Origin of the sequence: Arthrobacter sp. S41 (assembly GCF_004320535.1) — a bacterium.
Lineage (GTDB): Bacteria > Actinomycetota > Actinomycetes > Actinomycetales > Micrococcaceae > Glutamicibacter.
In genome coordinates this window covers 2242049-2299060 of the sequence record NZ_SIHY01000001.1, presented here as the reverse complement: position 1 = coordinate 2299060, position 57012 = coordinate 2242049, and the positions used below count along the sequence as shown (strand labels likewise).

At 56.4% G+C, this 57012-nt stretch carries 56 protein-coding genes (2 of these 56 only partly in view); 26 read left to right on the top strand and 30 right to left on the bottom strand.

Annotation, left to right across the window (positions count from 1 at the left end; all coding sequences use genetic code 11):
* The 11 genes from EYR88_RS10545 to EYR88_RS10510 form a co-directional block, all read right to left on the bottom strand.
* Positions 1-285 carry the start of a hypothetical protein gene (locus EYR88_RS10545; protein WP_131089598.1) on the bottom strand. Its footprint begins 633 nt before the window's first position, so only the first 285 of its 918 coding nucleotides appear in the window; the start codon lies at positions 283-285; its stop codon lies beyond the left edge, outside the window.
* Positions 282-1535 carry an insulinase family protein gene (locus tag EYR88_RS10540; protein ID WP_131089597.1) on the bottom strand — a complete coding sequence of 418 codons (1254 nt, stop codon included), beginning with the start codon at positions 1533-1535 and terminating at the stop codon, positions 282-284. Before EYR88_RS10540 ends, EYR88_RS10545 begins: the two co-directional genes overlap by 4 nt.
* The gene (locus EYR88_RS10535; protein ID WP_131089596.1) at positions 1532-2407 is read right to left on the bottom strand and encodes a hypothetical protein; all 876 of its coding nucleotides are present in this window, start codon (positions 2405-2407) and stop codon (positions 1532-1534) included. Before EYR88_RS10535 ends, EYR88_RS10540 begins: the two co-directional genes overlap by 4 nt.
* Positions 2407-3039, bottom strand: coding sequence for a flavoprotein (locus EYR88_RS10530; RefSeq protein WP_131089595.1), 633 nt, complete (start codon positions 3037-3039; stop codon positions 2407-2409). Before EYR88_RS10530 ends, EYR88_RS10535 begins: the two co-directional genes overlap by 1 nt.
* A gap of 93 nt (positions 3040-3132) precedes the next feature.
* Complete coding sequence (locus tag EYR88_RS16050) at positions 3133-3306, bottom strand: hypothetical protein (RefSeq protein WP_165477324.1); 174 nt, start codon at positions 3304-3306, stop codon at positions 3133-3135.
* Positions 3307-3371: 65 nt separating this feature from the next.
* Positions 3372-3527, bottom strand: a complete 156-nt coding sequence (locus EYR88_RS16045) for a hypothetical protein (protein WP_165477323.1) — start codon at positions 3525-3527, stop codon at positions 3372-3374.
* Between the two features lie 70 nt (positions 3528-3597).
* Positions 3598-4548 carry a T3SS effector HopA1 family protein gene (locus EYR88_RS10525; RefSeq protein WP_131089594.1) on the bottom strand — a complete coding sequence of 317 codons (951 nt, stop codon included), beginning with the start codon at positions 4546-4548 and terminating at the stop codon, positions 3598-3600.
* A gap of 2 nt (positions 4549-4550) precedes the next feature.
* Positions 4551-5648 (bottom strand): class V lanthionine synthetase subunit LxmK, encoded by a 1098-nt coding sequence (gene lxmK / locus EYR88_RS10520; protein ID WP_131089593.1) that lies wholly within the window; start codon positions 5646-5648, stop codon positions 4551-4553.
* A gap of 37 nt (positions 5649-5685) precedes the next feature.
* The gene (locus EYR88_RS16370; protein ID WP_262198962.1) at positions 5686-5814 is read right to left on the bottom strand and encodes a hypothetical protein; all 129 of its coding nucleotides are present in this window, start codon (positions 5812-5814) and stop codon (positions 5686-5688) included.
* Between the two features lie 47 nt (positions 5815-5861).
* Positions 5862-6740: an ABC transporter permease gene (locus EYR88_RS10515; RefSeq protein WP_131089592.1), complete on the bottom strand. Its 879-nt coding sequence runs from the start codon at positions 6738-6740 to the stop codon at positions 5862-5864.
* Positions 6737-7711, bottom strand: coding sequence for an ATP-binding cassette domain-containing protein (locus EYR88_RS10510; protein ID WP_131089591.1), 975 nt, complete (start codon positions 7709-7711; stop codon positions 6737-6739). The genes EYR88_RS10515 and EYR88_RS10510 overlap by 4 nt, the downstream gene beginning before the upstream one ends.
* A 529-nt stretch (positions 7712-8240) precedes the next feature.
* Between EYR88_RS10510 and EYR88_RS10505 the strand changes: the two genes are divergently transcribed.
* A complete protein-coding gene (locus EYR88_RS10505; protein WP_131089590.1) occupies positions 8241-8690 on the top strand; it encodes an SRPBCC domain-containing protein in 450 nt (149 codons plus the stop codon).
* On the opposite strand, the gene EYR88_RS10500 is transcribed toward EYR88_RS10505, so the two are convergent.
* Together EYR88_RS10500 and EYR88_RS10495 are read right to left on the bottom strand one after the other, a co-directional pair.
* A complete protein-coding gene (locus tag EYR88_RS10500) occupies positions 8687-8941 on the bottom strand; it encodes a hypothetical protein (RefSeq protein ID WP_131089589.1) in 255 nt (84 codons plus the stop codon). The genes EYR88_RS10505 and EYR88_RS10500 overlap by 4 nt on opposite strands.
* A gap of 40 nt (positions 8942-8981) precedes the next feature.
* Positions 8982-9749, bottom strand: coding sequence for an SDR family oxidoreductase (locus EYR88_RS10495; protein ID WP_131089870.1), 768 nt, complete (start codon positions 9747-9749; stop codon positions 8982-8984).
* Positions 9750-9840: 91 nt separating this feature from the next.
* Between EYR88_RS10495 and EYR88_RS16365 the strand changes: the two genes are divergently transcribed.
* Positions 9841-9972, top strand: coding sequence for a hypothetical protein (locus tag EYR88_RS16365; RefSeq protein WP_278184787.1), 132 nt, complete (start codon positions 9841-9843; stop codon positions 9970-9972).
* 13 nt (positions 9973-9985) lie between these two features.
* Here the strand turns inward: EYR88_RS16365 and EYR88_RS10490 are convergent, their stop codons facing one another.
* Together EYR88_RS10490 and EYR88_RS10485 are read right to left on the bottom strand one after the other, a co-directional pair.
* Positions 9986-11545 (bottom strand): ABC transporter permease, encoded by a 1560-nt coding sequence (locus EYR88_RS10490; protein WP_131089588.1) that lies wholly within the window; start codon positions 11543-11545, stop codon positions 9986-9988.
* A gap of 24 nt (positions 11546-11569) precedes the next feature.
* On the bottom strand, positions 11570-12226 hold the full coding sequence (locus EYR88_RS10485) for an ABC transporter permease (protein ID WP_131089587.1): 657 nt from the start codon (positions 12224-12226) through the stop codon (positions 11570-11572).
* Positions 12227-12394: 168 nt separating this feature from the next.
* Here EYR88_RS10485 and EYR88_RS10480 point away from each other — a divergent pair, with 168 nt between their 5' ends.
* Positions 12395-13048, top strand: a complete 654-nt coding sequence (locus tag EYR88_RS10480) for a TetR/AcrR family transcriptional regulator (protein ID WP_165477322.1) — start codon at positions 12395-12397, stop codon at positions 13046-13048.
* Positions 13049-13113: 65 nt separating this feature from the next.
* On the opposite strand, the gene EYR88_RS10475 is transcribed toward EYR88_RS10480, so the two are convergent.
* Positions 13114-13308 carry a hypothetical protein gene (locus EYR88_RS10475; RefSeq protein ID WP_131089585.1) on the bottom strand — a complete coding sequence of 65 codons (195 nt, stop codon included), beginning with the start codon at positions 13306-13308 and terminating at the stop codon, positions 13114-13116.
* Positions 13309-13627: 319 nt separating this feature from the next.
* Here EYR88_RS10475 and uraD point away from each other — a divergent pair, with 319 nt between their 5' ends.
* From uraD to EYR88_RS10455, 4 genes are all read left to right on the top strand, one after another.
* The gene (gene uraD / locus EYR88_RS10470) at positions 13628-14122 is read left to right on the top strand and encodes a 2-oxo-4-hydroxy-4-carboxy-5-ureidoimidazoline decarboxylase (RefSeq protein ID WP_131089584.1); all 495 of its coding nucleotides are present in this window, start codon (positions 13628-13630) and stop codon (positions 14120-14122) included.
* Positions 14123-14148: 26 nt separating this feature from the next.
* Positions 14149-14505, top strand: a complete 357-nt coding sequence (gene uraH, locus EYR88_RS10465; RefSeq protein ID WP_131089583.1) for a hydroxyisourate hydrolase — start codon at positions 14149-14151, stop codon at positions 14503-14505.
* Positions 14506-14509: 4 nt separating this feature from the next.
* Complete coding sequence (gene pucL, locus EYR88_RS10460) at positions 14510-15433, top strand: factor-independent urate hydroxylase (protein ID WP_131089582.1); 924 nt, start codon at positions 14510-14512, stop codon at positions 15431-15433.
* A gap of 75 nt (positions 15434-15508) precedes the next feature.
* Positions 15509-17047, top strand: coding sequence for a nucleobase:cation symporter-2 family protein (locus tag EYR88_RS10455; protein WP_131089581.1), 1539 nt, complete (start codon positions 15509-15511; stop codon positions 17045-17047).
* Positions 17048-17132: 85 nt separating this feature from the next.
* On the opposite strand, the gene EYR88_RS10450 is transcribed toward EYR88_RS10455, so the two are convergent.
* From EYR88_RS10450 to EYR88_RS10435, 4 genes are read right to left on the bottom strand one after another with little or no spacing between them, the layout of a single operon-like run.
* Positions 17133-18500: a sugar ABC transporter substrate-binding protein gene (locus EYR88_RS10450; protein ID WP_131089580.1), complete on the bottom strand. Its 1368-nt coding sequence runs from the start codon at positions 18498-18500 to the stop codon at positions 17133-17135.
* Between the two features lie 9 nt (positions 18501-18509).
* Complete coding sequence (locus tag EYR88_RS10445) at positions 18510-19448, bottom strand: carbohydrate ABC transporter permease (protein WP_131089579.1); 939 nt, start codon at positions 19446-19448, stop codon at positions 18510-18512.
* Between the two features lie 12 nt (positions 19449-19460).
* Positions 19461-20381, bottom strand: a complete 921-nt coding sequence (locus EYR88_RS10440; RefSeq protein WP_131089578.1) for a sugar ABC transporter permease — start codon at positions 20379-20381, stop codon at positions 19461-19463.
* Positions 20378-22645, bottom strand: a complete 2268-nt coding sequence (locus tag EYR88_RS10435; protein WP_131089577.1) for an alpha-galactosidase — start codon at positions 22643-22645, stop codon at positions 20378-20380. Before EYR88_RS10435 ends, EYR88_RS10440 begins: the two co-directional genes overlap by 4 nt.
* Positions 22646-22816: 171 nt before the next feature.
* Here EYR88_RS10435 and EYR88_RS10430 point away from each other — a divergent pair, with 171 nt between their 5' ends.
* The 4 genes from EYR88_RS10430 to galE are packed head-to-tail and all read left to right on the top strand — an operon-like array spanning position 22817 to position 26881.
* The gene (locus EYR88_RS10430) at positions 22817-23599 is read left to right on the top strand and encodes a DeoR/GlpR family DNA-binding transcription regulator (RefSeq protein WP_131089576.1); all 783 of its coding nucleotides are present in this window, start codon (positions 22817-22819) and stop codon (positions 23597-23599) included.
* On the top strand, positions 23599-24729 hold the full coding sequence (gene galT, locus EYR88_RS10425) for a galactose-1-phosphate uridylyltransferase (RefSeq protein ID WP_131089575.1): 1131 nt from the start codon (positions 23599-23601) through the stop codon (positions 24727-24729). Before EYR88_RS10430 ends, galT begins: the two co-directional genes overlap by 1 nt.
* Positions 24726-25922: a galactokinase gene (gene galK, locus EYR88_RS10420; protein ID WP_242632521.1), complete on the top strand. Its 1197-nt coding sequence runs from the start codon at positions 24726-24728 to the stop codon at positions 25920-25922. The genes galT and galK overlap by 4 nt, the downstream gene beginning before the upstream one ends.
* Positions 25919-26881 (top strand): UDP-glucose 4-epimerase GalE, encoded by a 963-nt coding sequence (gene galE / locus EYR88_RS10415; RefSeq protein WP_131089574.1) that lies wholly within the window; start codon positions 25919-25921, stop codon positions 26879-26881. The genes galK and galE overlap by 4 nt, the downstream gene beginning before the upstream one ends.
* 83 nt (positions 26882-26964) lie before the next feature.
* Here galE and EYR88_RS10410 read toward each other — a convergent pair whose 3' ends face one another.
* From EYR88_RS10410 to EYR88_RS10395, 4 genes are all read right to left on the bottom strand, one after another.
* Positions 26965-29007, bottom strand: a complete 2043-nt coding sequence (locus tag EYR88_RS10410; RefSeq protein ID WP_131089573.1) for a beta-galactosidase — start codon at positions 29005-29007, stop codon at positions 26965-26967.
* Between the two features lie 97 nt (positions 29008-29104).
* Positions 29105-30409 carry a sugar ABC transporter substrate-binding protein gene (locus EYR88_RS10405; protein ID WP_131089572.1) on the bottom strand — a complete coding sequence of 435 codons (1305 nt, stop codon included), beginning with the start codon at positions 30407-30409 and terminating at the stop codon, positions 29105-29107.
* Positions 30410-30459: 50 nt separating this feature from the next.
* Entirely contained in the window at positions 30460-31365 is a 906-nt protein-coding gene (locus tag EYR88_RS10400; protein ID WP_131089571.1) for a carbohydrate ABC transporter permease, read from the bottom strand.
* A 2-nt stretch (positions 31366-31367) separates the two neighbouring features.
* Positions 31368-32327, bottom strand: coding sequence for a sugar ABC transporter permease (locus EYR88_RS10395; RefSeq protein ID WP_131089570.1), 960 nt, complete (start codon positions 32325-32327; stop codon positions 31368-31370).
* A gap of 121 nt (positions 32328-32448) precedes the next feature.
* Here EYR88_RS10395 and EYR88_RS10390 point away from each other — a divergent pair, with 121 nt between their 5' ends.
* From EYR88_RS10390 to ltrA, 5 genes are all read left to right on the top strand, one after another.
* On the top strand, positions 32449-33489 hold the full coding sequence (locus EYR88_RS10390) for a LacI family DNA-binding transcriptional regulator (RefSeq protein ID WP_242632520.1): 1041 nt from the start codon (positions 32449-32451) through the stop codon (positions 33487-33489).
* Between the two features lie 52 nt (positions 33490-33541).
* Positions 33542-34504 carry an ROK family protein gene (locus EYR88_RS10385; RefSeq protein WP_242632519.1) on the top strand — a complete coding sequence of 321 codons (963 nt, stop codon included), beginning with the start codon at positions 33542-33544 and terminating at the stop codon, positions 34502-34504.
* A gap of 75 nt (positions 34505-34579) precedes the next feature.
* A complete protein-coding gene (locus tag EYR88_RS10380; protein ID WP_242632560.1) occupies positions 34580-35782 on the top strand; it encodes an MFS transporter in 1203 nt (400 codons plus the stop codon).
* 149 nt (positions 35783-35931) lie between these two features.
* On the top strand, positions 35932-36537 hold the full coding sequence (locus tag EYR88_RS10375) for a malonic semialdehyde reductase (protein ID WP_131089567.1): 606 nt from the start codon (positions 35932-35934) through the stop codon (positions 36535-36537).
* Positions 36538-37062: 525 nt separating this feature from the next.
* Positions 37063-38472 (top strand): group II intron reverse transcriptase/maturase, encoded by a 1410-nt coding sequence (gene ltrA / locus EYR88_RS10370; protein ID WP_242632518.1) that lies wholly within the window; start codon positions 37063-37065, stop codon positions 38470-38472.
* A 92-nt stretch (positions 38473-38564) separates the two neighbouring features.
* Here ltrA and EYR88_RS10365 read toward each other — a convergent pair whose 3' ends face one another.
* The 3 genes from EYR88_RS10365 to EYR88_RS10355 form a co-directional block, all read right to left on the bottom strand.
* A complete protein-coding gene (locus EYR88_RS10365) occupies positions 38565-39581 on the bottom strand; it encodes a sugar phosphate isomerase/epimerase (RefSeq protein WP_131089566.1) in 1017 nt (338 codons plus the stop codon).
* Positions 39578-40750 carry a Gfo/Idh/MocA family oxidoreductase gene (locus EYR88_RS10360; protein WP_131089565.1) on the bottom strand — a complete coding sequence of 391 codons (1173 nt, stop codon included), beginning with the start codon at positions 40748-40750 and terminating at the stop codon, positions 39578-39580. The genes EYR88_RS10365 and EYR88_RS10360 overlap by 4 nt, the downstream gene beginning before the upstream one ends.
* Positions 40751-40855: 105 nt before the next feature.
* On the bottom strand, positions 40856-41863 hold the full coding sequence (locus EYR88_RS10355; RefSeq protein WP_131089564.1) for a LacI family DNA-binding transcriptional regulator: 1008 nt from the start codon (positions 41861-41863) through the stop codon (positions 40856-40858).
* A gap of 436 nt (positions 41864-42299) precedes the next feature.
* Here EYR88_RS10355 and iolC point away from each other — a divergent pair, with 436 nt between their 5' ends.
* The 8 genes from iolC (at position 42300) to EYR88_RS10315 (ending at position 52605) form a co-directional block, all read left to right on the top strand.
* Positions 42300-43292, top strand: a complete 993-nt coding sequence (gene iolC / locus EYR88_RS10350) for a 5-dehydro-2-deoxygluconokinase (RefSeq protein WP_131089563.1) — start codon at positions 42300-42302, stop codon at positions 43290-43292.
* Between the two features lie 2 nt (positions 43293-43294).
* Positions 43295-44239 (top strand): deoxyribose-phosphate aldolase, encoded by a 945-nt coding sequence (locus EYR88_RS10345; RefSeq protein ID WP_207306488.1) that lies wholly within the window; start codon positions 43295-43297, stop codon positions 44237-44239.
* A gap of 14 nt (positions 44240-44253) precedes the next feature.
* Entirely contained in the window at positions 44254-46185 is a 1932-nt protein-coding gene (gene iolD, locus EYR88_RS10340) for a 3D-(3,5/4)-trihydroxycyclohexane-1,2-dione acylhydrolase (decyclizing) (protein WP_131089865.1), read from the top strand.
* A gap of 41 nt (positions 46186-46226) precedes the next feature.
* Positions 46227-47741 (top strand): CoA-acylating methylmalonate-semialdehyde dehydrogenase, encoded by a 1515-nt coding sequence (locus tag EYR88_RS10335; RefSeq protein WP_131089562.1) that lies wholly within the window; start codon positions 46227-46229, stop codon positions 47739-47741.
* 94 nt (positions 47742-47835) lie between these two features.
* On the top strand, positions 47836-48756 hold the full coding sequence (locus EYR88_RS10330; protein ID WP_131089561.1) for a sugar phosphate isomerase/epimerase: 921 nt from the start codon (positions 47836-47838) through the stop codon (positions 48754-48756).
* 40 nt (positions 48757-48796) lie between these two features.
* Positions 48797-49810, top strand: coding sequence for a Gfo/Idh/MocA family oxidoreductase (locus tag EYR88_RS10325; RefSeq protein ID WP_131089560.1), 1014 nt, complete (start codon positions 48797-48799; stop codon positions 49808-49810).
* Positions 49811-49817: 7 nt separating this feature from the next.
* Entirely contained in the window at positions 49818-50702 is an 885-nt protein-coding gene (locus tag EYR88_RS10320) for a sugar phosphate isomerase/epimerase family protein (protein WP_131089559.1), read from the top strand.
* Positions 50703-50937: 235 nt separating this feature from the next.
* The gene (locus EYR88_RS10315; protein WP_131089558.1) at positions 50938-52605 is read left to right on the top strand and encodes a sugar porter family MFS transporter; all 1668 of its coding nucleotides are present in this window, start codon (positions 50938-50940) and stop codon (positions 52603-52605) included.
* Positions 52606-52673: 68 nt separating this feature from the next.
* On the opposite strand, the gene EYR88_RS10310 is transcribed toward EYR88_RS10315, so the two are convergent.
* Positions 52674-53675 carry a LacI family DNA-binding transcriptional regulator gene (locus EYR88_RS10310; protein ID WP_131089557.1) on the bottom strand — a complete coding sequence of 334 codons (1002 nt, stop codon included), beginning with the start codon at positions 53673-53675 and terminating at the stop codon, positions 52674-52676.
* A gap of 96 nt (positions 53676-53771) precedes the next feature.
* Between EYR88_RS10310 and EYR88_RS10305 the strand changes: the two genes are divergently transcribed.
* On the top strand, positions 53772-54863 hold the full coding sequence (locus EYR88_RS10305) for a Gfo/Idh/MocA family oxidoreductase (RefSeq protein WP_131089556.1): 1092 nt from the start codon (positions 53772-53774) through the stop codon (positions 54861-54863).
* Positions 54860-55651 carry a TIM barrel protein gene (locus tag EYR88_RS10300; RefSeq protein WP_131089555.1) on the top strand — a complete coding sequence of 264 codons (792 nt, stop codon included), beginning with the start codon at positions 54860-54862 and terminating at the stop codon, positions 55649-55651. The genes EYR88_RS10305 and EYR88_RS10300 overlap by 4 nt, the downstream gene beginning before the upstream one ends.
* Positions 55652-55718: 67 nt before the next feature.
* Here the strand turns inward: EYR88_RS10300 and iolB are convergent, their stop codons facing one another.
* Complete coding sequence (iolB, locus tag EYR88_RS10295; protein ID WP_131089554.1) at positions 55719-56621, bottom strand: 5-deoxy-glucuronate isomerase; 903 nt, start codon at positions 56619-56621, stop codon at positions 55719-55721.
* A gap of 31 nt (positions 56622-56652) precedes the next feature.
* Positions 56653-57012, bottom strand: the 3' end of a protein-coding gene (locus tag EYR88_RS10290) for a GntR family transcriptional regulator (protein WP_131089553.1). It continues 381 nt past the right edge of the window; 360 of the gene's 741 nt are visible here — the last part of the coding sequence; its start codon lies beyond the right edge, outside the window; its stop codon occupies positions 56653-56655.

Here is a 57012-nt window from a genome sequence, read left to right as displayed (position 1 = left end):
CCCGGAGACCAGCTTGGAATCGAGACACGAGGATTCGTGAGCCATAGATCGCAACCAACGTTCGAGCTGTGACTGTTCAGCGGCAACAGTCAGAATTACTGACCCGTTGTCGCCAGAGAACTGGTGCCAGACCGGGATCAGCCGGTCAGTTTGGCCGAAACTCTGAGTCAACAACCTTCGAGTTTCCTGTTCATGTTGCGGATCAGTGCGCCAAGCTAGCGAGAGCACCGGAAAACTGGAGCGGTCATCGGAGATTGTTAATATTCTCTTGGTCAGGGTTCTCATGCAATTTCCTGGAGGGTTGGGGTCACATCGATGGTATGCCACGGCTGAGTAGCTAAACGCTGCGTTGAACCTAGTAGCAGTTTGCGTAATCTTGCTGTCTGTTCCAAAAGAAGCCTCAATCGATCAACAAGTTCATGGGCAAAGCTAGGTGATCCTCGAAGAAGCATGTCGCGAGCGGTAGTCCGTGTCAGCCGTTCATCATCATGCACGGATTTTTCAGCGGTAAACAGTGCCTTTTTTGCCGCAGATAGCAAAGTTGCGTCATCAACAGTGGCTAATGCTCGCAGCCTAAGCATTGGAGCTAGTTCGAGGCCCGTGTCATCTACGAGGATGAATAAGTCGTTTTCGGTTAAGTCGGCCGGACCGAAGATACCAAGGCTGGAATCCAATCCGGTTTGCATTGAAAGCAGTGAAGCGACAATCAAATCACCAAGGAACGATTCGTTGATCGTCTGCGCGTCCGCAGCGCTGGTAGCGGCGAGCAGTCGTCTAGCAGGAAGGCCGGGTACATGAACTTTTTGGTTCCTCGCCGAGCTTGGACGGGCCTCTATGAGGTGCGATGCCATAGTTTCTTGTGTGGTTTTCTCAACTGAGATTGAACCCATTTTTTCAGCGAGGATCTCCAATATGTCGGACGGTTCTTGCGGCCCGAAAGCCACCAAAACAGCGTGTTCAGGGCGGTAGTGTTTTGCGTGTAGGTTTTGCAGACGCTCGACAGAAACTCTAGAAAGTAGGGTTTTGTCGCCTGTGCCATCGTGGCCATGCGCGTGATCTTCCCAATACTGGCAAGTCAGGTGTGGGAACGGCAATACTTCACCAGGTACGGGAGCCAAACGCTGGGTCCGTTCGGTGCATACAGCTTGGATTTGTTCATTAATCTGCTCAGGTTGAAATGCTGGATGAAAAACCTGTTCAATCACCCGGGCAACCATGCCAGACAGATCAGAAGGTAATACCGTTTCGTAGAACTCGGTGTAGTCCATGTGAGTGTGTCCGCCCAAGACACCGCCAATGCTGTTAAGTTCAGCTTCACGGTCGCTTGAGGTTATTGCCGCACTATCTTGGTAAATCAGATGCTCAAGTAAGTGAAGCATTCCTTCTTCACCCGGTAGTTCGTGCCGCATCCCTGAGGCAATGGCAAGAACGAATGTACTGTTTCGCGCTGCTGGGTTTTGAATGGCGATTGCGCGGGCACCCTGATCAAGTGTCATGCTGCGCATTTGGGGTGCTTTCAAGGGGGTCGAGTTCATGAGATTTCCTGATCAGTTCCTACCGGGTTAGATATGTAATTCGTTGCTAATCGCAAAAGCAATGTGGCCTGTTCAATCGATGCTCCGGCATAGTGGTGCCAATCAAAGGCATGGTGAACCAGTCGGAAGGCACGCGCCAAGTTCAGATCATTCAAGTTGGGCACACCGGGAAAGCAGTCGAGAAGACCTTCCTCTAACTGGTTCAACACAGGGCCTAACAAAGGGTGAAATGCCCTGAGCTCGGCAATTTCGCCCAGAATCCAGCCGAAATCATAGACTGGGTTCGCGACGCCTGTATCTTCGCCGGTGAGCAGACTTCCCGATCGTGCATCGGCAGTCAGGACCCAGTGAGCCATTCCAGGGCAACCGTGTACGAGTACACGATGATGGCCCTCGCTCATTCGAATAGCCCAATCATTCATGCGGTTCAGTCCGGCGGTACCAAGAACGGTACGAGCTGGTTTCCAAGCGCCGTCGAGCCATGCGGCAGCGCGTTGCAAGGTGCGAGGCTTGGTGAAAGCTACTTTGGAATCAGGACGAACATTGTGTATCTCGTTGAGTGCAGCGCCCCAGAGTTTCCCAATAACTCGCAACTTGACCGGTTTTGGGTCCAAAAGATGAATCGCAAGGGATGCGCCGGCATGGGTTCGGTAACTGCGATCCGAGCTGTCGCCTTGTCCCCATATGACCAATTCTGAATCGTGAGTCATGTTCGTTAGCCCTGACGGCACAAGGGTGGAAAAACTGAGCGGGGCATGTGCGCCCAGGCGATGTTGCCATGAATAGACGCCGTCATGACTGGTTACTTCGGTAGCCAGTAACCCTGTTTGCACCCTGAATCCTGCGGCCGGAGTGAAATTGGCTGTCGTCATTAGCGGTCCGTTGTCGAACCGATAGTTCCAGCAACTCGCAACGATTCGAGACGACGCATAACTGCTGGAAAAGGTGGAGGTACCCACGCCAGCGCGCTATCACTAGATTCGCTGGGGCCAGGTACCGGATCGATGACCACGAAGTTCTTTGGGGTGCGCAAGGCATCCAAGATATTTGTTACCAGCGGATTGGACAGCGCGCGGGGTGGCAACGAGGGAGCGATGCATACCGGTGCACTTGTACTGAGCGCAGCGAGTAATGATGGGGAATCGGTAATTCCGCTGGCGAGGCGCGATGCATAGTCCAAAGTTGCGGGATAGATCAGCATGAGATCTGCCCATTCAGCTAGCTCCACATGTGCCGCGATCACCTCGTCTTCCCAATGATCGGAATGTACACGAGCGCGTAAACGCGTTTCCAAACTGTGTCGAGTGATGAAGCGGCTCGCGGAGTCTCGCATGATGATTCTGAACTGCGTGTGGGGTGCTGCGGCCAGAATCCAATCGAGCCAGAATGGCATGACTTGGGTCGCAGCAGAACCTGTCAGAACCAGCGCAACTTTACGATAGCCGAAGCCGTCCAACGAAAGATCCAATGCCTGAGCCGGCGTGGTGCTGTGCGCTGTTGTCATGGTGTTCCTCTGGGGTAGCTGTGGAATGATGCGGCGGAGCGAACGGCCGTTGCCGGCCAAGCACCCCGCCGCAGTCACTGATTGAGGTGAGGCTTAGCAACCCACGGTCAGGGTTGCGCCGATCAAGACGCCTGCGCAGAATGGGGTGGTTGCGGGGGCTTCTGCGGCTGCGTCGGCGCCTAGTTCGCTTGGTGCGGCATAGGCAGTGTGGGCCTGGGCTAGATCGGTCAGTGCGCTGTTGTTCTCAACGATGTTGGTGTTGCTCATGATGGTGCTCCTTGATTGATTGGGTAGTGCTTAGTTTGACGGTTAGTTAATGCGTTCTCAGTGGGTTAGCAGCCGGCGCCGAGGGTAGCGCCGACGATGATGCCGATGCACAGCGGGCTGGTTGCCGGTGCTTCTGCGGCTGCGTCGGCGCCTAGTTCGCTTGGTGCGGCATAGGCAGTGTGCGCCTGGGCTAGATCGGTCAGTGCGTTGGTGTTACTCATGATGTTGCTCCTTAGTGATGCGCCAAAGAAACGGCATTTGTTGTGATGGGTGTGTGGTCAGCGGGGAAATTTACAGGTTAGTAGACGGCCGGTTAGGGTCAATCCGGGCCTCAGCCGCTTCTTGAATCCACGCCTGAGATAGACCGATCTTTTCGCGGTCAGCACGGAAAAGTGCATCGGCTAGAACCCGAGAGCGATGTTGCCCGAAGCTCAGGGATCGGTGGGACGGACGTTGATCGATACTCTCTTCGGCCAGGGTGATTCCCTTACCAAGCGGTTGAGTGAATATCGAAGAGCTATTTGGAGTGCTCGACAGGTCTTTCATGGCCCGACCAAGCAGGTCCGCAATTTTTGCAGCGTGCACTGCCGGTACATAGGCAACGATCGCGTCACTGCGAGGGTAAGCCAATGAGGATGACAGCGCCTTGAGGTGGTATCCAATTCCCGAAGCTGCAAGCGTTAGAAGTAACTCGGGAAAGAGCTCTAAGGCTTGAGCATGGGTTTCACAACCAAAATAGAGCCGAGCTGTATCGATGGAAGGCCCAGGGGAAAGCTCACCGAGAACCAGCAAATATCCTGGTGTGGTTCGGGCACGCCAGCTGGGCAGACGTACGGCCAACGTTTCCTTCACAGGGTCCCTACGTACGTCGGACTGTGGTACTAGAACCTTGACACCGCCGAGCTTCACGATGACGTGGGATTCTCCATTTACTGACGCCGAGCTTTCGAATCCACAATCCGCTACCTGCCAAATACTTCGGTGTGGAACCAGGGCGGTGAACTGCGCGGCTAGATCTTGTTCTCCGGTTGTAGGCTGGGTATCTATAATGGGATTGCGGATGTGCAGATGCTTATAAATCTGGGCACTCAGTTCGTTTTTGAGCTCCCCCGGACTTGATGCGTCAAAATGATGCCCATCGATCCTTGCCGTCATTTTCACCAGGTCCAACTGAACGGATTCTGAGATGGCCGCCAAGATGTCAGTGAAATTAGTTTTAGTTGCCGTAAGTAGGGCGTCCATTCTCAGTCCTTTCCGAAACCTAGTGCGTGGCTATATCGTGCGGGGTCTAAAAGGGCTCTACGGCCGATGCCTGCCGCTGCCCGTTCAATTCCGGGGAGCCTAGAAACCATGGCTGCCCTAGCCATTGAACGATCCACCAAGTGCCAGCCCAGCCGCGCGGTGACGCGCAATGCCAGTTGCGAGTCATCGGTGCTGGAATTAAGCCGATAGTGGTGCCACAGCTCCTGTAGCTGCGGAACGACTGCAGCTAGCCGGTGAGATATCAGGGTTGTCGCGCTGTTTTCGTCAAAGTATTCGGGTGGAGAATCGGCTCCGCCACGAGAGGTGACCGTGTCGAGCACCGCGCGATAGATCCATTCCCCGGCCAGTGTTCCTATGTCTCGTGCCGGGTCTCCCAGGCAGAAGTCTTCCCAATCCAACAGATTCAGTTGTGAATCGTTCACATGAAACTGGTCCCACCGCAGATCACCGTGAATCGGTGATTTGCGGTTTGTCTCCTCAGCATCATGTAGGGCTTCGAGCGCTTGAAGGAGTTCGCCGTCCTGTTGCAAAGTTGGGTACAGGCTGAGTTCTGCCAACGTGAAATCCAAGTACCTGGTATGTGTGACACCGAAGCGCAACGTCTGCACCGGGAGCGTACTGCCCGCTGGATCCAGTCCGTCAGTTGGGCCTGAATGTAATCGTGCCAATAACCTGCCGGAATCTGCCGCGAAACTCACGGGCAAAGCATCCTGGACGATCAGATGAGCCAGGCTAGTTCCGGGACAGTAGTCGAACAGCAACAGGCCAGTTGATTCATCCCCCGCTAACAATTTAGGGGTGCTAGGCGCATGCTGTGGATTGTTTCTAGCAAAGAACGAAAAATTCATTGATCGGGCAAATGCCTGCGGTGATGTCGCAGATGCATTGAACTTCTTGACGAATATCTGACTTCCGTCTGTTAATTCCATGATCCAGCTGCCATTACGACCGGCAAATTGTGTTGCTGAGACTGTGCGGATCGGTGCCCGACCAAGACCATCTAGTAGAGGTTGGGCCTGTTGCGCTGCCGTGGTGCCAGCTTGGGTCGCCGGAAGTGAAGGATTGAGAATGACGGTCATGGCGATGCGCTTTCAGGCTATGAGGTTTGGACAGCGGCTAGGCGAGGAAGGTGGTGATGGCGTAAGCCACGGCGATGCCCAAGAGGAGCAGGCCGAGATTTCGAAGGTGCTTCTTGAGCTTCGAGGATTTGGACGGGCTATTTTGCGCGGTGTTGTTTTCAGTCATTGTTCTTGTCCTTTCAAAGACGTAGTGACCAGGTTTAGGAACTAGCGTTAGTCGGCCGAGCTCAGGGAAGTACGCAGCGAGACTCGAGACCCGGTACGCAGGGCATTGTTGCGATAAAGAAGGGTTGCAACCCAGAACAGGACAGGGATTGCCATCACACTGAGGCCGGCGGCTGCAATCATTTGCCACATTTCAATGCCGTCAAGGCCGAATCGAATAGGCATCAAATAAGAGGAAAATAGCGGGACAAAGGACAGAGCATGAAGCCAGGCGTTATCTAGATGAGTAGGTAAGACGTACAGCGAAATAACCAAAAGTGCCATTTGCAACACCGACAGTGGCATGACTGCCGAAGCCAGGTCCTCCTGCCTGGCCACGGTGGCTGCCAACGCGGTGTTGAGCAGCGCGAAAACCGCATAGCCGAGCAAGAACCACACCATAAACCACACCAATGATGGACCCACTTGCATATCAAGAAGAGAGAACCCATCCACCACTGTGAACCCGAGTACTCCGGCCCCGCCGATCACTAGTAGTTGAGCCAGTGTGACCAGTCCGATGCCGAGTAGTTTTCCGGCAAGTAGCGGACCGATGCCGATCTTAGTGAGCAGGATTTCAACAACTCGCGAGGACTTCTCTTCCACCACTCCGGCGGTCAAGCTTTGTGAGGAGTAGACCAGAGAAGTTAGCAACGCACAGATCATGGCAGTGGCGAAGAGCATTCGAGGGTTCAAGCTGAACGTCTCAAGGCCTTGCGCGGAATTGACCAGAAACCAGCCTCCAACACCTGCTGCCGCACCGACGCCCAAGGCGAGTAGCCCGGTAGTCAATAGAATGGTGCGGTTTGCCGTTCTGGTGAGGATTTCCCTACGGATAACTAGTCCTGTTTCGCGTAATGCTTGTCGTGATTTCGAAACGGTGCTCATTTACTTGCCTCCGATGCTCTTGTAACTGGTTCGACTTCGGTCGGTGTGGCCAAACCAGCTGAAATGTATTGCTTCGTGAGTAATTCATCCAAAGAACGTTGAACGGATTCGATGCTGCGCAGTCCACCGTGTCTCTGCGCAATGGCTAGCAGCTGCGCAGGAATGTCGCGGTCATCGCCTTCCAAGGAGACCACAACACTGTTTCGATCAGTGGAAGACCTCGTTACGTCGATGGCCTGGAGCATTGCTGTTTCAGCTGCGAAGGCATCTGCATTACGAGAGAAGTTCAGTTGCCAACGGCTTTGACCTTCGGTTTTTAGTTCTGCGATGCTTCCGCTGGCCTTGACTCGGCCTTGATCGAGAATGCAGACCCGGTCACAGAGTCGTTCAACCAGATCCAGTTGGTGAGAAGAGAAAAGTACTCCGACTCCGCGGGCAGCTTGTTCACGGATCAATTCGCCCATGGTTGCCACAGCGCTGGGATCTAGGCCAGAAAATGGTTCGTCGAGTACCAGAAGTGCTGGGTTGCCCACCAGTGAAACTGCTAACTGAACACGCTGCTGGTTGCCCAGCGAGAGATCCTGAATGAGTGTGCGTTCCCTACCCTGAAGTCCCAACGAAGCGATGAGATCATCTGCCACCGTGCGTGCAGCGGGAAGCTTGTGACCTTCCAATAATGCAAAGTGGATGATCTGCTCGCGTACCGGCATCTGTGGGTAAAGTCCGCGTTCTTCAGGCATGTAACCGATGTTGCGTCGATCCTGGGTGGAGATGGGTTTGCCGTCCCACGTAATTTGTCCTTGATCGGCGCTCAGTAGCCCCAAGATCAGCCTCATGCTGGTTGTCTTGCCGGCACCATTGCCTCCGATGAAACCGACGATCTCGCCGCGCTGGACCGAAAGATCCATGCTGTGCAAGACGGTACGGTCCCCGAAGCTACGACTAACGCCGGTTAGCTGCAATCCGTTCATGATGGGCCCTTCCTGGTTTGGAATCGTTGCTGTTGATAACGACTGTATTAGCCGTTGAATCAACTGACCCTGTACTTCCGTACAGTCTTGCGGTGTACAAAAGTTCAACGATTCTTGGTCCAAGAAGGTTAGGCCGGTAGAGAGGAGTGAGGCCTTATTGCGTCAGGGGAGAAAGGAAGAATCCAGCCCGATTTACCGGGAGGGAATAAATCCAGCTGAAAGTAGATAGTTTGCGAGAACTGTTCTTTTGTACAGGTGCGAGACAGCGATCGCGATGAAAAGTAGTTAGTGGCATATGAATGCCGCGACAGATCATCATCGCATTCACGAGTACGGAGAACACCAAATGTCTAACCTACTTTTCACCTTCACCTTCGCCTTGAACTCGATTGCGACCAACGTGGCAGAACCGGCATTCTCGTCTGCCATCGTTTGTGGTACTTTTCCACTGTTTTGCTAAAAGAGTTGAAGGTGGCGTGCGGTCAAGGTTGGGGCTACAGCATCTTTAAGTAGCGATACCATTGAGTACATGGAATCGTTGACTGAACTGGTTATCGCCCGACAGTTTTCTGCACCGAAAACTGCCGTCTGGGCAGCTTTTGTAGAACCCGAAATCATCGCTCAATGGTGGGGTCCTCACGGCTGGGCAGTTAATGAAGATTCTGTCGTTTTTGAAGCCAAAGTTGGCGGTCGCCATGAACTGGAAATGGTGCAGGTCGACAACCCAGACTCAAAGGTTCCGCTCAAGGCAGTACTGACGACCTTTGATGAATATGAATGTCTGGTCAGCGCCGATGGTCCACATGAAATGACCTTGGACCTGATCATCGAAACACGCATTGAATTCAAAGAGTTCGCCGGCCAGACCATGCTTTCCCTGACCCAGGGACCGATACCCTATGAAGTCGTGGAAACAAGCACCAAGGCTTGGAATTCGGCCCTCGGCAAGCTTGAAGCGCTACTGGCAGAGTACTTCTAAACCGCCCGTTCAGCTCCCGGCTGTTCGACAAAATAGCTGCGGACCGCGGTGATTTTTGCGGCCTTACCAGCAGAAGCGAACTTGATGACGTGGCTGAAGTGAGTCACTGATTGCTGGTTGCTGCAGCTTTGGCCATCTGCACTTGTTTCTAAACCCTGCATGGACGGCCTGCCCGCGATATCCCACTGGATGTCCTTCGAACACCACTGCTCAAGTACCGGCAAATCCTTGCGGTAAACCGCGCTGAGCACGTCGGTGATGATCTGGAATCTCTAGGCGCATGGGGTTCGCCTAGCCTCGTCCGATGTACGGCATGCCACCGGCGGTAATTGTGAACTGATTGATAGAAGTTCCCAAAGGAACTCCGGCAATGTAGGCAATGGCCTCGGCGGCTTCTTCCAAAGGGAAGGACGGCTCTACAATTCGCTGTCCACTGGGTTGCAGGGCACCATCGTTGGCACCAAAATCATCAAGTAGGTCACTGGCGGTATTGCCAATATCGATTTGTGTGGCGCGGATCCGGTAGGGGCGTCCATCTAGTTCTAGCGACTTGGTCAACCCGGCGATCCCGTGTTTGGTCACCGTATAGGCCACCGAATTGACGCGTGGAACCTGAGCGGAAATGGACCCATTATTGATGATGCGGCCACCGGCGTGCGCTTTAAAATGAGCAAAGGCGCTACGGGCCGCATTGATGGCACCGGTGAGATTGATCTGGCATATTTGATCCCACTGTTCTGGGGTCAACTCGTCAATAGATACCGCTGGCCCAAACACCCCCGCGTTATTAAAGAGCACGTCTACTGATCCAAAGCGTTGATGGGTCGCGGCAAAGAGCTTGTCCACCGCACTCGGATCGGTGACGTCGGTGGGATGGATCAAGGCCAAGGGGTGGGACTGTGCCGTTTCTTCCAAGGTGGCCGTGGTGCGCCCGGCAAGGGCAGCATTCCAGCCCTGGGATAAGAGCAATCGTGCGGTGGCACGGCCAATGCCTGAACCCGCTCCAGTGATCACGATCGTGCGACCCTGCCCGCTTGAGTGGGGTGACTGCGCCATCATTTCTCCTTGCCTGGTTCCATCAACGGTGGTGAGCGTGCGTGCTCCCATCCTAGGAAGACCTAGCCATAATGCCCAGTTGAGGAACCGGCGAGTGTGCTCAAACTCTAGCGACATTGCGGTGAAGACGCAGGAAGATACTGGACCTCAAGCATTCGGTGCCGGCGCAGCTAATTCCAAAAAGGACACCGCGGGACCAATTTTCATCGGCCCCGCGGTGTCTTGAATCGTTGGTACGGCTACACCGTAACCGTCTCTTTCTGATCATCGATCAGGTGCTGGGCTTCGGCATCAATTTGATCTGCGCTCTGCGCAGCCTGCGTTGCCTTAGCTTCCAATGCGCGTCCTTGAAGGGCGGCTAGTTCCTCTTCAGGGATGGGGTGGCTGGTTGTTTGCACGACCTTAAGCTGGTCGATCACCAAGGTCAGGGCCAAGCACACCAGGGCCCAGATGGCTAGGGTGATCAAATGTGCACCGAGGCCTTCTGAATCGAAGTACAGAATTGATCGAATGGATTCAACGGCCGCTGGCATCGGAAGGATGTCATGCAGGATGTTGAACATGCGCGGTTCCATATAGATCGACAGTGCGCCGTTGGACGCTGGCACACCGAGGAACATCACGATCAGCATTGTTGGCAGCAGGCAGAGCATTCCGATCAGACGGTTGAATACCGTAGTTAGCATCGCCACGGCAAAGATGGCGAGCATGCCGACACTAAACAGCTTCCAGAAGTGTCCATCAACCGAGTTGGTGAACGGTCCGGCAATCAAATACAACACGACAGACATGAAGGCCGAGTACACGGCCAGCAGCGGGATGAGTTTTGGTAACGGACGGGTATGCGGTGCAGCTGTGGAACCAACCATGATGACCATGAAGCCTGCCATCACCCATCCCATGCCCAGATACATGGCCACCGTGCCCATATTGTCGCCCGCTGGCAGTGCCGCGAGCTCCTGATGATCTACGGTCATATTTTGGGACTGACCGATCTGGGTGAAGACCTGAACTACTACCTGCGAGGCGGCATTGCCTGAGGCTTGCGCGGTATAGATAGTTGCCTGCGGATCATCCTGACTTGGCAGAATAAATGCGCCGGTGAGGTCCTGAGACTCGACCATGGATTTGGCCTCAGCTGCATCATCCACGATGGTGAAGTCGAACTTTCCCTCCATTGATTCATTCAAGGAATCGGCCATCTGCTGTGCCTGTTGTGTTGTGGAACCAACCAGGGCCACTGGCATGTGGCGTGGAGTTGGTTCCTGCATGGCGCCGAGCATTGCCGAAAGCATGATGGCGATCATGGTGAAAGGTACTGCGCCCAGAGCGATGTAGCGCCATGCCCGGTTTTGCGGGCGAGGTCCCCCGTGGAGGGAGGCGACATTAATCTGGGTAGGGGTAGCGCTCTTACCCTTGCGAGTCCTCAGGAAGTCGATCAGCGTGGTCAGCAAGATAGCTGCCACCGCGCCAGCGATGAGAATCAAAAGATGTTTCGCGGCCCCGTTGCCATCAAAGTAGAGTACCGATCGCATGGCCTCACCCAGGGCAGGCATCGGTAGGAACTGGTGCAAGAACGGGAAGATCTTAGGCAGCATATAAACCGACATGCCCATATTGGAGGCCGGCTGACCGAGCACCATGAACAGGAACATGCCTGGGATGACGGCCATAGGACCAAAGATGCGGGTCAAAAGAACCTGCGAGGAACCGACGGCAAAGACGCCCAAGGCCAGCGTGCCCCAGACCGGGATAATGCTCGCTGCTGGAATGACGCCCAAAATTGGTCCGCCAATCAAGATGCCCAAACCTGAGAGCAGAAGTTACCAGCCGGCCAACAGTGGCAGTGCACGGCGGCGCTTGAGCAGTTCAGGAGAGTTGGAGAAAGCCAAAGACCATGGCATGTAACCGGCAGTGATCATTGCTGTGGACAGAAGCATCGCGCCCATGCCCATGGAGTCATTGGCAGGAAGTGGCACAAGGTCTTGGCTGTTGACCGTGAAACCCTGTTGCGCCAAAGCCGGGGTGAGCACTGCGGTGATTGCCGAGGAGCTGGAAACACCTGCGCCACTGGCGGTGTACAGGGTTGCAGATTGATCATCAAGCACCACCGCTGCCGTGACCTCGCGGTCAGTGACCTGTGTTCGAGCTTCTAATGCGGAGTCGAGAATCTTGATGTCCACCGCATCGCCGTCACTCTCTTCAAGTGACTCAGCAAATTTTTCTGCGGCTGTTGAGCTTGATGCGGTGATTGCAACAGGCATGTTCTTGGCTTCTTGATGGTGCATAGCACCTAGGTAGCCCCAAATCATCATGCCCACGATCATCAATGGCATGATGAAAACGGCAACTGTCCGCCCGATCTTTTCAGCCTTGGCCCGCTTGGCGGCGATCTCTTGTTCAGAGGTTTCGTGTGGTTCCAGTTTTGCTTCGCGCCGAGAAGGCGGCGTGCTGTGTGGATCGGTGGGTGCAGTGCTCAATTGCTCTGGCTCCTGAGGTTTAGACAGTCCGAGTTGCTTTGGTGGAACAACTGGCTTTAGATGAAGTACATCAACGACTTTACGCCACGTGGCGTAAAAATGACATTGGAAGCGCCATAGATCACCATTAAGATCACTGGACGTACCAGCTTTGAAGGGAAATATTCCGTGAGTCGACATAGCGACAAGGCGCGAGAAGTACTGCTAGATGCGGCAGAAGAGCTTTTTGCGTTGCACGGAATCGATGCGGTTTCTAACCGCAAGATCACCGAACATGCTGGCACGGCGAACCACTCGGCCATCAAATATCACTTTGGGAGTCGAGACGATCTCTTAGCTGCGATGGTTGGCCGTGCGATGGATGACGTTCGGGCCATCCGCGCTGAACTGCCGTTGAGCTCGGATGCATCAATGATGAATCTGCGTGAAATAGTCACGCTGTACACGCTGCCACTGGTCTTTTCTTTTGATGCACTGCCTAAACCTTCATGGCGAGCAAAATTCCTATTTCAGGCGTTGTTTCGTCCAGACCTGCGCGAGATGCTGGCCGGTTTGGTTGATGAGGACCTGCGGGGAAGTGAAGTGAAGAGGCGGCTGCCCGAAGAGTTAGAGGGTCTTCCTGAGGTTGTTATCAGCGCCCGCGCCAAGATCCTAGGTCCAATGCTGTTGGGACTCTGCGCCGAATATGAGGGCTCGGTTAATGAGGGTGAAGCGATAGGCACCTGGGAATCGGTGGGCTACTTCTTGGTCGATTCCGTGGTGGGCATGATGGCTGCACCGAGCACCTCGCCGGCAGACTTCATGGACTTCACGCGACGTTAATTTCCCGACGAAGGCTCGGTGGGACAGGGGTTCCGTGCGCTGCGCTTTGGCGCTCGCCGTGACCCTTAGTGCTCGGCGTTAGAACCAAAGATCTTGGTCCATGCAGAGGGTGCAGTGTGCGAGATCTTTGGGTGTCGCGCCATGTCTGGGTCCAGACCTTCGATCGGCTGAAACAATCCGGTTCGCAACGCATCCGTGCTGCCAGATGAATCATTTTCCTGCGTCTGAAATTTAATTTTTGTCGGGTCGACGGTGGTCATGAGACTCTCCCTCGTTCTCAAATTTTCGTATTGTGAAAATTATCTTTTATCTAGTGAAACCAGTATGTGAGCCACTCTGGGTCCTTGGCAAGGGCTACGAGGTAGTAGTTTTGGCCGCCCTGTGAAAAGTATTTAACAAATACGATCATGTAAATTTCTGGCGCATTCCCTTGACGCGCACTGCGTGAGTTGGCTTACAGTTGAGCCACAAGGTTCCACGAAACCAGCATCGAGTCGAAGCCGAAAGTAGTTTTTCGGTGGTAAGGGTGTTCAGCCAAGGTCCGTGGAATGTCGACCGATGAAATGAGCTGATCACCCAATGCACCTCGACGCGTTCAACGAACTATCCGCAGACCAAGCCGAAACTCTCTTACGGCCCTGCGTTGATGTGGACCGTTGGATCCATGAGCTGATTGCTGCCCGTCCTTTTGCAAACCGGGACGAACTTTCTTCCTATGCCCTAGACGGCATCGCTCCTTTTGACCCCCAAGAACTTGATGCTGCCTTGGCGCAGCACCCGCGCATCGGCGAACGGGCGCAGGGTCAAAGCAAGGAAGCCGAGATGTCTCGTGGCGAGCAGGCCTCACTGAGCCTAGATGGTGATGCCACCTCGCGTCTGAAAGCGGCCAACCAAAATTATGAACAGCGTTTTGACCGCGTTTTCCTCATCCGTGCAGCAGGTCGAAGCACCGAAGAGATTCTGGCCGAGTGCGAACGCCGGCTGAGCAACGATGAAAAAACAGAAGCTGCCGAAGTCGCCCGGCAATTGCGCGAAATAGCTGTCCTTCGGCTCAAAGACCTCATTACTAACTAATTCCCTCCAACGATTAGGAGATGACCATGGCAGATGACAGTGCAGAACGCAGCCACATCACCACCCACATACTCAACACCGGGACCGGGAGGCCTGCCTCCGGTGTTAAGGCCACGCTGGAAGCCAAAACGGCATCCGGCTGGCAAGAAATCGGAACGGGATTGACCGATGCGGATGGCCGTATCAAAAATCTCGGACCGACAAAGGGTGAAGCCGGTCGCTACCGGATTTCTTTTGAAACCGGCGACTACTTCGGGAAGCAGGGAACGGAAAGCTTCTTCCCCGCGGTAAGCATCGATTTTTTCGTAAACAACGTCGATGAGCACTACCACGTACCCCTTCTTATCAGCCCGTTTGCCTATTCCACATACCGAGGGAGTTAGAGAAATGACTACCGAAACCACCGCCCCAACCCAGACCAAGATCGTGCTCGGATCCAACCAGTACGGCAAGGCCGAAGTTCGCTTGGTCAAAATCACCCGCGACACCGAACGCCACCAGATCCAAGATTTGAACGTCACCAGCCAGCTACACGGTGACTTCAGCGCCGCACACCAAGACGGAGACAATTCACGAGTTGTCGCCACCGACACGCAGAAAAACACTGTCTACGGCCTAGCCCGCAATGGCGTGGGCGCCGTAGAGGAATTCCTGGTGAAGTTGGGCGAACACTTCACCGGTGAATTTGAATGGATCACCGGCGGTCGCTGGGCAGCGCAGCAGTTCTCTTGGGACCGCATCAACGATCACGACCATGCCTTCTCGCAGAACAAGTCCGAGGTCCGCACCGCAGTGCTGGAAATCGATGCTCAAGGCAAAAAATCCATCGTCTCCGGTCTTGAAGATCTCACGGTGCTCAAATCCACTGGCAGCGAATTCCACGGTTTTCCACAGGACAAGTACACAACCCTGAAGGAAACCACCGACCGCATCCTGGCTACCGATGTGACCGCTCGCTGGCGTTACACCGATCAGGCTATCGCTGAAGGAATCGACTTTGATTCTCTGTATGCCTCGGTGCGTAACCTGTTGCTGACCCAATTTGCGCAGACTCACTCCTACGCATTGCAGCAAACGATGTTCCAGATGGGACAGGCCGTTCTTGAAGCGCACCCAGAAATTGCCGAAATCAAGATGTCCTTGCCCAACAAGCACCACTTCCTCGTGGACTTGGACGTCTTCGGACAGGACAACCCCAACGAGGTCTTCTTCGCGGCGGATCGTCCCTACGGTCTGATCGAAGCGACCATTACCCGTGAAGACACCGAGGCTAATCACCCAATCTGGGCCAATATCCCGGCTTTTATCTAAACGAACAGCGTTGAGGGTGTGCCGGTGCGGACACACTGGCACACCCTTGGCAGCAACTGACGTAGGAGGTCAGCCTTGAGCGCTACACCTGATGAATCTATCAAAGCCATAAGACCCGAGGACACAGAACTTTCGGTTGGGAAAAGTCTGGCCTACGGCTTACAGCATGTCTTGACCATGTACGGAGGAATTATTGCTCCGCCACTGATCATCGGCAACGCAGCTGGAGTCTCACCAGAAGATATCGGCCTGCTCGTCGCTTGTTGTCTGTTTGTTGGTGGCATCGCCACCTTGCTGCAAACCATCGGCATTCCATTCTTCGGAGCTCAGTTACCTTTGGTGCAAGGCACCTCGTTCGCCTCGGTGGCTACCTTGGTGGCCATAGTGAACGGTGGCGGGGGACTGCCAGCGGCCTTCGGCGCAGTTCTTGTCGCAGCACTAATTGGGTTATTTGTTGCCCCGTTTTTCGCGAGGATTATCCGGTTCTTCCCGCCGGTTGTCACCGGCGTAGTCATCACGATGATCGGAATCTCGCTCACCCCGGTTGCCGCTAACTGGGCCATGGGCGGAGACGCAAAGGCCGAAAACTACGGATCGCTTAGCAATATTGGCTTGGCCGCCCTCACGCTCCTGATAGTACTGCTGCTCTCCAAGGTGGGCAACGCTGCGATCTCACGCATGTCGATTCTGCTGGCCATCGTGATCGGAACCGTGGTTGCCGCCTTGCTTGGCATGACCGATTTTTCCAAGGTAGGCCAAGGCGCCTTCTTCGCTTTCCCTCGTCCCTTCGCTTTCGGAATGCCGGTATTTGAAATTGGCGGCATCATCTCCATGACCATCGTGGTGCTGGTGATCCTCACGGAGACTACGGCTGACGTTCTTGCTGTAGGTGAAATTGCTGGGACAAAGGTTGATTCAAAGCGAATCGCTAATGGACTGCGTGCCGATATGGCCTCCTCCGCGATTGCCCCGATATTTAATACCTTCACCCAGTCGGCGTTTGCGCAAAACGTTGGCCTAGTGGCTATCACGGGAATTACCAGCCGCTTTGTTGTGGCTACAGGCGGCGGCATCTTGATGGTGCTTGGCCTGCTTCCTGTCCTAGGACGCGTTGTTGCAGCCATTCCAACCCCAGTCTTGGGTGGTGCGGGAATCGTACTCTTTGGCACCGTGGCGGCATCCGGAATTCGTACGCTCTCTAAGGTCAAGTACGACGGCATGAACTTGGTCATCGTGGCCACGTCGATTGCCTTTGGTTGCATCCCGATCGTCAAGAGTGATTTCTACTCAGGTTTCCCCACCTGGTTTGAGACGATCTTCCACTCCGGCATTTCCTCCGCAGCCATCATGGCCGTGCTGCTCAATCTGCTGTTCAACGAATTCACTTTTGGCAATACCAAGAACGCTTCGGTCTTCTCGGCGGCCCCTCCTCGCATGGTCAAACAAGACGAAGTTTGCGGACTGATTGACGGAGACCATTTTGAAGACGGAAAGCTGATTGATAAGGAAGGGTACGAAATTCCTGTGGTCACGCCGGATGATTATCAAAAGATTCAAACCGGAGAAATCCAGATGCCACTTCCCAAGCTGAACCAGACTGGTTCAGGGCACTAAAAACGGGAAATCAGTGCACCGCTGAAAATAGATGTAGCCGACAGCCTCAGGCTGTCGGCTACATCTATGTGCAAGGTAAACGTGGCTAGTTGGTGAACACGTTATTTATGGCGTCATTGGTTTTGTCCAAGGTGGACGCCGGCCTGCGGTTGGCCCAGAGATCTTCCAATGCTGGAATGATCAACGAGGTGACGTCGGCTCCGTGGTCAGTGACCGGAAGGTAGAACGTATTGCCTTCCTTCACTGGACCGGTGAAAGCTTCCGGATTCAGACCCTTTTCCGCGTAGATCTTTGAAGTGATATCCGTGGCGTCACGACGTGCTGGGAAGACCACGCCCGCCTTGGCGACCACGCTTTGGCACTTCTCGCTGGCCAGGTAGGCAACCCAACGTGCGGACGCTTCAGGGTTGTCACTGCTCTTGACTACCGAGTCGGCCAGTCCGTTAATGGCGGACTTGCTGGTTCCATCCGGACCCTTTGGCAAACGCGTTGCACCAATCTTGCTTTCGCTGGCTGCGTAGGACGCGTTCATCCAGGCTCCATCTGTCACCATGGCGACTGAACCGGAAGTGACCTGACCGATGACACCATCGGCGGAGTTGAACTGACCGTAATGTGGCATGAAGCCCTTGTCGGTGAGTCCAAAGTACCAGTCCAAAGTTTCATGAACTTTCGGATCATCGTAGTTGTAGTGGGTTCCCCACAGTGGCTGGTTGGTTGCCTGCCAACCGTTGGAAGCAGCGAAGCCTGCCCACTGGCTTTGACCCGCGTTATCGCCGCCGGAGTTGGACAGTCCTAGGCCATAAATCTTGACCTTGTTCTTGTCGAACCCAGGTTCATCGCCACGGGTTCCGTTGGCATCAACCGTCAGGTGAGCGACTACCTTTTCGAAACTACCGCCATCGGTTGGGGCCCACTGCGAGTTGGAAACCTCTTCGGGTTTGACCCCTGCGTCCTCGAAGATTTTCTGGTTGTAGTACACCGCGATGGTGTCCCAGTCCTTAGGCATTCCGTACTGTTTGCCATCTTCACCGGTCCACAAATCTTTGAGCCCGTCTTGGAACGCATCTTGATCTACACCCTGGATGTCTTTGAAATCATCCAGTGGTGCCAGAACATCTAGCGAAACGAACTGTGGGTATTGCGAAACGTGGTTGGTGAAAACATCTGGCCCGGTGCCGGCGATGAAGCTTGCGGTGAGCTTGCTCCAGTAGTCGTCCCAACCGTACTGGGTGATGTTCACCTTCAGCTCTGGATTGTCTTTTTCAAAGCCGCTGGCGCATTTCTGATATGCCGGAAGCTGGCTGGTGTCCCACATCCAGTAATCGATGGTGTTGGAGGACTGAGCGTTTTCACCGTTGCCTGCACAGCCAGTTAAAGCCAGTGCAGTGGTGGCGAGTACGGCGGTGATTCTCCGGGCGCGCTGTGAGGAGCGAAGTTCAGTGGATTTCATTGGGTTCTCCTATTTGATTCCGCTGAAGCCGATGGAGTTTACGATGCGCTTGGCGAAGACACCGAAGAGCAGAATCATGGGCAACGCTGCAATGAGTGTTGCTGCCATGAGCCCAGCCCAGTCAGTTCCCGATTGAGGGGACTGGGAACGGAAGACACCCAAAGCCACGGTGAGCACTCGCGAGGAGTCAGTGTAGGAAACCATCAACGGCCAGAAGTAGTCGTTCCACGAGGTGATGTAGGTCAGGATTCCCAAGGTGGCCAACGGTGAGCTGGACATTGGAAGCACAATGCGGAAGAAGATTCCTACTTTGGATACCCCATCAATCAATGCCGCTTCTTCGATTTCCTTAGGCACGTTCAAGAAGAACTGGCGGAAGAAAAATACCGCAAAGGGCGTCATGAACATCGTAGGCAAGGCAATGCCCACCAGGTTATCGATCAAACCGAGCTGCTTGATCAAGACGAAGTTTGGCAACAGGGTGAAAATCGAAGGGACCATCAGTCCACCGATGAAGATTGCAAATACCTTGTCTCGTCCCGGCCAGGTCAAACGCGAAAACGCGAAGGCTGCCATGGCTGAGAAAGTTAGCTGGCAAACGGTGATCAGGGTAGAAACAAACACCGAGTTGAGCAGGTAACGCCAGAAGTCTAGTTGCGTACCCGAACCGCCTTCAGCGATGGCCTGTTCGGTGCTCTGCAGCCCCAAAACACGTTCAAATGCGCCAAAAGTGAATTCTGGTGGTAGCCACGAAGCCGGGTTGGCTTGCAGGCCCTGGTTGGTGGACAGCGCCGTGCGGAGCATCCAGTAGAACGGGAACAAGGTAACGATAATGACCAGAATCATTACCACCCAGGCCACGATGCGTCCTGGGGATACACGTCGGCCAACCTTGATAGGTTCCGGTGCCGTGGTCTTTGTTGCGCGATGAGCTGCTGTAGTTGTCATGGTGGACCGCCGTTAGTTCATGTCGCTAGACCCGGCACGGGTCAAACGGAATTGGATGAAGGTGATGATGCCCAGTACGACGAGCAGCGCTACTGACATTGCTGAGGCGTAACCGAACTGGAAGCGCCCAAAAGCTACGTCGTAGATGTAGAGCTGCAGAACGTTGGTGGCGTTGGCTGGTCCACCGCCGGTGGTCACCGCGACCGTGTCAAAGACCTGGAAGGAACCGATGACCGTCATGATCAACACGAGGGCAAGAATCGGACGCAGTAGCGGCATGGTGATGGAGAAGAAGGAACGGAATTCGCCCGCGCCATCTAGTTTGGCTGCTTCAAAAACATCGTTGGGCAGCATCTGCAAGCCAGCAAAAATCAGTAGTGCCGTGTAACCGACGTGACGCCACACGTTGATCAACGCGATGGTAGGAATAGCCCACGTTTCACTCGAAAGGAAACCAATCTTCTCCACACCAATCCACTCAAGGATTTGGTTGGCCACACCAAACTGAACATCCAAGATCCACAGGAACACGATGGCCGTAACCACGTTTGAGACCAGGTAAGGCATCAGCACGATTCCACGCAATAGTGTGGACTGGGTCAGCCGGTGCATGAGCAAGGCAATGACCAGCGCTACCGCAGTCTGCAGTCCAATGTTGATCACCACGTACTCAATGGTGACCTTCATGGACTGCCAAAATACCGGATCACCAAACATGCGCTCGTAGTTAGCGAACCCGACAAACTCAGCCGGAGTGAGCAGGTTGTACGAGGTGAAGCTCAACCAGATACCGCGCAGGGTTGGCCAGACGAGGAAAACCAAAAAACCAATGGCCGCCGGAGTTAAGAAGATGATTGCCAGACGAAGGTCTTGGCGTGAGCGACGGCTTCGTTTAGCCTGGCTCAGCGAGCGGTAGGGGGCTGCGGAACTCATTTGGTTTCCTTAGTGCTGGTTGCGCGCAGGTGCAAGATGCGCAGAGATTCGGGGTTGAGCCAAGGGCTGAAGACTCCTGCTTTTTGCAGTCCAGCGCCACTGAGGATGACTGCTTCCGCAACGGGCCACCATGCGGGCAGACGCATATTCAGTTCACGGTGAGTCGACTGTGGATGGCGAGACTGGTACTCGGCGCTCGCCGGGAACCCAGGGGTGACATCGCGGATCTGGTAATCCAGCGAGTTATCGAGTCCAGCAAATCTGAACTTTCCGATAGGGTCAGTGTCCGCTAGTGCCAGGCTGACCACGGCGAAAAGTGCCTCGGTGCCGTCTTGGCTTACCACTCCGTGGATGTCCAACGATGAATCGAACTGGTCCACGCGCACCATACGACCGGTGTGTAGCAGCTCGCGGTGTTCCTTGTGGGATTCGATCCAGGCACGAAGTTCCTTCATGTCCTCTGGATCGGCTTCGGTCAGGTCCCACTCGATGCCCATATGTCCCCAGAACGCAGTACCTGCACGGTAGTGCAAGGAGTGATTGCGGTGGGTGGTGTGCGAAGCGCCGGAGGCAACGTGTGAACCCATAAGTTCAGCTGGGATCAGCTGCTGGGTCCAACGGTGTATCTGCTGACGCTCAAATGGGTCAATATCATCCGAAGCCCAAACACGGTCGGTGTGTTCCAGTACGCCCAGATCAACACGGGCTCCACCGGAGGAGCAAGATTCGATTTCCAATTCTGGGAATCGTTCCTTGAGCTCAGCCATCAGGCGGTAGGCTGCCTGAGTCTGCGCATGCACCGATGCTTTACCGGTCAGCTGATTGCCGGCTTCAAGCAGATCACGGTTGTGATCCCACTTGATGTAGGCGATGTTGTGGGCTTCGAGTACCGCAAGCATCTGCTCGCGGACGTGTTCGTAGGCTCCATCAATGGCCAGGTTCAGCACCTGCTGATGGCGGCTTTCAATGGGCAGTCGCTGACTTGGAGCCATGATCCACTCCGGATGCGCGTGGGCAACTTCGGAATCAACGTTGACCATTTCAGGTTCAAACCACAGACCAAATTCCATGCCCAGGGAAGTAACGTGATCAATCAGGGGATTCAGGCCCTGTGGCCAAACCTCTGGTGATACGGTCCAGTCGCCCAGACCTGAAGTGTCATCGCGGCGCGAGCCGAACCAGCCATCATCAAGCACATAGCGTTCAACACCAAGGTCGGCGGCGCGATCAGCCAGCAATTTGAGTTTGGCCAGATCGTGGTTGAAGTACACCGCTTCCCAGACGTTCAGGGTTACCGGACGTGGGCGTTGTGGGTGAGTGGGGCGGGCGCGCAACCAGCTGTGCAGACGGTGAGCCTGATCATCCAGACCGTTGCCGTAGACGCCGTAGATCCACGGGGTGTCGACGGTATCGCCCTGTCCCAGCTCAATTTCTCCGGGCATCAGCAGTTCGCTGGCGCCCAAGGCGCGGTTGCCATCGTAGAGTTTCTCGGCCCAGACGCGCTGGTTGCCCGAGTATCCGAGGTGAAGGCCCCAGAGTTCGCCGGTGGCAAAGTTGAAGCCGGGTTCGCCAACGTTGAGCACGTAGCTGGCGTCTGCGCCGGTGCGGCCCTTACGGTTTTCGCGCAGGTGAGTACCTACGGTCAGTTCGCGGCGCTGTGGGACGCGTTCTTTGCCCCAGTGTCCTGCAAAGTCGAGGATCTGGCTGGCGTTGCTTGGCAGTGGCAGTAGTAGGCCAAACTCGTGAACCTGGTAAGCGGTGGCTGCGGTATTACGCAGTGTTCCGCGAGCTCGGAACACACCTTGTGCGGTGAGTTCGAGGTCTAGACCAAGCTCCAGATCGCTTTCGGTGTCGGCAGCGAGGATCTGAAGTGTGGCGGCCGTTGCCGAAGTTAGTTCACCGTTGATGGTGATCTCTTGCGCGTCGGTGTTGCGCAGAACTGCGGAGGTCACCGTGAACTTAGGCGACCAGTCTTTGCCTGCACGGGTTCCGCTTAGTCCTGGGCGTCCTGACCAGCCTGCGTGTTGGGATCCCAAGATGTCGGTGCGTACCGGCAGGTCCTGATTGTTGGAAGTGACGTGGTTGGTGTTGGCGGTGGCCAAGGTGATCGCCTGCTGGGAAGTGAGCTTCCCTAGGGTGGCGCCCCAGTGGACGATGGAAGGTAGCTGTTGCCCGCCAAGGTCGATGAGCACTGACACGTCGCCGCTGTTCAAGTGAACAAGGCACTGTGCGTCAATGTTTAGCTGTTCTTCATGATGAATCATGTGCGTTCCTCTTTGAATGCCGATACGGGCAACGTTGTCAGGTCGTGTGCTTTAGATCATAGTAGAATGAACATAAGCAAACAACAAGACTGTTGAAATAAACATGTTTGTGTTTAGATTATGAAGAAGAATCAACACCGTCGCCGTGCGGCGAGGAAGAATGGAGCCCCCGTGAGTGAGAGCCTGCCTGGCCGTCGTCGCCAACAAATTCTTGAGCGCGTGCGCGCCGCGGGCGCAGCAAAAGTTGCGGACCTCGCTGCTGAATTTGGCGTATCCGACATGACAGTTCGCCGTGACTTGAACCAGTTGGTTAAGGACGGAGAGCTTCATAAGGTTCACGGCGGCGCCGAATTACAACAGGACTCATCAGCGGATGAACCAGGGTTCCAAAGCAAATCGCAGCTGCAACTACCGGAGAAAGCTGCCATCGCTTCGGCAGCAGCCAAACTGGTTGAATCAGGAATGTCAGTCTCACTGACTTCCGGAACCACGACCTTCGCCCTAGCTCGCGCGCTGCGCCAAATTCCGCGCATCACCGTGGTGACTAATTCGCCAAGGATTGCAGACCTTCTTCAAGACGCTCCAGTAGAAGGTCAGACCGTACTGCTCACCGGCGGCATGAGAACCGTTTCGGATGCATTGGTCGGCCCCCTTGCCACCGCAGCAATTTCTTCCTTGCATGTGGACCGCTGCTTTATGGGCGTCCATGGTTTCAGCGTTGAAGATGGTCTGAGCACTCCAAACATGATGGAAGTTGAAGTCAACCGACTCTTCCTTGAACGCAGTAACAGCAATGTGTTGTTGGCTGATCACAGCAAATGGGGGACTAAAGGTCTGTACCGTATTGCTGAACTTGCTGCCATCGACACCCTCATCACCGATGACGCTTTATCCCCTGCGGATGTGGACGCCATTACCGAGCACATTCATGATCTGAGACTGGAGAAAGCCTGATGGTAGTCAAAAACATCGAGTCCGAGACGCTCGCTGAACATTGGATAAGTCATCGCTTAGCTGACGGACGCGAGTCAGTGTTTTTTGCAGATCCCGGCAGCACACTCCCGCAACAGATCAACGACGAACGTGAACTAGATCCGCGCGGCGAGCCCGGAGAGCTACGTTTTGACCGTTTGACCGGAGACTGGGTGGCCGTGGCGGCGCACCGCCAGTCACGCACCTACCTTCCTCCCAAGGACCAGTGCCCACTGTGCCCGAGCGTCGGGGCGCGACACAGTGAGATTCCCGCCGAGGAATTTGACGTAGTGGTCTTCGAAAACCGCTTCCCATCGCTCGGCCCTGCTCTTGGCCGGGTGCCAGCACCTGCAGCTGACGGGACGCTACCTGAACAGCCACTGAGCGCTGTGGGGCGTTGCGAAGTGGTTGTATTCACCTCTGACCATGCCGGTTCTTTTGGCTCGCTGACCGATGATCGGGCACGCACCGTGGTGGACGCCTGGGCTCATCGAACTCGTGAGCTTTCAGCGATGGAGGGCATTGAACAAGTTTTCATCTTTGAAAATCGCGGCCAGGATATTGGCGTGACCCTGCACCATCCTCATGGCCAGATTTACGCTTATCCTTACGTGACCCCGACGGCAAAAAAGATCGCTGAACAAGCGCGCGAATACTACGCACAGACGCAAAAGACGTTGCTGGGACAGATCCTTGAATCTGAAATCGAGGATGGATCGCGAATTGTTGCTCGTGGGGAACACTTCACTGTGTTTGTTCCGTATGCAGCGCGCTGGCCGTTGGAAGCTCACCTGGTTCCGCACCGCCATGTTCCAGACTTTGCGGCGTTGAATAAGGAAGAAAAAGACGAATTAGCGATCATGTACCGCGATCTCTTGCGTCGTTTTGATGGTCTCTATGACACGCCTACCCCGTACATTGCCGCCTGGCATCAGGCACCGATTAACGAAGCGGACAGGGCTGCCACCCGATTGCACCTACAGCTGACCAGCCCACGACGTGCTGCGGACAAGCTGAAGTTCTTGGCCGGCTCTGAGGCCGCCATGGGTGCATTTATCAATGACATTACGCCGGAACAGACGGCAGCAAGATTGCGAGAGGTGTCGCTTTGAGCAACAGCGAAATCCACGAACCAGCAGGACGAATCGAAAACCTGCGTCAGAAGTTCTTGAAACTTTACGGACGTCACCCGGAAGGTATCTGGCGTGCGCCGGGGCGGGTAAATCTGATCGGTGAGCACACCGACTACAACCTGGGCTATGTGCTTCCTTTTGCCATTGATAAAAATGCGTTGGTGGCGATTCGTCGCAAGGCACAGTTTGAGCATTCGGCGAACGAACTGAACCTAGCGTCAACCTACGGTGCAGATGAAGATCCCAAGGTCACCAGCGTGCCACTTGATGGGCTGACACCTCAGTCCGTTTCTGGCTGGGCCGCCTATCCAACCGCTGTGGTGTGGGCACTAAACCAGTTGGACGACGTTGAGATCTCTGGCTTTGAACTGCTGGTGGATTCCGATGTGCCAGTGGGTTCAGGGCTATCGTCCTCACACGCTTTGGAAGTCAGCACCATCGTGGCACTGAAAGATCTGTATGATCTGGGGCTTTCACACACTCAGATGGCTCAACTAACGCAGCGGGCCGAAAACGAATTTGTTGGCGCTCCGACCGGCATCATGGACCAAAGTGCTTCGTTGATGTCTCGTGCTGAGAATGCCTTGTTCCTCGATTGCCGATCCATGGAATCTCGCGCGGTACCGTTGCCACTGGCACAGAACGACGCGGTGGTATTGGTCATCGATACCCGTGTGGAGCATTCACATGTAGATGGTGGTTATGCCGCACGTCGACGTAGTTGTGAACAAGCAGCTGAGATCTTGCGGGTCCCTTCACTGCGTGATGTGGGAACTGTTGATGAGCTACAGGTCATTGAAGATGAGCTGGTTCGTCGACGAGCAAAGCATATTGTCACCGAAAATCAGCGAGTGTTGGACACCGTGCAGGCGCTGGAAGCCGGGGATCTGCAGGCCGTTGGCAAGCTTTTGTACCAATCACACGTTTCGATGCGTGATGACTACGAGATTTCCTGCGAAGAGCTAGATACTGCCGTTGAAGCATCACTAGCAGCCGGGGCAATTGGTGCGCGGATGACCGGTGGCGGTTTTGGTGGAAGTTCCATTGCACTGATCCATCGGGAGCAGATCGAAACGGTTAGCCAAGCGGTCCTGGAAGCATTTGCCCAGGCCGGCTTTAAAGCCCCGAATATTTTCACTGTCGTTGCAGATCAAGGAGCGGGCCGCGCATGAGTTGGTTAGTTACCGGCGGAGCTGGATACATCGGATCGCATGTAGTGCGTTCATTGGAGCAGGCTTCAATGAACCCGGTCATTGTTGATTCCATGTCCAGCGGTGTCCGCGGATTTGTTGCCAACGAGCTACCTTTTTATTCGGTCAATGTGCTGGATACCGAAAAGCTCACCGAAATCATGAAGCGCCATGACATCACCGGCGTGATCCACTTGGCCGGTTACAAGTACGCGGGCGAATCGGTAAAAAATCCGTTGCTGACTTTTGAACAAAACGTCACCGGCACCGCCAACCTACTTCGGGCTATGGAAAACGCGCGGGTGCAGAATATCGTTTTCTCTTCATCTGCGGCTGTGTATGGCACCCCATCGGTTGAGCTGGTCACCGAGAACACCGGAACCTTCCCGGAATCTCCTTATGGTCAAAGCAAGCTCATTGGTGAATGGCTGATTCGTGATCAGGCCGTGGCGACGGGGCTGAAGCACACCTCGCTGCGTTACTTCAACGTGGTGGGTTCGGGCAGCGAAGAGCTGTACGACGCCAGCCCGCACAACTTGTTCCCGCTGGTATTCAAAGCTCTCAACGAATCCAAGACACCGAAGATCTTCGGTACCGACTACGACACCGCGGACGGCACCTGCGTGCGCGACTACGTGCACGTGGCCGATTTGGCGTTGGCGCACGTTGAGGCAGCGAAAAAGTTGGAAGCAGGCACCAAACTGGAACCGGTGTACAACCTGGGCTCTGGCGACGGTGTTTCCGTGCGAGAAATCATGGACGCGGTAGCCAAGGTGACCGGTATCCAATTCACCGCAATAGAAGAAGCACGCCGCCCGGGCGATCCGGCGCGAATTGTTGCTGACGGACAGTTGGCCGCTCGTGACTTGGACTGGCAGATGCGCCATAGCCTCGAAGAGATGGTTCAGAGCGCCCACCGGGCCTCACAATCCCGAGCGTAAATCGTCACCTAACAGTTAATTACAAAGATCATGCGAGCTGCCCCCGAAAGGGGGCACCTCGCATGATCTTTGTGGTTCCGCAGTTAGTTATTGCGGGACAGTTCAAATACCGCAACTTCCCGGCCGCCCAGGGTTCCCTTGGCACCCGGAGCATCCGCCGAACCAATGATCTGGCCTTCAACACCGTCCAGGCTCAGTTCGGTGTTGGTTCGGTTGATCAGGAAGGCAAAGTCCGACTTCTCGCCGCGGCGCAGGGCAAATTCAACCTGACCACGCAGGTGTTCTGGAAGTTCGGAGACGATACCTGCAGCGTCCAACAACTTGCCTAGCACCGCCGTGCGGGCAGCAGAATCTAGTCGGGTTGCAACGTAGCTGGCACTGCCAGATGCCAAGACGCGTCTGGTCACCGCTGGCCGGCCGCCGAGTTCCTCATCCTGCTCAAAACTGGCCAGCACGCTGACGTTTTCTGCGGTGATATCAACAATCTCGGTCCACAACTCGCCTTGGCCAGGAGCCGAACCCAGTGACACAGTTTCGCCTGGGTGCAGGGGACGGAACTCCTCAACACGGATGCCAAGTACATCGCGCAAGGCGCCTGGGTAGCCGCCGAGCCAGGCATGGTCGTTTTCATCAACGATGCCAGAGAAGTAGGTGGTGACAAGGTGTCCGCCAGCCTGAACATAGCCTTCCAAGCGTTGGGCCAGAGGCTTTGGCACCGAGTACAGCACCGGTGCGATGACCATGTCGTAACCGGAGAAGTCGTGGCTTACCGGCATCACATCGGCACGAACGCCCATGTCGATTAGCGCGCACCACCAGGCGAAGGCTTCCTCACGGTAGCGCAGCCGATCGGTGGGGTGTGAGTCTAATTCGCTGCCCCACCACGACTGCCAATCAAAGAGGATCGCCACCTGAGATGGCGCCCGGTTGCTACCCAACACGGGGCCGAGCTGGCCAAGTCGCTCACCGAGGCCCACCACATCACGGAAAAGTCGAGAGTCAGCGCCGGCATGCGGAACCATGGCCGAGTGGAACTTCTCCGCACCGGCAGCTGACTGGCGCCACTGGAAGTAGCAGACCGCGTCGGCACCATGAGCCACGTGAGTTAAGGAATCGCGGGTCAGTTCTCCCGGGGCCTTAGGTCGGTTGATCGGTTGCCAATTCACCGCACTGGTTGAATGCTCCATCAGGAACCACGGTTCGCCGTGCGCCACCCCGGAGGTCAGTGCGGCAGAGAAGCCGAGTTCATCGCGCGAACGCTCAGCGGGTTGACGGTAGTGGTCGTTGGAAACGAAGTCCACTTCTTGCGCCCAGTCGGCGTAGTCCGCAAATCCGGTCTCACCCATGATCATGAAGTTGGTGGTCACCGGAATCTTCGGGGTGATGCGTCGGAGCACTTCTCGTTCCGACGAGAGGTAGTGCTTCAATGCGTCGGAGCTGAAGCGGGAGAAGTCCAGCTGCTGGGTGGGATTGGGGAACGCGGCGGCTTGCCGTGGTGGCAGGATCTGCTCAAAGCTGCCGTATTGCTGGGCCCAGAAGGCGGTGCCCCAGGCGTGGTTCAGCGCTTCAATGCTCCCGTAACGTTTACGGAGCCAGTCGCGGAAGGCTACGGCAGCATCATCGGAATAGTCGTAGGCATTGTGGCAACCTAGCTCGTTATTTACGTGCCAGGCGACAATCGCCGGATGGTCTTTATAGCGCTCGGCTAACTTTTCTACCAGTGCGAGGGAGTACTTGCGGAAGATCGGGCTGGTGGGGCGCCAGTGCTGACGTCCACCTTGCCAGAGGGTGTTTCCTTCACTGGTCACCGGCAGGATTTCTGGGTGCAACATGCTCAACCATGCTGGCGGGGAGGCGGTGGCGGTGGCCAGATCCACGCCGATGCCATTGGCGTGCAGCAGGTCTATGACTTCGTCGAGCCATTCGAAGTCCCAGCTGTTTTCGGTTGGCTGTAGCTTCGCCCAAGAGAAAATGGCGACACTGACTACATCCACCCCTGCCTGAGTCATAAGTGCGACGTCTTCATCCCAGACCTCGCGCGGCCACTGTTCGGGGTTGTAGTCGGCACCGAATGAAAGGCGTGGTTGCTTTGAAGCGGGGGTGCGCAACCAGCGGTGGTGTTGCATGGAGTGTTCTCCTGGATCAATGTGTGTGATGGGGGTGGAGCGCCGTGGCCGGGACAGAAACTGTTCTGCCCCGGCGGTGGCGCGGGGTAGTGCGTGGTTACTTGGCGGTGAAGCCCTGGTCGGTGGCGTAGGTCTGCAGCGACTTCTGCCACTGGCCCAGTCCGTCACTCAAGGTGGTGTTTGAGATGTAGGCCTTGCCCGCGGTGTCATTAAAGATGCTGTTGGCGTACGCCTGGAATGGCAGGTAGGACCAGCCCGGAACCACGTTGGCCGAAGAATCGGAGAGGACCTTGTTGATCTGCTGTCCGCCGAAGTAGTCGAACTTACGGTTCAAGAATTCCTCGTCGTTCAAATCCTTGGTGGTTGCCGGGAAGGCGCCCTGGCTGATGCGCAGATCCGCACCTTCACCAACGGTGGCGAATTCTAGGAAGTCATAGGCCAAAGCGGCATTCTTGCTGTCCTTCAGGACACTCAAACCGCTGCCCCCGTTTTCTGCGGTGGCCATATTTCCGTCTTCCCACTGTGGCATGGGAGCAACTTTCCAGTCTCCGGAACCTTCAGCTACGCCAGATTCCATATTGGCTGGCATCCATGCGCCGGTCACCAAGGAAGCAATGGTTCCGTCACCCAGACCCTTGTACCACTCGTCGCTCCAGGAGGTGATGGGAGCGACCATCTTGTCATCGAGCAATGGCTGCCAGAGCTTGGTGACCTTTTGGGCACCTTCATCGTTCAGGTTGATGCCGACCTCGGTGCCTTGCGTGGTGAATGGCTTGCCGCCAGCCTGCCAGATCAATGAGGTGATGAAGCCAGCGTCGCCGGTGTCGTTGACCATGTAGGACTTGGGGTCTGCCTCATGCAGCTTACGAGCTGCCGCCGCGTACTGCTCCCAGGTTTTTGGTACGTCGATGTTGTGCTTCTTGAACAGGGCCGCGTTGTAGAACAGGGCCATCGGACCGGAATCCATCGGCAGTCCGTAGACCTTGGAGTCGGTACTCATCCCTTCCCATGGTCCGGTGGCGAACTGGTCAGCCAGCTTGTCCGCACCAAATTCGTTGAGTTCCGCCAGAGATTCGCTGAGCTCAAACTGGCCCATGGCGAAGTACTCGAGCTGGGCGATATCTGGGCCACCGGAACCAGCGCTGATGGCGTTTTGCACGGCGGTGTACTGGTCATTGCCGGTGCCGACGTTCACGAGATCAATTTTTACCTCGGGGTGTTCTTCCTCGTACGCTTCGACGACCTTTTTGAGTGTGGGTTCCCACGCCCAAATGGTCAGTTCCCCGCCCTCGGCGGCGGCCTTACTGGGGTCCTGGCCGACACCGCAGGCGGTGAGTCCGAGTGCGGCGGACAGTGCCAGGGCGGTGCCGGCGAGCAGGCGGCGGGTTGTCTTCGTTGACATGGTGGTGTTCCCCGTTCGTTGGGTTGAAAAACTCGGTATTTATTTGTTGGTTATTCCTTGACGCCGCCGGCCGAGAGGCCGGACTGCCAGTAGCGCTGGAGGAAGAGGAAGGCGATGATCAGCGGGACGATCGTTAGCAGTGAGCCCATGAGGACTAGATCAAAAATTGCTTGGCCGCCAGCGGTAGCAGCCTGCGAGTTCCACTGGTTCAGTCCCAGAGTTAGGGGGAACCAATCGGAATCGCGCAGCATAATCAGCGGCAGGAAGTAGTTGTTCCAGGTGGCCACCATGGTGAAGAGCAAAACGGTGACGGTACCCGGGGCCAGTAGTGGCAGGCAGACCTGCCAGAAGGTACGGAATTCGCTCGCACCGTCGATGCGTGCAGCTTCCATCAGATCTGCGGGAATGGATTCCTTGGCAAAGGACCACATGAGGTACAGGCCGAAAGGTGAGATCAGCGAGGGAATGATGATTGCCCACGGGGTATCGGTCAGGCTCAAACGGCTGAACATCCAGAAGGTCGGAACGGCCAATGCGGTACCCGGCACGGCAACCGCGCCAATAACGATGGCAAATACGGCTTTCTTCCCGGGGAAGTTGAACTTGGCCAGTGCGTAACCGCCGAGCACTGCCAGCAGGGTGGCACCGCCGGCTCCAATCACAACGTAGAGCAGGGTGTTGCCCAGCCAGCGAAGGAAAATGCCATCGTCGTAGGTCAGTGCGCGAGTGAGGTTTTCAAAGAAGTTGAAGTCGTGACCAAACCAGAGACCAAAGGTGGAGAAGAGATCGGCTTGAGATTTGGTGCTATTGATCAGCAGCCAGATCAGCGGAATGAGCGAATACACCAACACAATGCCGGTCACGATGGTCAGCAGTAGGTTGCGCTTGGGCTGACTGGGGGTTTCCAGTTTCCCGCGGCCGCGCGTCGTTGCGGGGCGCAGAGTTGTTAAAGACATGCTTAGGCGTCCTTCCGCATGCCACGCAGCTGCACAACGTAGGCGATCACCATGGTGATTAGACCCATGATGATGGCCACGGTGGCTGAGTAGTTCTGCTGTTGTCCGGAGAAGGACAGTGAGTAGGCGTAGAGGTTCGGGGTGTAGGTGGAGGTGATGGCGTTCGGGGCCAAGGCTTGCAAGATGCTCGGCTCGTTGAACAGCTGGAAGCTGCCAATGATCGAGAAGATCGTGGCCACTACCAGTGCGCCGCGGATGGCTGGAATCTTGATGGCGGTGATCACTCGCCACTGGCCAGCTCCGTCGATGGCTGCCGCCTCATACAGCGAGGAGGGGATGACACGCAACGCTGCGTAGAAGATGAGCATGTTGTAGCCGACAAATTCCCAGGTCACGATGTTGCCGATGGAAGCCAAGACGATCTGCGGACCGAGTAAGTCTGGGATGTCCCACCCGAAGAACTCGTTGAGTTGCCCGACCAGACCAAAGCGCCTGCCGTACATGAAGCCCCACATTAAGCTGGCGACCACCGCGGGAACGGCGTAGGGCAGGAAGATGGAAATTCTAAAAAAATCCGACCCATAAAGTCGTCCGGAGTCCACGGCTAAGGCCACGAGCAACGAGATGCCCAGCATGATGGGAACTTGGATGGCCAGGAACAGGGAAACTCGCAGCAGCCCGCCCCAGAAGACTGGATCACTAAAGGCACGAACATAGTTGTCGAATCCTACAAAGGAGGTGCCGCCAACCAATTGGGTGTGGAACAGGCTCAGGTAGATCGAGTAGATGATCGGTGCGATGAACACCAGAATGAAGACGGCCATAAATGGTGCGAGGAATCCCCAGCCGGTCCACCTCGTACGTGTTGCGAAAGTGCGTTGACGACGCCGCCTCGGGGTAACTGGTGCACCCGGTGAGGACGGTGGCGTGTGAGCCGTTGGCGTCGTGATGGTATTGCTCATGTAGATCCTTAGTTCGGCCCATTCGCCCTAAGTAGGCGAGGCGATGTTTACGTAAACATCCTAAAGTGTGATTTGGGTTACGCCAACCCTTAAAAATGTTTTCGACGGTAATCTGTGAGTTATGACTAGTGGAAAAGCCCCCCGTGAGGGACGAAAGCGCCATGTTTCCATGGGGGACGTGGCGCGTCGTGCCGGGGTCTCGGCCCAGACCGTGTCACGGGTTTCCAATGGCTATCAAGGTGTCATTCCGCAAACCCGGGAACTGGTGCTCAAGGCCATGGATGAGTTGGGATACCGGCCCAACAGTGCCGCTCGGGCACTGAAGCTGGGCTCCTTTCATACCATCGGGGTCATTACCTTTTCACTCGAAGCAGTGGGTAATCATCGAACCATCCAGGCGATTTCTGTCGCAGCGGCCAAAGCTGGTTATGCGGTCACCCTGATTCCGGTAGACCTTCCAACCCAAAGCGGCGTGGAGCATGCTTTTGGGCGCCTGGAAGAGCTGGCGGTTGACGCGGTAGCGGTCATTGTCGAGGTTCACCTGCTCGATCGCGCCAAGGTGGTACTGCCTCCCGGGGTGCCCACGGTGGTGGTGGATTCCGACGCGGGTGATGCCTACACCGTGGTGGACACCGACCAAGCTGACGGTGCACGGCAAGCAACACGTCACCTGCTTGAACTTGGGCACACCACCATCCGCCACCTCGCAGGACCGGAATCCTCCTACGCAGCGCAGCGACGTGTGGACGGATGGCGCGAAACCCTGATTGAGGCCGGGCTTGAAGTTAAGGACATAGTGCGCGGAGACTGGAGCGCTGCCTCCGGGTATGAAGCTGGCCGCACCCTCGTGGCTGACACGCAGTGCACCGCGGTGTTCTGCGCCAATGACCAGATGGCCTTGGGGTTGTATCGTGCGGCTGCCGAAGCAGGTCGCCGGATCCCCGAGGATCTCAGCGTTGTCGGGTTTGATGACTCGGCAGATACCCCCGCTTACTCACCTCCGCTAACCACCATCCATCAAGACTTTGCCGAGGTGGGTCGGCGCAGTGTGGCAGCGATTTTGGAACAGCTACGCACCGGTGAGCAAAAGCCGGGTACCTCCATCGTTCCGACCCGATTTATTCATCGCGCCAGCACCGCGCCGGTGCGTGTGAGCAGTTGAGCACAGCACATTTGATCCCCGGATATCGCTATAGGGTCTAAGCTGGAAAATTGTGAGTCCAGCAAATCTTTCCATCGGCGTTGATATCGGTGGCACCAAAATTCTTGCAGCCCTCGTGGATGAAGCAGGAACTGTCTCCGGTCAGATCTATCGTGAGACCCCTAATCATGACGTAGCCGGCATTGAGCGTGCCCTGGCCGAGGTCATTCGGGAGCTCTCTGACGATGACGAAGGGTTGCCAGTAGGTATCGGGGCTGCCGGATGGATGGACCGTAAGGGACAAAACGTACTCTTTAGCCCGCACTTGTCGTGGCGCAATGAGCCAGTGCGGGACCGCTTGATGCAATTAGTGGGTCACGAAATCACCCTCGTTAATGATGCTGATGCCGCTGGCTGGGCCGAGCACCGATTTGGTGCTGGCCGCGGAGAAAGCGACATGGTGTGCCTGACTCTGGGAACCGGCATCGGCGGTGCGGTGATCCTTGGAGGCCAAATCCACCGAGGTAAGTCGGGCATTGCCGGCGAATTTGGCCATCAGGTGATAGTTCCCGGCGGTCATCGTTGCGCTTGCGGTAACCGAGGATGCTGGGAACAGTACGCCTCAGGCAACGCGCTAGGCCGCGAAGGAGCCGAGCTGGTGCGCAGTAAGTCGCCGGTGGCCTTCCGCCTGCGCGAAGCGGTGGGCGATAACCCGGAGGCCGTCACCGGCGTCGCGGTGACTCGCCTGGCTGCGGAAGGTGATCCTGCCTGCAGCGACCTGATTACAGATATGGGGGAATGGCTGGGCTTGGGTATTTCCAACCTGGCTTCCGTATTGGATCCTGGAACCATTGTTATCGGTGGTGGCTTAGGTACTGCCTCTAAGCAGCTGGTTGCCACGGCCGAAGAAACCTACCGCCGTTCGCTTTCCGGTAGGGGATACCGCCCCTTTGCAAAGATCAAACAAGCCGAATTGGGCCCTGCAGCGGGCCTGATCGGAGCCGCTGACCTAGCTCGGTTTAATCAGCAACAATAGTGAAAACATTGACAGGACATTAGGTCTTATCTAGGCTCATGTTGTTAGGCAACATGAGAGCGAGGTATTGGCGTGATGCGGCCTGCTTTGCCAAACCGAGCTCGGGGTTGGTCCTTACCTTTGGTCTTGGTGACCTATGCGGTCGCCATGTGTGGCACCACTATGCCCACCGCGCTGTATCCAACCCTGCAAGATGAATACGGTCTGAGCACCGCTGCCTCAACTCAACTCTTTGCTATTTATGCCGTTGTCGTGCTCGCCGTACTGTGTGTCTTTGGTTCATTATCCGATGCCATAGGCCGCAAACCGGTCATGATTTTTGGGCTGTTGGCCTCGGCTGCGAGCGGGATTCTTTATGCCACGGCCACCGATGCACCCATGCTTTTTATTGCCCGCATCTTCTCCGGTATCTGTGCCGGATTGGTGACCGGTACGGCCACCGCGTATCTGACTGACTTGGTTTCTAGCTCGGCACGAGGCGCAAGTATTTCCAGCGTTGCCAATATGGTGGGGCTTGGCAGCGGCCCGGCGCTGGCTGCCTTTTTGACCTACTTTTTCCCCGCAGTTCCAATGATCGCCTTCAGCGTTCATGCGGTGCTTTCTGGGTTGTGCATCGTCGCTTTGAGCGTGATTCCCGACAGCGTGGTGCACCGATCAAACCGACTGAAGCTCACCCTTCCGCTGGTGCCCCGCTTCGCGTTACGTGATTACTGTGTCGGCGGATTGATGACCCTAGGCTTCGCGGTGATGGGTGGTTGCACCGCAATGACATCCATCCTGGTGGTCCGCGCCTTCGGCATTACGGACCTGCGGTTATTGGGTTTGATTGGTTCGTTGATTTTTGTCGCCACCACGGCGGGTCAGAAAATTGGCGGGAAGCTGGTGGCCCAGAAAGTTCATCTCGGTTTTGCTGGGCTGGCTGTTGGCACGGTGTTCATCGCGCTGGCGCCGAGAGTGGATGGGCATCTAGGCGTTGGCATCTATCTGCTGGGTCTCTTGGTTGCTGGCTTTAGTCACGGGGCATTGTTCCCGGTCGGGTTATCCATTGTTTTGCGGCGTATTGAATTGCGCCACCGAGCCAGCGCCAGTTCGGCCTTCTGGGTGCTCGGTTATGCGCTGACTGCTCTGGGTGCTTTAGGGCTTGGCTGGGTTGGTCAGCTCAGCGGCGAATCAATGGCGGTGACGTACTTTGGTGTGTTTATCGCGCTGTGCTCGATTGCCTGCGCGCTAGTGCACCGCCGTTTAGTTCGTTCAGGACAGACGCCGCTTTCACCCTAACCGTAGGGCGCAGGCCCTAGCGGTGTGTTGCAAAACACAATAGTTCGCGGAATGAGTGATCAGCTCAGCTGGTTGTGCACGGTAGACAAGATCCTCTGTCCGGTACCGGCCCAATGCCCGGCGCGCGGGCCGAACCGAAAGGTCATCTCATGACTGTTGCATCCCAGGAAAACCAGGTCGACTCAGCGACCATCAACACCATCTTTGGCGAAGCCCGCACCGCAAACGCATTCACCGGTGAAGTCACCGAAGCTCAGGCGCAGGAGATCTACGAACTGGCAAAGTTCGGCCCAACCGCCTTCAACTCCCAGCCACTTCGCGTGACCTACGTACGTTCGGCTGAAGCACGCGCCACCTTGGTTGACGCTATGGCTCACGGTAACCAGGCCAAGACCGCCGCCGCTCCACTGGTAGCAATCCTCAGCTACGACACCGCATGGCACGAACAGTGGGACAACTTCCTGCCAGGCTACAACGCCCCTAAGGCCATGTACGACGCAGACGCTGACTTCACCGCCGCTACCGGCAACAACAACGCTCACCTGCAGGCAGGCTACTTCTTGCTGGCCGCACGTAGCCTTGGCTTCGCAGTGGGCCCAATGACCGGTGCTAACTTCTCGGCTATCGACGCTTCCTTCTTCCCGGAAGGTGACCAGAAGAGCTTCCTTGTAGTCAACATTGGTCAGCCAGCCGAAGGCGAAATCGGTGCACCAAAGGCTCGCTTTGGCTACGAAAACGTAGTTCGCACCGTCTAAGTACAGACGCAAAGAAGCCCGGAATTCACCACGTGAATTCCGGGCTTCTTTGTGTACGCCCAGCATGGGCATTTACTTGGAGGTGAAAGTCCTCTGGCCGGGAAGATGGTTTAAGGCCTAGCTGAAGGCAACTGCGTCACCGCGAGGTGGGGTGGGAAGGAAGCCGGAGGCAAACCTCTGCACCGAGGAACACGAATCACATGTGAGGCATGTCTGTCGGGGTAAGCCAGCGCAAGATGGTGAAGCCCGCTCCATCGAAACGGCAGATGTGTATATGTGGCGGGCGCAGGGAGAAAGTGAATGCTCTTATCTGGGGAGGTCTGTCCCAGTGCACCACCTGTCTTCTGACTGAGTGGGGCGGTTCTGGCCGAGAGGTCAGTAACTGATGGGGCAGAAGTCAGCAGAGGTCATAGTACCTGCCTAGGAATCGCGTCGGGTGAGGAACCTGATCGTTTGCCTGAGACCCATTGTGGTTGATGAGGGAGGCAGGGAAGGGCTGAACGCTGGGAATTGATGGACTGAAGCATGAGTTCTCGTGCTCACATGATTATCGCAGAAAACCCACGGACGTGGTGGGGCAGAGAGGGGATGGTACCGGTGAATCCGGGAGAGTATTTTCTTGCGTGTAGCGTTGAGCCGGCGGCTGATGGGAAAGACATCAGGGATCAACAAGTTGATCTGTGGGAGCAAGTGTTCTCGCGAGGTAATTTGTTGATTGCATTGAAACGTGTTGAGCGGAATAAGGGTTCTGCTGGTGTTGATGGGCTTGAAGCGCATGAATTGCGTGATTGGTGCCGTGAGCATTGGATCGAGACTCGGAAGTCGCTTGATGCTGGAACGTATGCGCCGTTGCCGGTGCGTCAGGTGATGATTCCGAAGCCTGATGGTGGGGAACGGATGCTGGGTGTTCCGTCTGTGTTGGATCGGTTGATTCAGCAGGCTCTCGCGCAAGTGCTTTCCCCGATTTTCGATGAGGGGTTCGCACCGATGTCTTATGGATTTCGGCAGGGCAAAAGCGCCCATGGCGCTGCTTCGATGGCTCGTAAGGTTATTGAGCAGGGGTATCGGTGGGTTGTGGAGGTTGATCTGGATGCATTCTTTGATCGGGTGAACCATGACGTGCTGATGTCCAGGATTGCGCGGAAGGTGAAAGACAAGCGGGTTCTGAAGCTTGTTCGGAAGTATTTGACGGCTGGGATCATGGCGCAGGGTGTTCGTCGGGAAACGGTGGAGGGCACTCCGCAGGGGTCGCCTTTATCGCCGTTGCTCTCGAACATCATGTTGGATGATTTTGATCAGGAGTTCTGGTCGAGGGATCACCGTTTTGTGCGGTATGCCGATGACATCAGAATTTTTGTGAAGTCGAAACGTGCTGCCGAACGGGTGTTGGATCAGGCGACGAAAGTCCTTGAACAGCGCCTGAAGTTGAAGGTTAATCGGCAGAAATCAGTGATCAATCCGGCGAGTGTTGCAACGTTGCTGGGTTTTGGTTTCTACTTCGTCAAAGGTTCGAAGGTCAGGATCAGGGTTGCTCCGAAGGCGTGGATACGCATGAAGGAGCGGATTCGGAGGTTGACTTCTCGGCGGTGGAGTGTGTCGATGGAGTACCGTATCGAGCAGTTGAATCGTTTTGTTCGGGGTTGGATGGGTTATTTCCGGTTGTCGATGACGGCGGATAAATTTGCCACACTCGATCAATGGTTTAGACGTCGGTTGCGTCAGATCCGTTGGGTTGAATGGAAGCGTCCTCGTACTCGGGTGGCGAATCTTCGCCGTCTGGGGATTGTCAAGGATAAGGCTTACCAGTGGGGAAACAGTTCACGTGCGTATTGGCGTGTGGCGAAGTCCCCGATTCTTCATCGTGCCTTGCCAACTTCATATTGGGAGGAGTTGGGTGTGCTGTTCCTTCGCCGTGCTTGGGATCGTTTTCAGTGACTTGGCGAACCGCCGGATGCGGGCCCGCATGTCCGGTGGTGTGAGAGGCGGGGGCTAGACACCCCCGCCTACTCGATGCCAGCGAAAGGTTATTAAGAAGCTTTGGTCAGCGAGGCTTCTAGGGCTGCGTCGGCCTCGATCAGCACCTTGGCCGCTACTTCCAGCCCCTCAACGGCACCGAGTTCGGTGTCCTCGTGTTCGATGTTCACCATCATTTCTGGATCCACCTCGTGCAAAGCACGCAGGAATTCGGTCCAGAACGCGGTGTCATGTCCCTTGCCCAAGGCCACAAAGTCCCAGGCTGAGTTCTTTGGCCACTCGTTAGCCCACTCGTCGCCACCGAGGTTGGTGCGGGGCTCATCTTCGCCCAACTTGCGGAAGCTGTTATCCAGCACGCCCTGAACCGCGGCATTGGCGTTGATGCGCACATCCTTGGCCGCTGCGTGGAAGACCCACTGGCCGAGGTCACGGACAACGGCCACCGGATCCATCTGCTGCCAGAACAGGTGTGAGGCATCTAGTTCAATGCCGATGTTGCTGGTTCCAGCGCGCTTAAGTAGCTCGCGGAAGCTTGCAGGGTTAAAGACCAGGTTCTGCGGGTGCAGCTCCAAGGCGACCTTCACTCCGTGGGCAACAGCCAGCTCGTCGATTTCTTTCCAAAATTGAGCAGCGATCCCGAATTGGTAGTCCAACTGGTCCAAGGCTGCCGAATTCCAGGCATTAACTACCCAGTTTGGGTTGGTGCCGTTGTGCTCTCCAGCGGGCAGTCCGGACATGGTGACCACACGAGTCTGACCTAGGCGAGCCGCCAACTTGATGGAGCGGCGGATGTCCTCGGCGTGCTTTTCGCCGATTTCACGGTTGGGGTGCAGCGGGTTGCCGTTGCAATTCAGTCCGTAAATTTCCACGCCGGTGCCTTCAAATTGAGCGAGGAAAGCATCACGAGCGTCATCGGATTCTAAGATCTCATCGATATTTGGCACGTGTACTGGTGGCAAGAAACCGCCAGTGTTCAGCTCAACTCCGGTGAGCCCTTGGTCGGCTATGACCTTGAGTGCTTCGGTCAGCGGGTGGCTGTGGAGGATTGCGTTGTAGACACCGAGTTTCACAGCGAAACCTTCTTTCCGTCGTGGGTAGCGGACTGCACGACCGCCTGCAGGATCTGCATATTGTGCACACCCTCGTCGAATGATGCGTTGGTTGGAAGGGCGTTCTCTAGGCCGGCGACCTCGTCGAGGAAGGCGCGGGCCTGGTAGCCGAAGGCGTCATTCTGGCCAAAGCCAACACCTGGTGCGTCCATTGGTAGACCGCCACTGATGTAGGCATGCTCCGAGCCGAGGTTCACGGTGCGGTAACCGTTGGTTGCCGAGGGACCCTCGGTGAGCATGATTTCGATTTCCGAGGGGCGCAGCTGGCTGAAGCGTGCGGCGCCCTTTTCGCAAAAGACCTCGAAATTCAGTGTGTTGGGGTGACCGGCTGCCACGCGGGAAACTTCCAAGCTGCCCGAGGCTCCAGCGAACTGAACGCTGAACGCTGCGTAGTCGTCGTTTTCCACTGGCTCAGAAGTCTCGCTGAGTTCCGCCAGATCGTGGCCGGTGACGGCGCCGGCTGGAAGGAAGCGGTCGGTGATGCTGGTGCTCAGCTGGCCGCCGCTGACCGAGAGGATGTCTCCAGCCAAGAATTCGGCCACGTAGGCCAAGTGGCTTCCCACATCGGCCAGTGCGCCCGAGCCTGGCTTGCCCTTAAAGCGCCAGCTCATTGGGGCCTGTGGGTTGTGACCGTAGTCGGTCCAGTAACGGCCGGAGAAATGTAGAACCTTGCCCAGGGTGCCATCGGCGATGAGGTTCTGGATTGTGGCGATGCCTGGGGTGCGGCGGAAGGTGAAACCAACGCGAGCCACGGAGTTGGCGTTGCGGGCCGCGAGGGCCATTGCTTCGGCCTCTTCGAGGGTGTCAGCCAGCGGCTTTTCGCACAAAACGTGCTTGCCGGCAGCCAGTAGACCCTCAACTGCTTCGCGGTGGAAACGATTGGCAATAACTACTGAGACCACGTCGATATCTGGATCTGCGGCCACCTCTTGCCAGGAGCTGAGGGCCTTTTCGTAGCCGTAACGCTTGGCGACCTTGGCCGCGAGATCGGTGTTCACATCAGCTACGGCAACGTAGCGAAGTGGTGGCAAGTCGGAGCTGTAGAAGGTTGGTGCAGTGCGGTATCCAGCGATGTGGGACAGCCCGGCCATGCCGGCGCCAATGACGGCAATGCCGATGGTTTTTGTCACGGAATTCTCCTGTGTGAAAGTTGTTCATGGAATATTTTGGAGCGCTCCAAAAAAGTGTAAAGGCGAATCCGGACGGCGGTCAAGTGGTTGGCTGAGAAGAATTATTTAGCGGGTTCGAGGTGCGGCGCAGGTGCCACGCTCAATCAGCGTGGGCTCCATCGAAACGCTTTGCGCCTCGCGCTTGGGATCAGCCAGTCGAGAGATCACTTGCTGCGCTACACGAAGCCCAAGATCGCGGTTGCGGCTATCCATCGTGGTCAGTCGCAACAGATGCGTGTCGGATAGTGGCGAGTTATCGTAACCAATCACCGATAAGTCCTCGGGCACCGAGAGTCCCTGATCGCGGGCCGCGGCCAGGGCGCCCATGGCCATCGAATCGTTGCCGGCCAAGATGGCGGTTGTGGCCGGAGCCTGATCTAAGAGTTCAATAGTGCCCTGATAACCACTGGCTTCGGTGGTTTGCGGGCTCGTGGTGATCACCTGCGCGCTGAGCCCGGCGGCTTGCATGGCCTCCAGGTATCCGGCGCGCCTGAGCCTTGAGGCACCGCCACCGCCACCTACGTGACCAATGTGCTGGTGCCCAAGCGAAATGAGATGCTCGATGGCGCGGCGTGCACCGAGTTGGTCATCGCTCGCGGTGACATCGGCTCCGGGCACCTGGGTTTCGCGGTTACCGGCCACCACCACCGGAACGTGCGAAGGAAAGCGCATGGCGGGTGTGGGCTCGGTGGCGAGCACCAAAGCCTCAACCCGTGTACTGAGGAAGCCTTCGAGTGGATCGGATTCTACGTGCGCGTTCAGCGTGCGGTCCGAGACTGCGATGCGCAATCCGGCGCTACTTAGCCCTTCCTGCAGGCCGCGCAGCAATTCAACAAACCACAGGTTAGTGTAGTCATCGATAACCACACCAACGGTCTGACTGGTACCACCGGCCAGGGCAGTGGCGGCTTGGCTGGGGCGGTAATTTAATTCCTTGATGGCGGCAAGCACCGCCTCGCGGCGCGGGGCCGAAACGCTGGGCGAGTTGCGAAGCACCAAAGACACGAGGGATTTGGAGACACCCGCGGCCTGGGCGACGTCATAGATGGTCGCTCGTTGGCGTTCTGCTGCCACAGTGCCTCCTGAAGTTTGACTGGTCTTCTCGTTAAGAGCCTAGCGTTAGGGTCGGGTCAGTGTTTTCGCCTGAGGGCTACTTCTTGCAAATCTTGGCACATAGGCAGCTGATTGTGACTGGCTGCCTTGCTGGGTCAGGTTGCTGGTTTTGCGCTCTCGGCACACCCTGGGCGGGGCCGAGAATCGAGGCTTCTGAACACAAGACGTTGCTGACCTAGGTTGTTTTACGCGTAATTTTTTTCGTCCAAACAGGCTAACTTCCTTGAAAATCCGGGGAAACTCAAAGTGGGACAAAGTTAACTTGTAAATATGTCAGTACAAACCTTTGACAGGCCAAAGGGTTTTGATGCAAAGTAATAACTGTGCTTCCCCTCACATCGAGAAAAAACGGAGCACCGGCATACAGAACTTCAAGCTCGAAAGGACGTCGATCCGCGTGAACTACGACGTACTGACCCTCGGACGCATCAGTGTTGATGTTTACCCGAACGACATCGGTGTCGGCCTTGCCGACGTGACCTCCTTCGGCAAGTACCTCGGTGGTTCCGCCACCAACGTCGCGGTAGCTGCTGCACAGCACGGACGTGCTGCCGGCGTGGTCACCAAGATTGGTGATGACGACTTTGGCACCTTCCTAGAACGTGAACTGGACCGCTATGGCGTGGACCGCACCCAGGTAACTCGCGATGAAACCCTGCAGACTCCGGTGACCTTCTGCGCAATCCTGCCACCAGATGATTTCCCACTGTACTTTTACGGTCGCTTCCCGATGGCTCCGGACTGGAACATCAATACCAGCGACATTGACCTTGAATCGGTCAAAAATTCCAAGATCTTCTGGAGCACCGTCACCGGCCTGAGCCGTGAACCATCACGCAGCGCACAGCTGGCAGCCTATGAAGCTCGGCCGGTTGAATCCCTGGGTGAAGGCCAGTTCACCATCTTGGATCTGGACTACCGCCCAATGTTCTGGGATTCGGTAGAACAGGCTCGTGAACAGGTCACCCAGGCTTTGGCCTCAGCAACCGTAGCCATTGGCAACGACACCGAATGCACGGTGGCCGTTGGCGCGGGAACCCCGGATGAACAAGCGGACCGCTTGCTGGACGCAGGTGTGCAGATTGCCGTCGTCAAGCTCGGCCCAGAAGGTGTGATGGCTAAAACCCGCACCGAACGTGTGGTCTCCGCACCGGTTCGGGTACAGACCGCCAACGGTCTGGGCGCGGGAGATTCCTTCGGTGGAGCCTTCTGCCACGGGTTGCTTTCCGGATGGCCACTAGAGCAGGTATTGGATTACGCCAACGCTGCCGGAGCCATTGTGGCTTCCAAGGTCGCCTGCTCGGATGCGATGCCTAACCCAGAAGAAGTTAACGCACTGCTGGCCGAGCGTGGCCGCACCGTCCCGACCTCCCAGAAAGACCTGGTCTAGTCATGCAACAGGCACCCGAGTTGAGTGTGGACCTTGAAGATCCACGCCGCTACGAATCCATCACCCGCCGGCGACTAGAAGATCCGGCATCGGTTCTTCGGGCAGCACAGCTACGCCAGAAGCACGCCGGCCAGGTACTGGGGCGACAGAATTTTATTATCGCTGCCGACCACCCGGCCCGCGGTGCCCTCTCGGTGGGAAAGCGAGCCACCGCCATGGCAGACCGCCGCCAGCTCTTGGACCGACTGCAGATCGCCTTGCAGAACCCGGCTTGTGACGGTGTGCTGGCTTCGCCAGATATCCTCGATGACCTGCTGCTTCTTGGGGCGCTAGAGGGCAAATTGGTTTTTGGATCAATGAACCGTGGCGGACTGACCGGCTTGGTGAACGAGATTGATGATCGCTTCACCGGACACAGCGCTGCGGCGCTGGCCGCACTGGGCGCTGATGGTGGCAAGATGCTCACCCGGATCAGCTACGAAGATCCGGACACCGTAAAAACGCTGCAAGCTACGGCCGACGCAATCTCCGACTTGGCCGAGCACCAGCTGGTGGCCATGGTGGAACCTTTCATCTCCAAACGGGTGGAGGGCAAGGTAGTCAACGACCTTCGCCCAGACGCCGTGATCAAGTCCATGGGCATTGCTTCCGGACTCGGGGCATCCAGTGCCTACACCTGGCTGAAGATTCCAGTGGTCCAGGAAATGGAACGCGTTATGGCCGCTACCACCTTGCCTACCGTATTACTTGGCGGGGACCCAGCCGGTCAACCGGACGAAATCTTCGCCTCGTGGCAAGAGGCCCTAGCCCTACCTTCGGTGCAGGGACTGACCGTGGGACGAACCCTGCTCTATCCCGAAGACGGGGATGTAGCCGGCGCCGTGGCCACCGCTGCATCACTACTGAACAACAGCACAACTGCAGCAAACGCAGAAGGACAAGCTTGATGACTACACGCATAATGACCGTCGCACAGGCAGTGGTGGAATTCCTCGGCCGCCAGTACACGGTGGATACCATTGGCGGAACTAAGTACCGCGAACGGCTGATTCCTGGCATGTTTGGCATTTTTGGTCACGGCAATGTTGCCGGCGTAGGCCAGGCACTGAAGCAGTGGCAGGCCAAGGATCCAAGCCTCATGCCTTACTACCAGGGCCGTAACGAGCAGGCGCAGTCGCACCAGGCTGTTGCCTACGCACGGCACACCCGCCGCCGTGCCACCTACGCGGTCTCCACGTCCATCGGCCCAGGATCCTCCAACCTGCTCACCGGTGCCGCCCTAGCTACGGCTAACCGCCTGCCGGTGCTGTTGCTTCCTTCCGATACCTTTGCCACCCGCGCAGCGGATCCGGTACTGCAGCAGTTGGAAATGCCTCACGGATATGACATCACCGTTAATGACGCTTTCCGTCCGCTGTCCAAGTACTTTGACCGTGTCACCCGTCCCGAGCAGCTAGCAAGCGCACTGCATCACGGACTGCGGGTGCTCACCGATCCGGCAGAAACCGGTGCGGTGACCATCTCGTTGCCTCAAGATGTGCAGGCCGAAGCTTTTGACTTCCCGGAAGAGTTTTTTGCTGAACGTGAGTGGAAGATTCGTCGCCCAGAGCCTGAGGCGCAGGACATTGCCGAAGCTGCCAAGATGATCCGTGCGGCCAAGCGCCCACTGATTGTTGCCGGTGGCGGAGTGCTCTACGCCCTTGCTACCGAGGAACTGGCCGCGTTCTGTGAAGCGACCGGCATCCCGGTAGGCAATACCCAGGCCGGAGTCGGTGCGCTGCCATGGGATTCGAAGTACTCACTGGGTGCTATCGGTTCCACCGGAACCACCGCAGCTAACGCATTGGCTGAACAGGCGGATCTGATCATTGGTATCGGCACCCGCTACGAAGACTTCACCACCGCCAGCCGCACCGCTTTCCAAAACCCTGACGTGAAGTTTGTGAACATCAACGTGGCCGCGCTTGATGCCTACAAGCACGGCACCGTTCTGCCAGTAGTGGCAGATGCTCGCAAGGCACTGATCGCACTGCGCGAAGCGCTGAGCGGATACCGCGTTGAGGGTGCTTTGGAAGTACAGACCGCCAGCGAAAAGCAGCGCTGGAATGCCACCGTTGATGAAGCCTTCTCCGAACGACTGAGCCCCTTGGTCAGCCAGAACGCGATCATTGGCGCAGTCAACGAAGCCATGGATTCACGAGACGTTGTAGTTTGCGCCGCTGGTTCCCTGCCCGGAGACCTGCACAAAATGTGGCGGGTGAGCGATCCGTTCGGCTACCACGTGGAGTACGGATTCTCCTGCATGGGCTACGAAATTGCCGGTGGGATAGGCATTAAGCGTGCAGTGCAGGCCGAAACCGAGCGCGGGGATCAAGAAAACCGCGACGTGGTGGTCATGGTGGGCGACGGCTCCTACCTGATGATGCACACCGAGCTGGTCACCGCGGTGGCCGAGGGCCTGAAGGTCATCACCGTACTCATCCAAAACCACGGTTATGCCTCCATCGGTGCACTTTCGGAGTCCCTAGGATCCCAGCGCTTCGGTACCAAATACCGCACCTTGGATTCTGCCAGCCACAGCTTTGATGAAGGCGAAACCTTGCCTATCGATCTGGCGACCAACGCCGAATCCTTGGGTGTAAAGGTCATCAGGATTACCCCTGGACCGGATGCCATCGAGGATCTGTCGGCGGCCATCGCCCAGGCCAAGGCGGCACCCGAAGGCTCGGGCCCGATCCTGATTCACATCGAATCCGACCTGTACGCCGATGCACCATCGAGTGAATCTTGGTGGGATGTGCCAGTCAGTGAAGTTGCTGAACTTGAAAGCACCACCGAGGCCTACAAGAACTACACCAACAACAAATCTCGCCAAAAGCCCCTACTGGGCTAGCGCAGACACACCATAAACCTCAAGACCAAAGGATCTAAGCAATGACTACTATCGCCACTGACGTCGCAGAAATCTTGCACTACATCAACGGTGCCCCATCGGCAGGAACCGGCACCCAGACCCAGCCGGTTTACAACCCAGCCACCGGTGAAATCACCGGCCAGCTACACCTGGCCAGCAGCGAAGACCTGGAGCAGGTTGTTGCGGCAGCTCGCACCGCGGCAGATAGCTGGGGCGAAGTTTCGATCGCCAAGCGCACCAAGATCATGTTCCGCTTCCAGCAGCTGCTCAGCGAGCACACCGATGAGCTGGCACGCATCATCACCAGCGAACACGGCAAGGTTCTTTCCGACGCCGCCGGTGAGATCGGCCGCGGATTGGAAGTAGTGGAGTTTGCCTGCGGTATCTCCCAGTCCCTGAAGGGCGACTACTCGGATCAGGTAGCCGGCGGAATTGACGTCTTCTCCTTCCGCCAGCCACTGGGTGTTGTTGCCGGTATTACCCCATTCAACTTCCCGGTCATGGTGCCATTGTGGATGGCTCCGGTAGCCATCGCCGCCGGTAACGCATTCATCCTGAAGCCATCCGAGCGTGACCCATCGGCTTCCATGCTGATTGCCGATCTGTTCAAGCAGGCAGGCCTGCCCGACGGTGTCTTCCAGGTACTGCACGGTGGCAAAGAAACCGTAGATGGTTTGCTAGCCCACCCAGAGATCGATGGAATCTCCTTTGTTGGGTCCACTCCGATCGCCAAGTATGTACACGAGACCGCTACCAAGTACGGCAAGCGAGTACAGGCTTTGGGTGGCGCGAAGAACCACGCCGTAGTCATGCCAGATGCCGACATGGATTTGGCAGCAGATCACATCAACGCCGCTGCATTCGGCTCCGCCGGTCAGCGTTGCATGGCCATCTCCGTGGCTGTCGCCGTGGGTGAGGGAGCAGATGCTTTGGTCGATAAGCTGGCTGAGCGTGGCCGCGGAGTTAACGTCTCCCACGGTCTTGATGAGAAGGCGGATATGGGCCCGGTCATCACTCCAGCGTCCAAGTCACGCCTGCAGAAGATCGTCGGCGAGGCAGAACAGGCCGGTGCAGCACTGGTCATCGACGGACGCGACCTGGTGGTCAAGGACCACGAAAACGGCTTCTTTGTTGGCCCAACCATCATCGACAAGGTCAACCGCGAAATGAGCGCCTACACCGAAGAAATCTTCGGCCCGGTACTGGTGGTCCTGCGTGTAGATAGCTTGGAAGAAGCCATTGAAGTAGTCAACGCCAACCCTTACGGTAACGGCACCGCGATCTTCACTTCCTCCGGAGCTCACGCCCGCACCTACACCCGCCGCATCCAGGTGGGCATGGTGGGCGTGAACATTCCATTGCCAGTCCCTGTGGCTTGGCACTCCTTCGGTGGCTGGAAGGATTCGCTGTTCGGTGAGCACCACATCTTCGGCCCAGATGGTGTGCGTTTCTACACCCGAGGCAAGGCCGTGACGCAGCGTTGGCCAGAACCAACACAGCAGTCCACCGCCTCGTACAGCTTCCCTTCCAACTAGGTTTGCGCACACAAAAATAATTGTCCTTCGTGCCGATGCCGGCCAGTAATCGGTCGGCATCGGCACTGAGTATTGAAAGATTCTGGTTTATCCCATGGCACAAAACATCACCATCGGAACTGCACCGGACTCCTGGGGAGTCTGGTTTGCCGATGATCCAAAGCAGACCCCTTGGCAGCGCTTCCTTGATGAGGTGGCCGAGTCTGGTTACAAAACTATTGAACTGGGCCCGTACGGGTACCTGCCCACCGACCCCTCTCAGCTCGCTGACGAGTTGGCCGCTCGCGACCTCAACGTCTGCGCCGGTACCGTTTTCACCGCTTTCCACCGCGGGATCGACGGCAGCGCGAAGGCTTGGGAAGAAGCGTGGGAGCCAGCCCGTAAAGTAGCAGAGCTGACTGCCGCTGTGGGCGGTGAACATATGGTGGTGATTCCGGCGATGTGGCGTGATGACGTCACCGGGCAGGCACTAGAGTCTGGAACTCTGGACGTCGCCGCGTGGGATGCTCTGGCTAAGGGGCATGACCGGTTGGGCAAGATTCTGTTTGAAGAGTACGGCCTGAAGCAGCAGTTCCACTCTCACGCCGACTCACACGTTTGTGGTCAGCCGGATATCGAGAAGTTCCTTGAACTGACCGACCCGCAGTTCACCAACCTGTGCTTGGATACCGGTCACGCCGAATACGGTGGAGCTTCCAGCGTGGATCTGATCCGTCGTTTCCCGGAGCGCATTGGTTACCTGCACTTAAAGCAGATCAACCCAGACATTCTGGCTACGGTCCGTGAGCAGGACATGACCTGGGCTGCTGCCAACTTGGCCGGGGTTATGTGCGAGCCACCTTCCGGACTACCTGATCTCAACGAGGTCTTGAAGGAAGTTGAGAAGCTGGGCCGTCCGATCTTCGGCATTGTTGAACAGGACATGTACCCGGTGGCTGACTTCTCGGTGCCTTTGCCTATTGCCACGCGCACCCGCGATTACCTGCTGAGCTGCGGCTCCCGTAGTCACGTCTAAGCAATCTTCACCTAAAAAAGAACTTTTGAAAGGACATATCGTGCCAGAAATCCTGCGCGTTGCCGTCGTTGGAGCCGGACGCATGGGCGCTGACCACATTCAGCGGATCCACCACCGTATTTCAGGGGCTGAAGTGGCCGCTGTTGTTGATATCGACACTGATCGTGTTAATGCTGCCATCGAAGGCATCCCGGGAGCCAAGGGCTACACCGACTTGGCTGCTGCGCTCGCTGATGGCGACGTGAATGCGGTACTGCTGGCCACCCCGGGCTTCCTGCACCACGATGCATTGTTGACTGTGCTTGAGGCCGATATTCCGGTCTTGTGCGAGAAACCGTTAACCCCTGATGCTGCTTCCTCCTGGGAGATTGTTGAAGCCGAAGCGAAGCTTGGTCGAAAGCGTATTCAGGTGGGCTTCATGCGACGCTTTGACGCGGAATACCAGCAACTGCGTAAGGTTGTTGAGCAGGAGAACCTAGGCGAATTACTGGTATTGCACCACCAGCACCGTAACCCTTCCACCCCCGCAGGTTTCACCAACGAGATGCTGATCCATGACTCGGTGGTTCACGAGTTTGATGCTATTCGTTACTTCACCGGTGAAGAGATCACCTCGGTACAGGTGCGTTTGGGCAAGGCCACCCGCAATGCCCCGAATGGTCAGCATGATCCTCAGCATGTGTTGATCGAAACCTCGTCAGGGGTATTGGCTGACGTGGAGATCTACGTCAACGCAAAGTTCGGCTACGAGGTAGCAACACAAGCGTCCTTTGAAGACGGTATTGTCTCCATCGGCAATGACGCTGGCCCTTATGTCCGAACCGCAGGTCAGTGGGGCGGAAAGATTACCCCTGGCTTTGAAGAACGTTTTGGTGCCGCCTACGACACTGAGATTCAGTCGTGGGTTGATGCGGCGTTGGTTGGTGAGCTTGGCGGTCCTAGTGCATGGGATGGCTACGCTACTGCGGCCTGCTGCGAAGCAGGCGTTGAAGCCCAAGGCTCGGGCCAGAAGGTAGAAGTTAAGCTGAACTCCAAGCCGGATCTCTACAACTAGGGGCATCATGAAATATGCATTGGACCCAACTCCATTTCATTCCACGCACTCGGTGCTGGAATTCCCGAAGCTGGCCGCGGACCTAGGTTATGACTACATTCAGTTGACCCCGCACGCGGATATCATTCCATTCTTCACTCATCCAAAAGCGGATGATGACTTGGTGGCGAAGTTAGCGGCGGAATGCAAAAACACGGGTGTTGGGATTGCGTCAGTATTGCCGGTGCTGCGCTGGTCCTCGCCGGATGAAAACTTGCGCCAAACTGCGGTGCGGTATTGGAAGCGTGCCATCCAGATTGCCGTTGATCTGGGTGTGAACCAGATGAACACTGAGTTCACTGGGCGACCTGAACGAGCCGAAGAATCCGAGGCTGCGTTCTATCGTTCCATGGAGGAGATCGTACCGATCCTTGAGCGCGAAGGCATCAACGTAGCCATTGACCCGCATCCGGATGACTTTGTGGAAGAAGGCTTGGCTGCGTGGCGTGTGATCCGTGGGGTCAATTCGCCGAACCTGTCCTTTGTTTATGTGGCTTCGCATTCCTTCCATATGAAGGATGAGCCGTTGGAGATTATGAAGACAGTGGGGGACCGGCTTCGTGTGGTTCACGTGGCTGACACGATGAACCACCATGCTTCGCACGGTCTGCGCTACATCACCAATCCTCCGGGCAATGCTGTACGTGTGCACCAGCACCTGAAAATTGGTGATGGTGATGTGAATTGGGATGAGTTCTTCTCTGGCCTGGTGGACACCGGGTTTACGGACCGCGAGGACAGTGTCATGGTCTCTAGCGTTTTTGCTGAGAACGAGAACGCCATTGAAGTCTCCAAGTACCAGTTGGAGCAGATGCGCGCCCGAGTCGCTGCCGCCCAGTCGGCACGTTCATAAAGTGATATCTTTCGTATAGAGAAGTGCTCTCATGACATGAACCGAACCTAATAACAGGTTCGGTTCATGTCATTTAACTGACGTCTGAAACGGAGTCGAAGAGTGAATGACTCTCTCACAACTCAATGTTGACCTGTGTTTGTTCAGTGCATGAGCGACGCAGGAAAGGATTGAAAAGTTACGAGCGAGTATTTGTTAGGACAAATAGGCGTAAAAGCTTGCCCGTCCAACACTGATGACGTATTGTCCTTACATATGGGCTGTGAAGCCCATCACTTTCAGTTTATATGGCAGGGACCAAGATGATGCGAAGCAGCACCTTGTCAGAGCGAGCGAAGGGGATTGGATCATCGATGATCCGACGGCCGAGATTGGGTCGGCTAATCCTTCGCTTGAGCAAACCAAAGGAGTTTTCATGTCCAGTGCGCAAGCTGCATCCACCGCGCCGAGTCTACCGCCCCTGACTAAGGGGCCACATTCAAAACGACTCGGCTTGATTTCCATTGTTGCCTGCTTCGGCGGACTGCTTTTCGGTTACGACACCGGCGTAGCCAACGGTGCCGAGGGCCCAATGGCAGCAGAGCTAGGGCTTGGCCTTTTCCAAGTCGGTATTGTCATTAGCTCGTTGGTCTTCGCGGCCGCTGTTGGTGCGCTGGCCTGCGGCCGCATCGCCGATGCCGTGGGACGCCGCCGCGTCATCATGGCGCTTGCAGGGATGTTCCTCTGCGGAACGCTTTTGGTTGTTTTATCGCCGGCGTCCGCCGACTATGGCACGTTCTCACCACTGGGCTTTGCGGTGTTGGTTTCTGGCCGCATCTTGCTCGGTCTGGCAGTTGGCGGTGCCTCAACGGTGGTCCCGGTTTACCTAGCAGAACTTGCCCCGTACGAAATCCGTGGCTCGATCACCGGCCGCAATGAGCTGGCTATCGTCATCGGACAGCTATCGGCCTTTGTGGTTAACGCGATCCTCGCTGTGACCCTGGGGCATGTGGATGGCATCTGGCGCATCATGTTTGCGGTGTGCGCGGTGCCAGCGGTTGCACTATTCTTCGGAATGTTGCGCATGCCGGAATCACCTCGTTGGTTGGTTGAAAAGCGTCGTTATGCTGAAGCCTTGCGCATTCTCAAAACGGTCCGTTCACCTGAACGTGCATTGGCCGAGGTCCACGAGGTGGAAGTTATCGCCGAGCGGGAAAAGAAGGAAAATAAGCAGGTTGGCTGGAAAGCCATCATGGAAAACAAATGGCTGCGACGCATTCTGCTGATCGGCATCGGCGTCGGTATAGCCCAGCAGCTCACTGGTATCAACTCGATCATGTACTACGGCACCCGCGTGCTTGAAGAGTCGGGCATGTCTGCAGAGCAGGCTGTGTTGGCGAACATCGCATTTGGTGCGGTAGCCGTTATTGGTGGCGTGATTGCGCTACGCAATATGGATCTGATCGACCGCCGAAAGACTTTTGTAATCGGTTTGTCGCTCACCACCATCTGTCACCTGCTGGTCGCGTTTGCCGGAATGCTACTTCCTGTTGGAAACCCCGCAAGGCCAATCGTGATCATGATCCTTGTAGTGGCATTTGTGCTCTCGATGCAGACTTTCTTAAACGTTGCAGTATGGGTCTGGCTAGCTGAAGTCTTCCCACTACACATGCGTGGTCTGGGTATTGGAATCTCGGTGTTCTTTGTCTGGATTACCAACGGCTTCCTGGCCCTCTACTTCCCTACCTTGATTTCAGGAGTCGGGATCACCGGCTCATTCTTCCTCTTTGCTGGCATTGGCGTCGTAGCGTTGATCTTCGTAGCCACTCAGGTTCCCGAAACCCGGGGACGCTCGCTGGAAGACCTGGAGGAGGATGTCTCCACAGGCGCTATTTATCTGGTCAAAGCGCAGGCAGACGGATAATCCCAAACTGATTTTTGCGAGATAACCAAAACCAAGCTCGTCACTAGTAAGTGGCGAGCTTGGTTTTGTCATGGCCGCCGTTCGCCTGTACTGCCGCGTACCACGAGTTGCGGAGCGTGAATGCTGGATTTGCCTGAAGCATTCAAAGCTGCGTGGATTGCTGCTTCCGCCAACGCTGTGACATCCTGCCGGACACTGGTCAGATCTGCGTGCGCCAGTCGGGAGAATTCACTGTCGTCGTAACCGGTCAAGCTGATCTGTGCAGGAACCTGTAGAGCTGCCAGATCGATCGCCTGCCGGGCCCCTAAGGCTGCACGGTCATTAAAAGCCAAAACCGCTGACGCGCACTGTGTTCTTGGTGTTTGCTCTAGGTAGTCATGCAGGGCCTGGAAAGCGGTAGTTTCATCTGCTCCGGCCACTAAGACTTGGGCTTGAACCTTGGCGCTTGCCGCGGCGGCAACAAAAGCATCACGACGCTGCCGGGCTGCGACAGCGGAACCGCCATCGAGATGCAGCAAGCGAGTATGACCCCGTGCTACCAGGTGCTCAACTAGCTGCTTAATGCCTGCAGCTTCGTCGGTGATGATCGAGGGCAGGCCCTTGACCTTACGCAGCAGACTGATCACCGGAAGCTGCTTGGAGACCTGGGTGAGTTGAGCGGCGGGGAGTTCTGGGAAGACGCCAATTACCGCCTCAACGCCCGCGTCGATCAGGGTGTTCAGTACCCGGCGCTCGTCACGGTGTTTACCGGTGGCGCCCAAGATGATTTCGAAGCCATGAGCGTCTGCTTGGGCGTACAGTGCGTCTGCCAGCTCTGCGTGCAGAGGCTCGCCGAGTGCAAGCGCCAAACCCAACGTCCTGCTACGGGTACTGCGTAGCGATCTCGCGCGTGAGTCGGGGCGATAGCCGAGGTTTGCTGCTACCTGTTTGACCTTGGCCCTTGATTCTTCGCTGGCCCCTTCGGCGCCCCGCATCACGATCGAGGCCAAGGCGACCGATACTCCGGAAGCGCGGGCGACATCCGTAAGTGTTGGGCGTTTGGGCGGCCGCGATGCGGAGTTTGAGGACATTGGTCAAACTTTCTTCTAGAACGTTATAGACACCTGCTATCTAGTGTGCCATGATTTTTCTGAACACCATATCTAGAACGTTCTAGGAGAATCTTCATGGCTTACCAATCATTGCCAGAAACCGTTGCCCAGCCATTGCGTATTGCCGTCATCGGTACCGGCTGGATCGGCGCATTCCACGCCCGCACCGTGGCACAATACCTGCCCGACGCACAGCTGCATGTTGTCGCTGATCCTGCACCAGGGCGCGCTGCACAACTGGCCGCGGAACTCGGCTGCACCAACTACACCGAAGACATCGCCGATGTTTTTGCTGACGAAACCGTGGACGCCGTGGTCATCGGTGCGCCTTCAAGCTTCCACGCGTCCCTGATCGCGCAGGCCGCAGCAGCTGGCAAACACATTTTCTGCGAGAAGCCAGCTGCCCACGCCTTGGCTGACCTTGATAGCGCACTGCAGGCTGTCGATGACGCTGGTGTCTTGCTGCAGATCGGCTTCAACCGACGCTTCTCGCAGGACTTTGCCGCCGCCGCAGAACAGGTTAATTCCGGTGCTATCGGCACCCCGCAGCTCTTGCGTTCGCTGACCCGTGACCCAGAAGTGGCCGGTGGATTGCCCAATGCCGCAAAGATCCGCTCCCACGTGATCTTCACCGAGACGCTGATCCACGATTTTGACACCTTGAACTGGCTGAACCCGGGTGCCGAAGTTGTAGAAGTTCACGTCATGGCCGACGCCTTGGTTGCACCAGAGCACCGTGACACCGGATTGTTGGACACCGCGGTGGTCACCATGCGCTACTCCAACGGCGCGATCGCTGTGGCTGAAGCGAACTTCTCAGCCAGCTACGGCTACGACGTCCGCGGAGAAGTATTCGGTTCCAAGGGCATGGTTCAGGCAGGCAATCCAGTACAGGTAGCAGCTTCAAGCTTCGACGCTCAAGGTGCCCACGCTCCGACCGAGCGACTGAACATTGAACTCTTCGCTCAGGCCTACCGTGATCAGCTTTCGATCTTCACCCGCAAGATTCGTGGCTTGCGCGAAGGCAGTGCCGATGCGGCTCTGGCTGTGCCAACGGGCACCGATGCTCGTGCGGCCCTGCGTGTAGCACTGGCCGCCTTAGAGTCTTCCGAAACCGGGCTTCCGGTCAAGCTTGAGTCAGCAACTCGACTCGCGGTGAACGCATGAGTGCGCAGCTAGCAGTCTGCGCGGAAATGGTCTTCCTGGACCTACCGCTGCTGGAGCGAGTCAAAAAACTTGATGAAGCCGGCTTTGAAATTGAACTCTGGGATATCCGAGATAAAGACCTTTCAGCCTTAGCGGCCACCGGCGCTCGCTTCGGCTCCATGACAGGCTACAGCGAAGGTAGCTTGTGCGATGCAAGCAGTGCGCACGAAGTAGTACGCACCGCCAAAGAATTGATCCCGGCAGCCAAAGAACTAGGCATTAATCGTCTGGTGGTGCACTCGGCCCAGCTCGTTGACGGCCAAGCAGCAACCCCGCGGTTCCGCGCTACTGGTGACATGTGGTTGACCGCAGTGAAAACCCTAGAAGAATTGGGACGTCTGGGTGCGGAGCATAACGTGACGTTTATGCTGGAGAATCTCAATACGATTCTTGACCACCCCGGCATCCCACTAGGGCGAGCTAAAGACACGTTGGCACTGGTCAAGGCCGTTGATCACCCCAACGTCAAGATGATGCTTGATCTTTATCATGCGCAAATTGGCGAGGGGAACCTCATCGAACTGGTGCGTGCGGCCAGCCCTTATATTGGCGAGATTCAGGTCGCGGACGTTCCAGGACGCTGCGAGCCTGGCACCGGGGAGATCAATTATCAAGCCGTAGCCAAGGCACTAGCCGAGCTACGGTATTCCGGCCCAATCGGCATGGAAGCCTATGCCAGTGCGGATTCCGAAGGCGCTCTTGCGGCTTTCGCTCAAGCCTTTGAACCACTGGTGCAGCACACCAGCTAATAGACAGAACGAAGCGGCGGCTACCGGGACAACCGGTAACCGCCGCTTCGCTGTCTGACTTTGTGGACTACGCTGAGGGGCCAAACGGTAAGCGTGGATCCATGCTCTGGGAGTCCCAGGTCTGGCGGATCCAGCCGTGGTGTGGGTCATCGCTGATGAGCCAGTCTCGGACTCGTCCGGGCCCAGCCATAACGTTCAGATAGTAGAGGTCGTAACCAGGGGCCGCCATCGCTGGACCGTGCCAGCCATAGGGAACCAAGACAACATCGCCGGTGCGAACCTCTGCATTAACGTCGATGGGACGCTCGTCCGAGGCGTAGACGCGGGCATATCCCACGGGGTCGGTTTCCTGTGGGGCTGGCATATCTCGGGCTAGCTGAGTTTCGAAGTAGTAGATCTCCTCGAGGCTAGTCTCGCCTTCTTTTTCCTCATCGTGCTTATGTGGAGGGTAGGAAGACCAGTTGCCGGCCGGGGTGATAACTTCACAAACAATAAATCGGTCAGCTTCCAGGGCAGCTGGAGTTCCGAAGTTGTGAACCTGACGGGAGCAATTGCCAGCTCCGCGCAGTTCCACCGGAGTCTGCTCAGCCTTGATCAAACGCGTTGGGTACGACTCTTTGGCCGGGGCCAGGGTGATGGCGACGCGGCCACCCTGTGGAGCGCTGATGCTCAACGCCGTATTGATGCCTGTGTAGAGCACGTCTGCGGGGCCCGCGAATACCGAGGCGCGACCGGTGAGAACATGATCCTCGCCGTCAATGCTGACGGTGAATGACTCACCGGAGAGTGGAACCACGATGCGTTCTTCGCCCGCGGCCTCCAACCGGATCGTTTGTCCGACAGCCAGCTCGGTCACCTTGAGCCCAGTATGGGCCCAGCCGTCAACGCGCGTGGCGGAGTCGTGGGCACCAAGTGAGATGCTCCATTCTCCATCGGTGGCGGAACCTGCAGGGTAGATCCAGTCGGTCATTCTTAGTCCTTTCGACGGCGGTGTCAGGTGCTTAGCGTTGCACCAAGGTCATTTCAAAGCTGTATGCGTCAGCGCGGTAGACGTGAGACCCCGTCTCAACGTTGCGACCAGTGTCATCAACAGCCGTGCGCTGCATGGTGACTAGGGCTGATCCGGCCTCCGCATCCAAGGCTTTCGCTTGGATATCATCGGCAATAGTTGCACCAATGCGCTGTTGTGCGAGTCGGAAATTAACACCCGCATCACGCAAGAGTTCGTATAGCCCATGGGCGCGCAGTGACTTTTCGTCAAGCTCAACAATGTCGTCGCGTACCCAGTTTTCCATCAAGGCCAGCGGGCTGCCGCCGGCCGAACGCAGACGGGTGAAGTGATAGACCGAAACATCCTTGGG

What these genes read in the sequence shown, in the direction of transcription:
- EYR88_RS10540 (WP_131089597.1), bottom strand. Translation starts at nt 1,535, where the DNA reads ATGAACTCGACCCCCTTGAAAGCACCCCAAATGCGCAGCATGACACTT.
- EYR88_RS10535 (WP_131089596.1), bottom strand. Translation starts at nt 2,407, where the DNA reads ATGACGACAGCCAATTTCACTCCGGCCGCAGGATTCAGGGTGCAAACA.
- EYR88_RS10530 (WP_131089595.1), bottom strand. Translation starts at nt 3,039, where the DNA reads ATGACAACAGCGCACAGCACCACGCCGGCTCAGGCATTGGATCTTTCG.
- EYR88_RS16050 (WP_165477324.1), bottom strand. Translation starts at nt 3,306, where the DNA reads ATGAGCAACACCAACATCGTTGAGAACAACAGCGCACTGACCGATCTA.
- EYR88_RS16045 (WP_165477323.1), bottom strand. Translation starts at nt 3,527, where the DNA reads ATGAGTAACACCAACGCACTGACCGATCTAGCCCAGGCGCACACTGCC.
- EYR88_RS10525 (WP_131089594.1), bottom strand. Translation starts at nt 4,548, where the DNA reads ATGGACGCCCTACTTACGGCAACTAAAACTAATTTCACTGACATCTTG.
- lxmK (WP_131089593.1), bottom strand. Translation starts at nt 5,648, where the DNA reads ATGACCGTCATTCTCAATCCTTCACTTCCGGCGACCCAAGCTGGCACC.
- EYR88_RS16370 (WP_262198962.1), bottom strand. Translation starts at nt 5,814, where the DNA reads ATGACTGAAAACAACACCGCGCAAAATAGCCCGTCCAAATCCTCGAAG.
- EYR88_RS10515 (WP_131089592.1), bottom strand. Translation starts at nt 6,740, where the DNA reads ATGAGCACCGTTTCGAAATCACGACAAGCATTACGCGAAACAGGACTA.
- EYR88_RS10510 (WP_131089591.1), bottom strand. Translation starts at nt 7,711, where the DNA reads ATGAACGGATTGCAGCTAACCGGCGTTAGTCGTAGCTTCGGGGACCGT.
- EYR88_RS10505 (WP_131089590.1), top strand. Translation starts at nt 8,241, where the DNA reads ATGGAATCGTTGACTGAACTGGTTATCGCCCGACAGTTTTCTGCACCG.
- EYR88_RS10495 (WP_131089870.1), bottom strand. Translation starts at nt 9,749, where the DNA reads ATGATGGCGCAGTCACCCCACTCAAGCGGGCAGGGTCGCACGATCGTG.
- EYR88_RS10475 (WP_131089585.1), bottom strand. Translation starts at nt 13,308, where the DNA reads ATGACCACCGTCGACCCGACAAAAATTAAATTTCAGACGCAGGAAAAT.
- uraD (WP_131089584.1), top strand. Translation starts at nt 13,628, where the DNA reads ATGCACCTCGACGCGTTCAACGAACTATCCGCAGACCAAGCCGAAACT.
- uraH (WP_131089583.1), top strand. Translation starts at nt 14,149, where the DNA reads ATGGCAGATGACAGTGCAGAACGCAGCCACATCACCACCCACATACTC.
- pucL (WP_131089582.1), top strand. Translation starts at nt 14,510, where the DNA reads ATGACTACCGAAACCACCGCCCCAACCCAGACCAAGATCGTGCTCGGA.
- EYR88_RS10450 (WP_131089580.1), bottom strand. Translation starts at nt 18,500, where the DNA reads ATGAAATCCACTGAACTTCGCTCCTCACAGCGCGCCCGGAGAATCACC.
- EYR88_RS10445 (WP_131089579.1), bottom strand. Translation starts at nt 19,448, where the DNA reads ATGACAACTACAGCAGCTCATCGCGCAACAAAGACCACGGCACCGGAA.
- EYR88_RS10440 (WP_131089578.1), bottom strand. Translation starts at nt 20,381, where the DNA reads ATGAGTTCCGCAGCCCCCTACCGCTCGCTGAGCCAGGCTAAACGAAGC.
- EYR88_RS10435 (WP_131089577.1), bottom strand. Translation starts at nt 22,645, where the DNA reads ATGATTCATCATGAAGAACAGCTAAACATTGACGCACAGTGCCTTGTT.
- galT (WP_131089575.1), top strand. Translation starts at nt 23,599, where the DNA reads ATGGTAGTCAAAAACATCGAGTCCGAGACGCTCGCTGAACATTGGATA.
- galE (WP_131089574.1), top strand. Translation starts at nt 25,919, where the DNA reads ATGAGTTGGTTAGTTACCGGCGGAGCTGGATACATCGGATCGCATGTA.
- EYR88_RS10410 (WP_131089573.1), bottom strand. Translation starts at nt 29,007, where the DNA reads ATGCAACACCACCGCTGGTTGCGCACCCCCGCTTCAAAGCAACCACGC.
- EYR88_RS10405 (WP_131089572.1), bottom strand. Translation starts at nt 30,409, where the DNA reads ATGTCAACGAAGACAACCCGCCGCCTGCTCGCCGGCACCGCCCTGGCA.
- EYR88_RS10400 (WP_131089571.1), bottom strand. Translation starts at nt 31,365, where the DNA reads ATGTCTTTAACAACTCTGCGCCCCGCAACGACGCGCGGCCGCGGGAAA.
- EYR88_RS10395 (WP_131089570.1), bottom strand. Translation starts at nt 32,327, where the DNA reads ATGAGCAATACCATCACGACGCCAACGGCTCACACGCCACCGTCCTCA.
- EYR88_RS10390 (WP_242632520.1), top strand. Translation starts at nt 32,449, where the DNA reads ATGACTAGTGGAAAAGCCCCCCGTGAGGGACGAAAGCGCCATGTTTCC.
- EYR88_RS10380 (WP_242632560.1), top strand. Translation starts at nt 34,580, where the DNA reads ATGCGGCCTGCTTTGCCAAACCGAGCTCGGGGTTGGTCCTTACCTTTG.
- EYR88_RS10375 (WP_131089567.1), top strand. Translation starts at nt 35,932, where the DNA reads ATGACTGTTGCATCCCAGGAAAACCAGGTCGACTCAGCGACCATCAAC.
- ltrA (WP_242632518.1), top strand. Translation starts at nt 37,063, where the DNA reads ATGAGTTCTCGTGCTCACATGATTATCGCAGAAAACCCACGGACGTGG.
- EYR88_RS10345 (WP_207306488.1), top strand. Translation starts at nt 43,295, where the DNA reads ATGCAACAGGCACCCGAGTTGAGTGTGGACCTTGAAGATCCACGCCGC.
- iolD (WP_131089865.1), top strand. Translation starts at nt 44,254, where the DNA reads ATGACCGTCGCACAGGCAGTGGTGGAATTCCTCGGCCGCCAGTACACG.
- EYR88_RS10335 (WP_131089562.1), top strand. Translation starts at nt 46,227, where the DNA reads ATGACTACTATCGCCACTGACGTCGCAGAAATCTTGCACTACATCAAC.
- EYR88_RS10330 (WP_131089561.1), top strand. Translation starts at nt 47,836, where the DNA reads ATGGCACAAAACATCACCATCGGAACTGCACCGGACTCCTGGGGAGTC.
- EYR88_RS10320 (WP_131089559.1), top strand. Translation starts at nt 49,818, where the DNA reads ATGAAATATGCATTGGACCCAACTCCATTTCATTCCACGCACTCGGTG.
- EYR88_RS10315 (WP_131089558.1), top strand. Translation starts at nt 50,938, where the DNA reads ATGACGTATTGTCCTTACATATGGGCTGTGAAGCCCATCACTTTCAGT.
- EYR88_RS10310 (WP_131089557.1), bottom strand. Translation starts at nt 53,675, where the DNA reads ATGTCCTCAAACTCCGCATCGCGGCCGCCCAAACGCCCAACACTTACG.
- EYR88_RS10305 (WP_131089556.1), top strand. Translation starts at nt 53,772, where the DNA reads ATGGCTTACCAATCATTGCCAGAAACCGTTGCCCAGCCATTGCGTATT.
- EYR88_RS10300 (WP_131089555.1), top strand. Translation starts at nt 54,860, where the DNA reads ATGAGTGCGCAGCTAGCAGTCTGCGCGGAAATGGTCTTCCTGGACCTA.
- iolB (WP_131089554.1), bottom strand. Translation starts at nt 56,621, where the DNA reads ATGACCGACTGGATCTACCCTGCAGGTTCCGCCACCGATGGAGAATGG.